Source organism: Cupriavidus oxalaticus (assembly GCF_004768545.1).
GTDB lineage: Bacteria > Pseudomonadota > Gammaproteobacteria > Burkholderiales > Burkholderiaceae > Cupriavidus > Cupriavidus oxalaticus_A.
The window spans coordinates 1,301,186-1,358,048 of the sequence record NZ_CP038635.1 but is presented as its reverse complement, the minus strand read 5'-3'; the positions used below and the strand labels follow the sequence as shown (position 1 = coordinate 1,358,048).

At 67.3% G+C, this 56,863-nt stretch carries 53 protein-coding genes and 1 tRNA gene (2 of these 54 cut by a window edge); 24 read left to right on the top strand and 30 right to left on the bottom strand.

The window, feature by feature from the left end; all coding sequences use genetic code 11:
- On the bottom strand, nt 1-1,075 hold the 5' portion of the coding sequence (locus E0W60_RS17130) for an acetyl-CoA C-acetyltransferase (protein WP_133096841.1). Its footprint begins 107 nt before the window's first position; 1,075 of the gene's 1,182 nt are visible here — the first part of the coding sequence; the start codon lies at nt 1,073-1,075; the stop codon falls past the left edge of the window.
- An 81-nt stretch (nt 1,076-1,156) separates the two neighbouring features.
- Entirely contained in the window at nt 1,157-2,926 is a 1,770-nt protein-coding gene (gene phaC / locus E0W60_RS17125) for a class I poly(R)-hydroxyalkanoic acid synthase (protein WP_135705029.1), read from the bottom strand.
- Between the two features lie 433 nt (nt 2,927-3,359).
- Here phaC and E0W60_RS17120 point away from each other — a divergent pair, with 433 nt between their 5' ends.
- Entirely contained in the window at nt 3,360-3,590 is a 231-nt protein-coding gene (locus tag E0W60_RS17120; RefSeq protein WP_133096839.1) for a hypothetical protein, read from the top strand.
- 10 nt (nt 3,591-3,600) lie between these two features.
- Here E0W60_RS17120 and pgeF read toward each other — a convergent pair whose 3' ends face one another.
- Complete coding sequence (pgeF, locus tag E0W60_RS17115) at nt 3,601-4,404, bottom strand: peptidoglycan editing factor PgeF (protein WP_135705028.1); 804 nt, start codon at nt 4,402-4,404, stop codon at nt 3,601-3,603.
- Entirely contained in the window at nt 4,388-5,635 is a 1,248-nt protein-coding gene (locus E0W60_RS17110) for an RluA family pseudouridine synthase (protein ID WP_135705027.1), read from the bottom strand. Before E0W60_RS17110 ends, pgeF begins: the two co-directional genes overlap by 17 nt.
- Nucleotides 5,636-5,652: 17 nt before the next feature.
- On the opposite strand from E0W60_RS17110, the gene E0W60_RS17105 reads away from it, so the two are divergent.
- The gene (locus E0W60_RS17105; protein ID WP_135705026.1) at nt 5,653-6,483 is read left to right on the top strand and encodes an outer membrane protein assembly factor BamD; all 831 of its coding nucleotides are present in this window, start codon (nt 5,653-5,655) and stop codon (nt 6,481-6,483) included.
- Between the two features lie 84 nt (nt 6,484-6,567).
- Here the strand turns inward: E0W60_RS17105 and E0W60_RS17100 are convergent, their stop codons facing one another.
- The 3 genes from E0W60_RS17100 to E0W60_RS17090 all read right to left on the bottom strand — a co-directional run bounded on the left by E0W60_RS17100 (nt 6,568) and on the right by E0W60_RS17090 (nt 9,840).
- Complete coding sequence (locus tag E0W60_RS17100) at nt 6,568-8,727, bottom strand: ATP-dependent DNA helicase (protein ID WP_431189908.1); 2,160 nt, start codon at nt 8,725-8,727, stop codon at nt 6,568-6,570.
- A 70-nt stretch (nt 8,728-8,797) separates the two neighbouring features.
- A complete protein-coding gene (locus E0W60_RS17095; protein WP_013956445.1) occupies nt 8,798-9,001 on the bottom strand; it encodes a DUF465 domain-containing protein in 204 nt (67 codons plus the stop codon).
- 35 nt (nt 9,002-9,036) lie between these two features.
- Entirely contained in the window at nt 9,037-9,840 is an 804-nt protein-coding gene (locus E0W60_RS17090) for a hypothetical protein (RefSeq protein WP_135705024.1), read from the bottom strand.
- Between the two features lie 143 nt (nt 9,841-9,983).
- Here E0W60_RS17090 and E0W60_RS17085 point away from each other — a divergent pair, with 143 nt between their 5' ends.
- Complete coding sequence (locus tag E0W60_RS17085) at nt 9,984-12,329, top strand: Tex family protein (RefSeq protein WP_135705023.1); 2,346 nt, start codon at nt 9,984-9,986, stop codon at nt 12,327-12,329.
- Nucleotides 12,330-12,386: 57 nt separating this feature from the next.
- On the opposite strand, the gene E0W60_RS17080 is transcribed toward E0W60_RS17085, so the two are convergent.
- Nucleotides 12,387-13,745 carry an ATP-binding protein gene (locus E0W60_RS17080; protein ID WP_135705022.1) on the bottom strand — a complete coding sequence of 453 codons (1,359 nt, stop codon included), beginning with the start codon at nt 13,743-13,745 and terminating at the stop codon, nt 12,387-12,389.
- Nucleotides 13,742-14,413: a response regulator gene (locus E0W60_RS17075; protein WP_133096831.1), complete on the bottom strand. Its 672-nt coding sequence runs from the start codon at nt 14,411-14,413 to the stop codon at nt 13,742-13,744. Before E0W60_RS17075 ends, E0W60_RS17080 begins: the two co-directional genes overlap by 4 nt.
- A gap of 221 nt (nt 14,414-14,634) precedes the next feature.
- Between E0W60_RS17075 and E0W60_RS17070 the strand changes: the two genes are divergently transcribed.
- Complete coding sequence (locus E0W60_RS17070) at nt 14,635-16,377, top strand: glycosyltransferase family 39 protein (protein WP_135706245.1); 1,743 nt, start codon at nt 14,635-14,637, stop codon at nt 16,375-16,377.
- A 65-nt stretch (nt 16,378-16,442) separates the two neighbouring features.
- Entirely contained in the window at nt 16,443-17,498 is a 1,056-nt protein-coding gene (locus E0W60_RS17065) for a bifunctional UDP-4-keto-pentose/UDP-xylose synthase (protein WP_135705021.1), read from the top strand.
- Nucleotides 17,499-17,531: 33 nt separating this feature from the next.
- Here E0W60_RS17065 and E0W60_RS17060 read toward each other — a convergent pair whose 3' ends face one another.
- The 11 genes from E0W60_RS17060 to E0W60_RS17010 all read right to left on the bottom strand — a co-directional run bounded on the left by E0W60_RS17060 (nt 17,532) and on the right by E0W60_RS17010 (nt 30,004).
- Entirely contained in the window at nt 17,532-18,611 is a 1,080-nt protein-coding gene (locus E0W60_RS17060; RefSeq protein WP_135705020.1) for an alpha/beta fold hydrolase, read from the bottom strand.
- 278 nt (nt 18,612-18,889) lie between these two features.
- Nucleotides 18,890-19,294, bottom strand: a complete 405-nt coding sequence (locus E0W60_RS17055) for a hypothetical protein (RefSeq protein WP_135705019.1) — start codon at nt 19,292-19,294, stop codon at nt 18,890-18,892.
- A gap of 233 nt (nt 19,295-19,527) precedes the next feature.
- Entirely contained in the window at nt 19,528-19,995 is a 468-nt protein-coding gene (locus tag E0W60_RS17050) for a hypothetical protein (protein WP_240745949.1), read from the bottom strand.
- A gap of 281 nt (nt 19,996-20,276) precedes the next feature.
- The gene (locus E0W60_RS17045; protein WP_135705018.1) at nt 20,277-22,178 is read right to left on the bottom strand and encodes a potassium transporter Kup; all 1,902 of its coding nucleotides are present in this window, start codon (nt 22,176-22,178) and stop codon (nt 20,277-20,279) included.
- 318 nt (nt 22,179-22,496) lie between these two features.
- Nucleotides 22,497-23,234, bottom strand: coding sequence for an ABC transporter ATP-binding protein (locus E0W60_RS17040; protein WP_135705017.1), 738 nt, complete (start codon nt 23,232-23,234; stop codon nt 22,497-22,499).
- Complete coding sequence (locus tag E0W60_RS17035; RefSeq protein WP_135705016.1) at nt 23,231-23,992, bottom strand: ABC transporter ATP-binding protein; 762 nt, start codon at nt 23,990-23,992, stop codon at nt 23,231-23,233. The genes E0W60_RS17040 and E0W60_RS17035 overlap by 4 nt, the downstream gene beginning before the upstream one ends.
- Nucleotides 23,989-25,077 carry a branched-chain amino acid ABC transporter permease gene (locus tag E0W60_RS17030; protein ID WP_133096825.1) on the bottom strand — a complete coding sequence of 363 codons (1,089 nt, stop codon included), beginning with the start codon at nt 25,075-25,077 and terminating at the stop codon, nt 23,989-23,991. The genes E0W60_RS17035 and E0W60_RS17030 overlap by 4 nt, the downstream gene beginning before the upstream one ends.
- Before the next feature lies 1 nt (nt 25,078).
- Nucleotides 25,079-25,945 carry a branched-chain amino acid ABC transporter permease gene (locus E0W60_RS17025; RefSeq protein WP_063238635.1) on the bottom strand — a complete coding sequence of 289 codons (867 nt, stop codon included), beginning with the start codon at nt 25,943-25,945 and terminating at the stop codon, nt 25,079-25,081.
- Between the two features lie 256 nt (nt 25,946-26,201).
- Nucleotides 26,202-27,404 carry an ABC transporter substrate-binding protein gene (locus E0W60_RS17020; RefSeq protein WP_135705015.1) on the bottom strand — a complete coding sequence of 401 codons (1,203 nt, stop codon included), beginning with the start codon at nt 27,402-27,404 and terminating at the stop codon, nt 26,202-26,204.
- Nucleotides 27,405-27,525: 121 nt separating this feature from the next.
- The gene (locus E0W60_RS17015; protein WP_195429524.1) at nt 27,526-28,341 is read right to left on the bottom strand and encodes an alpha/beta fold hydrolase; all 816 of its coding nucleotides are present in this window, start codon (nt 28,339-28,341) and stop codon (nt 27,526-27,528) included.
- 25 nt (nt 28,342-28,366) lie between these two features.
- Nucleotides 28,367-30,004: a benzoate-CoA ligase family protein gene (locus tag E0W60_RS17010; RefSeq protein WP_135705014.1), complete on the bottom strand. Its 1,638-nt coding sequence runs from the start codon at nt 30,002-30,004 to the stop codon at nt 28,367-28,369.
- A gap of 305 nt (nt 30,005-30,309) precedes the next feature.
- Between E0W60_RS17010 and E0W60_RS17005 the strand changes: the two genes are divergently transcribed.
- The 14 genes from E0W60_RS17005 to E0W60_RS16940 all read left to right on the top strand — a co-directional run bounded on the left by E0W60_RS17005 (nt 30,310) and on the right by E0W60_RS16940 (nt 44,105).
- The gene (locus E0W60_RS17005; RefSeq protein WP_135706244.1) at nt 30,310-31,272 is read left to right on the top strand and encodes a helix-turn-helix transcriptional regulator; all 963 of its coding nucleotides are present in this window, start codon (nt 30,310-30,312) and stop codon (nt 31,270-31,272) included.
- 128 nt (nt 31,273-31,400) lie between these two features.
- A complete protein-coding gene (gene boxC / locus E0W60_RS17000) occupies nt 31,401-33,080 on the top strand; it encodes a 2,3-epoxybenzoyl-CoA dihydrolase (protein WP_133096821.1) in 1,680 nt (559 codons plus the stop codon).
- A 42-nt stretch (nt 33,081-33,122) separates the two neighbouring features.
- Nucleotides 33,123-34,547: a benzoyl-CoA 2,3-epoxidase subunit BoxB gene (gene boxB, locus E0W60_RS16995; protein ID WP_135705013.1), complete on the top strand. Its 1,425-nt coding sequence runs from the start codon at nt 33,123-33,125 to the stop codon at nt 34,545-34,547.
- Between the two features lie 51 nt (nt 34,548-34,598).
- On the top strand, nt 34,599-35,837 hold the full coding sequence (gene boxA / locus E0W60_RS16990) for a benzoyl-CoA 2,3-epoxidase subunit BoxA (RefSeq protein ID WP_135705012.1): 1,239 nt from the start codon (nt 34,599-34,601) through the stop codon (nt 35,835-35,837).
- A gap of 123 nt (nt 35,838-35,960) precedes the next feature.
- Nucleotides 35,961-36,350, top strand: coding sequence for an MbcA/ParS/Xre antitoxin family protein (locus E0W60_RS16985; RefSeq protein WP_063238628.1), 390 nt, complete (start codon nt 35,961-35,963; stop codon nt 36,348-36,350).
- Nucleotides 36,310-37,062 (top strand): RES family NAD+ phosphorylase, encoded by a 753-nt coding sequence (locus E0W60_RS16980; protein WP_133096818.1) that lies wholly within the window; start codon nt 36,310-36,312, stop codon nt 37,060-37,062. Before E0W60_RS16985 ends, E0W60_RS16980 begins: the two co-directional genes overlap by 41 nt.
- Before the next feature lie 122 nt (nt 37,063-37,184).
- Nucleotides 37,185-37,261 (top strand) — tRNA-Met (locus E0W60_RS16975).
- 249 nt (nt 37,262-37,510) lie between these two features.
- On the top strand, nt 37,511-38,095 hold the full coding sequence (locus E0W60_RS16970) for an NUDIX hydrolase (protein WP_135705011.1): 585 nt from the start codon (nt 37,511-37,513) through the stop codon (nt 38,093-38,095).
- Between the two features lie 37 nt (nt 38,096-38,132).
- Nucleotides 38,133-38,885, top strand: a complete 753-nt coding sequence (aat, locus tag E0W60_RS16965; protein WP_133096816.1) for a leucyl/phenylalanyl-tRNA--protein transferase — start codon at nt 38,133-38,135, stop codon at nt 38,883-38,885.
- A 67-nt stretch (nt 38,886-38,952) separates the two neighbouring features.
- Nucleotides 38,953-39,747, top strand: coding sequence for an arginyltransferase (locus E0W60_RS16960; protein WP_133096815.1), 795 nt, complete (start codon nt 38,953-38,955; stop codon nt 39,745-39,747).
- An 81-nt stretch (nt 39,748-39,828) separates the two neighbouring features.
- On the top strand, nt 39,829-40,863 hold the full coding sequence (locus tag E0W60_RS16955) for a quinone-dependent dihydroorotate dehydrogenase (RefSeq protein ID WP_133096918.1): 1,035 nt from the start codon (nt 39,829-39,831) through the stop codon (nt 40,861-40,863).
- Between the two features lie 403 nt (nt 40,864-41,266).
- Nucleotides 41,267-42,244, top strand: a complete 978-nt coding sequence (locus E0W60_RS16950; RefSeq protein WP_135705010.1) for an ABC transporter substrate-binding protein — start codon at nt 41,267-41,269, stop codon at nt 42,242-42,244.
- Between the two features lie 168 nt (nt 42,245-42,412).
- Nucleotides 42,413-43,309, top strand: coding sequence for an ABC transporter permease (locus tag E0W60_RS16945; protein WP_029047685.1), 897 nt, complete (start codon nt 42,413-42,415; stop codon nt 43,307-43,309).
- A gap of 1 nt (nt 43,310) precedes the next feature.
- Complete coding sequence (locus tag E0W60_RS16940; protein WP_063238620.1) at nt 43,311-44,105, top strand: ABC transporter ATP-binding protein; 795 nt, start codon at nt 43,311-43,313, stop codon at nt 44,103-44,105.
- Nucleotides 44,106-44,240: 135 nt separating this feature from the next.
- Here the strand turns inward: E0W60_RS16940 and E0W60_RS16935 are convergent, their stop codons facing one another.
- From E0W60_RS16935 to E0W60_RS16925, 3 genes are all read right to left on the bottom strand, one after another.
- Nucleotides 44,241-45,287 (bottom strand): tripartite tricarboxylate transporter substrate binding protein, encoded by a 1,047-nt coding sequence (locus E0W60_RS16935; protein WP_133096813.1) that lies wholly within the window; start codon nt 45,285-45,287, stop codon nt 44,241-44,243.
- A gap of 97 nt (nt 45,288-45,384) precedes the next feature.
- Nucleotides 45,385-46,218: a phosphate/phosphite/phosphonate ABC transporter substrate-binding protein gene (locus E0W60_RS16930; protein ID WP_135705009.1), complete on the bottom strand. Its 834-nt coding sequence runs from the start codon at nt 46,216-46,218 to the stop codon at nt 45,385-45,387.
- Complete coding sequence (locus E0W60_RS16925; RefSeq protein ID WP_133096811.1) at nt 46,215-47,216, bottom strand: ornithine cyclodeaminase family protein; 1,002 nt, start codon at nt 47,214-47,216, stop codon at nt 46,215-46,217. The genes E0W60_RS16930 and E0W60_RS16925 overlap by 4 nt, the downstream gene beginning before the upstream one ends.
- A gap of 115 nt (nt 47,217-47,331) precedes the next feature.
- Here E0W60_RS16925 and E0W60_RS16920 point away from each other — a divergent pair, with 115 nt between their 5' ends.
- Nucleotides 47,332-48,219: a LysR substrate-binding domain-containing protein gene (locus E0W60_RS16920; protein WP_135705008.1), complete on the top strand. Its 888-nt coding sequence runs from the start codon at nt 47,332-47,334 to the stop codon at nt 48,217-48,219.
- 34 nt (nt 48,220-48,253) lie between these two features.
- On the opposite strand, the gene E0W60_RS16915 is transcribed toward E0W60_RS16920, so the two are convergent.
- The 3 genes from E0W60_RS16915 to E0W60_RS16905 are packed head-to-tail and all read right to left on the bottom strand — an operon-like array spanning nt 48,254 to nt 50,675.
- Entirely contained in the window at nt 48,254-48,523 is a 270-nt protein-coding gene (locus E0W60_RS16915) for a hypothetical protein (RefSeq protein ID WP_133096809.1), read from the bottom strand.
- Nucleotides 48,520-49,932 (bottom strand): LutB/LldF family L-lactate oxidation iron-sulfur protein, encoded by a 1,413-nt coding sequence (locus tag E0W60_RS16910; protein WP_135705007.1) that lies wholly within the window; start codon nt 49,930-49,932, stop codon nt 48,520-48,522. Before E0W60_RS16910 ends, E0W60_RS16915 begins: the two co-directional genes overlap by 4 nt.
- Before the next feature lie 17 nt (nt 49,933-49,949).
- Nucleotides 49,950-50,675, bottom strand: coding sequence for a (Fe-S)-binding protein (locus tag E0W60_RS16905; RefSeq protein ID WP_133096807.1), 726 nt, complete (start codon nt 50,673-50,675; stop codon nt 49,950-49,952).
- A 233-nt stretch (nt 50,676-50,908) separates the two neighbouring features.
- Between E0W60_RS16905 and E0W60_RS16900 the strand changes: the two genes are divergently transcribed.
- The 3 genes from E0W60_RS16900 to E0W60_RS16890 all read left to right on the top strand — a co-directional run bounded on the left by E0W60_RS16900 (nt 50,909) and on the right by E0W60_RS16890 (nt 54,004).
- Nucleotides 50,909-51,694, top strand: a complete 786-nt coding sequence (locus E0W60_RS16900; protein WP_029047693.1) for an IclR family transcriptional regulator — start codon at nt 50,909-50,911, stop codon at nt 51,692-51,694.
- A gap of 146 nt (nt 51,695-51,840) precedes the next feature.
- Nucleotides 51,841-52,569: a FadR/GntR family transcriptional regulator gene (locus E0W60_RS16895; RefSeq protein ID WP_135705006.1), complete on the top strand. Its 729-nt coding sequence runs from the start codon at nt 51,841-51,843 to the stop codon at nt 52,567-52,569.
- A gap of 22 nt (nt 52,570-52,591) precedes the next feature.
- Nucleotides 52,592-54,004 (top strand): FAD-binding oxidoreductase, encoded by a 1,413-nt coding sequence (locus tag E0W60_RS16890; protein WP_135705005.1) that lies wholly within the window; start codon nt 52,592-52,594, stop codon nt 54,002-54,004.
- Nucleotides 54,005-54,069: 65 nt separating this feature from the next.
- On the opposite strand, the gene pbpG is transcribed toward E0W60_RS16890, so the two are convergent.
- Nucleotides 54,070-55,089 (bottom strand): D-alanyl-D-alanine endopeptidase, encoded by a 1,020-nt coding sequence (gene pbpG / locus E0W60_RS16885; protein ID WP_431189907.1) that lies wholly within the window; start codon nt 55,087-55,089, stop codon nt 54,070-54,072.
- Between pbpG and E0W60_RS38330 the strand changes: the two genes are divergently transcribed.
- A complete protein-coding gene (locus tag E0W60_RS38330) occupies nt 55,055-55,318 on the top strand; it encodes a hypothetical protein (protein ID WP_431189906.1) in 264 nt (87 codons plus the stop codon). The two genes, pbpG and E0W60_RS38330, sit on opposite strands and share 35 nt — an antisense overlap.
- 220 nt (nt 55,319-55,538) lie before the next feature.
- Here E0W60_RS38330 and E0W60_RS16880 read toward each other — a convergent pair whose 3' ends face one another.
- The 3 genes from E0W60_RS16880 to E0W60_RS16870 all read right to left on the bottom strand — a co-directional run.
- Entirely contained in the window at nt 55,539-56,252 is a 714-nt protein-coding gene (locus tag E0W60_RS16880) for a nitroreductase (RefSeq protein WP_133096803.1), read from the bottom strand.
- A 25-nt stretch (nt 56,253-56,277) separates the two neighbouring features.
- Nucleotides 56,278-56,724, bottom strand: a complete 447-nt coding sequence (locus E0W60_RS16875; protein ID WP_133096802.1) for an acyl-CoA thioesterase — start codon at nt 56,722-56,724, stop codon at nt 56,278-56,280.
- A 97-nt stretch (nt 56,725-56,821) separates the two neighbouring features.
- On the bottom strand, nt 56,822-56,863 hold the 3' portion of the coding sequence (locus tag E0W60_RS16870; RefSeq protein ID WP_135705003.1) for a DMT family transporter. It continues 885 nt past the right edge of the window; the window shows 42 of its 927 coding nt (coding positions 886-927); its start codon lies beyond the right edge, outside the window; the stop codon is at nt 56,822-56,824.

Genomic DNA, 56,863 nt, shown 5'->3' with positions numbered 1-56,863 from the left:
GGATACGGCAGCCCGATGCACCAATCGGGTGACCGATGGCGATGGCGCCGCCGTTGACGTTGACCTTGGAGGTATCCCAGCCCATCTGCTGGTGCACCGCCAGCGCCTGCGCGGCAAAGGCCTCGTTGATTTCCATCAGGTCGAGGTCCTGCGGCGTCCAGCCGGCACGCGACAGCGCGCGCTTGGAAGCCGGCACCGGGCCCATGCCCATCACCTTGGGATCGACGCCGGCGTTGGCGAAGCTCTTGATCGTGGCCAGCGGCGTCAGGCCCAGTTCCTTGGCCTTGGCCGCCGACATCACCACCACCGCGGCGGCGCCGTCGTTCAGGCCCGAGGCATTTGCCGCGGTCACCGAGCCGGCCTTGTCGAAGGCGGGCTTCAGGCCGGACATGCTGTCCAGCGTGGCGCCTTGGCGGACAAACTCGTCGGTCTTGAACGCGACCGGGTCACCCTTGCGCTGCGGGATCAGCACCGGCACGATTTCCTCGTCGAACTTGCCGGCCTTCTGCGCGGCCTCGGCCTTGTTCTGCGAGCCGACGGCAAATTCATCCTGCGCCTCGCGCGTGATGCCGTATTCCTTGGCGACGTTCTCGGCGGTAATGCCCATGTGGTACTGGTTGTACACATCCCACAGGCCATCGACGATCATGGTGTCGACCAGCTTGGTATCGCCCATGCGGAAGCCGTCGCGCGAGCCCGGCAGCACGTGCGGAGCGGCGCTCATGTTTTCCTGGCCGCCGGCCACCACGATCTCGGCGTCGCCGGCAGCGATGGCATTGGCCGCCAGCATCACGGCCTTCAGGCCCGAGCCGCAAACCTTGTTGATGGTCATGGCCGGCACCATAGCCGGCAGGCCGGCCTTGATCGACGCCTGGCGCGCCGGGTTCTGGCCCGAGCCGGCGGCGAGCACCTGGCCCATGATGACTTCGCTGACTTGTTCCGGCTTGATGCCGGCACGCTCCAGCGCCGCCTTGATGACTACTGCGCCCAGTTCGGGGGCCGGGATCTTGGCCAGCGATCCGCCAAACTTGCCTACTGCGGTACGGGCCGCGGAAACGATGACAACGTCAGTCATGGTGTAGTCCTTTCGATGGAAATGGAAAGCCTGCGCGGCAGCCGATGCCGCCAGTGTGGCGGCCCGGCCATCATGCAAGCATCATGCCTTGGCTTTGACGTAACGCCCAGGCGCGGGTTCGATCACGGGATAGCGCGCGTTGCCGTACTCGGCGGGCGCGGCGCGCTTGGCACCGGCATGGCCGGCAAGCCATGCCATCCAGTCTGGCCACCAGCTGCCGTGGTGCTCGGTGGCATCGGCCAGCCATTGCTGCGGCGATGCCGCCAGCTTGTCGTTGGTCCAGTGGCTGCGCTTGTTCTTGGCCGGCGGGTTGATCACGCCAGCGATATGCCCGGATGCGCCCAGCACGAAGCGCACCTTGTTCTTCAGCAGCGCGGTCGAGGCATAGGCGGCGGTCCACGGCACGATATGGTCCTCGCGCGAGCCGTAGAGATACGTCGGCGTGTCGATGCTGCCCAGGTCGACCGGCACGTTGCACACGGTCAGCTTGTTGGGCACCTTCAGCTCGTCCTGCAGGTAGGTGTGGCGCAGGTACCAGCAGTACCACGGGCCCGGCAGGTTGGTGGCGTCGCCATTCCAGAACAGCAGGTCGAACGGCACCGGCGTGTTGCCCTTCAGGTAGTTGTCGACCACGTAGTTCCACACCAGGTCGTTCGGGCGCAGGAACGAGAAGGTATTGGCCAGCTCCAGCCCGCGCAGCAGCGAGCAGGGTGCGCCGGCACCACCGCCCAGCGTGGCTTCGCGCAGCTGCACATGGGCTTCGTCCACGAACACGTCGAGGATGCCGGTATCGGCGAAATCGAGCAGCGTGGTCAGCAGCGTCAGGCTCGAGGCCGGATGCTCGCCGCGCGCGGCCAGCACTGCCAGCGCGGTCGAGACGATGGTGCCGCCCACGCAGAAGCCCAGCACGTTGATCTGGTCCTGGCCGCCGATATCGCGCGCAACCTCGATGGCCTTGATGGCGCCGTGCTCGATGTAATCGTCCCAGGTGGCGGCCGCAAGGCTGGCATCGGGATTGCGCCACGACACCAGGAACACCGTATGGCCCTGCTCCACCGCATGCCGCACCAGCGAGCTTTCCGGCTGCAGGTCGAGGATGTAGTACTTGTTGATGCACGGCGGCACCAGCAGCAGCGGGCGCGCATGGACCTTGGCGGTCAGCGGCTTGTATTGCAGCAGCTGGAAGTATTCGTTTTCATAGACCACCGCACCTTCGGTCACTGCAACGTTGCGGCCGACCTCGAACGCGGTCTCGTCGGTCTGCGAAATCTTGCCGCGCGTCAGGTCTTCGAGCATGTTGCGCACGCCGGCGCGCAGCGATTCGCCGCCCGATTCGATCAGCAGCCGCTGCGCTTCGGGGTTGGTGACCAGGAAATTGGCCGGCGACATGGCATCGACCCATTGCGAGATCGCAAAGCGGATGCGCTGGCGTGTCTTGGCATCGGCCTCGACAGCGTCGGCCAGCTCGGTCATGGCGCGTGCGTTGAGCAGGTAGAACGCGGCGGCGAAGCGATAAGGAACGTTATTGCGCCACGCCTCGCCGGCGAAGCGCCGGTCATGCAGCGGCCCCGCGGCGTCGGGATTACCCTCGGCCATGGCCTGCCACAAGGCCACGAAGTCGTTCATGTAGCGCTTCTGGATATCGCCCAGTTGCGCCGGGGCGATCTTCATGCCTGCGAGCGCGTCCAGGCCCGGAATGCCTGCGACGGCCGCATGGCCGTTACCTCCTGTGCCCTGCCACTGGCGGGACCATTCCAGCCATGTGGCTGGATCGAATGGCCCCGGCGTGAACTTGAACGGTTGGGACTTGCCTTCCTGGATGGAAGCTGCCGCACCTTTGCCGGTCGCCATGATGTGAATTGTCTCTCTGCCGTCACTATACGAACCGGCTCCGGGCATTGCCCTGGCCGGCACTTTTGCATTGGGAGATGCTATCCGGATGGACCCGGCGCGCGCCTCACCCGAACCGGGCAGGCTAGCCAGATAATTCGCCGGAACCCCGGCGCCGCGCTTGCGCGGCGGATTCCGCCCATCCCGATAGCAACTCCCTTTTTACCGGCTACCGCGGCGCTCTGGCTGGCAACGCCATGCGGTATGCTTGCCGGCAAAAACCCTTGGAATCGTCAGCGATCCCGAGACATTTGAGGCCATTGTTGCCTTGCAACGTATGTACTGTCAATGTGGAAATCCGTCCTGGCGAAACGGGCTCCCCGACCTACCGGACGGTATGCCGCGCCTGCCTCCGCCGAGGCTCCGCAGGATAGGCGAGAAGGATGAAAATTTTATGTACATCGTAGCCATTGGCTGGCTCTATGTCGCGCTGATGATGGCGATCACCGAGCACACGGTGGTGGCGGGCGTCGCCACGTTCGTGTTCTATGGGCTGGCGCCGGTGGCACTGGTGCTGTACATCCTGGGCACGCCGGCGCGGCGGCGGCGCAAAGCGCAAGCCGAGCGCGCGGCGCAGGCCGGCGGCAATGCGCCGCCGGTGGCGGAAACACCGCCGGAGAAGTAGGACTGACGCCTCAGTCGGCCAGCCAGACCAGGCTGGCCATGCGGCCGGTCACGCCGTCGCGGCGATAGGAGTAGAAGCGCGCTGCGTCGGTGACGGTGCAGGCATCACCGCCATACACCTCGGTGCAGCCGGCCCGTGCCAGCCGCGTGCGCGCGAGTGCATAGATGTCGGCCAGGTACTTGCCCGGGGCACCGGCACGGAAAGCCGCCGCAACAGCGGCCTGCTCGCCGGCATGCGCCTGCGCCAGGAAGGCGTCGCGCACCTCGGCGCCGACCTCGAACGCATCCGGCCCGATGGCCGGACCCAGCCACGCCAGCCAGCGCTGGTCCTGACCGCCGGCCGCGGCCTGCATGCGGGCCAGCGTGGCTTCGATAACGCCATTGCACAGCCCGCGCCAGCCGGCGTGCGCCGCACCCACCACCGTGCCTTGCGCATCGCACAGCAGGACCGGCAAGCAGTCGGCCGTCATCACGGCGCAGACATGGCCCGGTGCGCTCGCGACACTGGCATCGGCCTGCGGGGCCCGATCGCCTGCACCGGCCACGTGGCCGGCCGTGACCACGGCGCAGCCATGCACCTGGTCAAGCCAGCGCGGCATCGACGGCAGGTGCGCGGCCAGCCGTTCCCGATTGCGCGCGACGTCCGCCGGATCGTCGCCCACATGCGTGCCCAGGTTGAGCCCGCCCGGCATGCCGCCGGCAAGCCCGTACGGTCCCTGGCTGACGCCGCCATGGCGTGTGGTCGAGAGCGCGCGCACGCGCGCCGGCGCCGACCAGCCGGGCACCAGCCATTGGGAGTCAGGCGTCGCGCTCATCGTCTTCATCCTCGTCACCCTCGCCGGCATATTCCCAGTGGGCTTCACCGCCTTCCCACACCTCGTCCCAGGCCTCTTCTTCCTCTTCATCCTGCGCGCTTTCGAAGTCGAGCGCATCGACCAGTGCCTGCAGGTCCGCCGGCGGCTGCGCGGTCCACGACATGTGCCGGCCGGTGGCCGGATGCACCAGGCCAAGCTTGTACGCATGCAGCGCCTGGCGCTCGAACGGCACCGGCAGCGGCACGCGGATGGCCGGACGCTGGCCGCGCTGGGTCGCGCGGAAGTAGACCGGATCGCCCACCAGCGGATGGCCGATCGATTCGAAGTGCACGCGGATCTGGTGCGTGCGCCCGGTCTCGAGCTTGCACATCACCATCGAGACAAAGCTGCGGCCCAGCGGCACCGTGGCCAGCGTGCGGAAATGCGTGCGCGAGGGCTTGCCGCTGGCCGTATGCACCACCGCCATGCGCGTGCGTTCGCGCGCGTCGCGGCCGATCGGCGCGTCGATGGTGCCCTCGTCGTAGGTGCGGCCCCACACCAGCGCAATGTACGTGCGCTTGACCGTGCGCGCCTGCAGCTGGCGCACCAGGTCGGTCTGCGCGGTCAGGGTGCGCGCGACCACCATCAGGCCAGATGTTTCCTTGTCGAGCCGGTGCACGATGCCCGCACGCGGCAGGGCGCTGGCGGCCGGGTCGCGATGCAGCAGCCCGTTGAGCACGGTGCCGCTCCAGTTGCCGGCGGCCGGATGCACCACCAGCCCGGCGGGCTTGTTGATGATCAGCAGCGTGTCGTCTTCATAGACCACGTCCAGCGGCACATCTTCCGGCGCAAAGGCAGAAGATTCGGGCGCGGCCTGCGGCTGCACCTCGATGCGGTTGCCCATCTGCACCGCATCGCGCGGGCGCCGCACCTGGCCGTCAACGCGCACCGCGCCGCTTTCGATCCACTGCTGCAGGCGGCTGCGCGAGAACTCGCTGAAGTGACGCGCGAGCAATTTGTCGAGGCGTTCGCCATGCGCGGCACTGTCCACCTCCAGGGACAGCGTTACCCCGGCCTCGGCGCCCAGCGCGGCATTGGCCGGCGCGGCCTCGGCAAGGTCCTCGAATTCCTCGGAATCGGCCACGGCTGCGGCGGCGCGCACCTGTTCGGGTGGCAGTCCTCCCACACCCGCGCCCGGTCGGGCTTGAGGTTGGGGGCTTGGGCTATAATGCTTGACGCTATTTTTCTTCATCCGGGATACGATTGCCCATGCAATTGCAGAGCATGAAACGCGCGCCGTGGCGCGCGACAATTGGAGCGGTTCTGCTCGCAGGCGGCTGCGTCATGCTGTCGGCATGCGGCCTGCTGGCGGACCAGCCCGACGAAACTGCCGGCTGGTCGGCCAACAAATTATATTCGGAAGCCAAGGACGCACTGGATGGCGGCGACTACACCCGCGCCGTCAAGCTGTACGAAAAGCTCGAAGGCCGCTATCCGTTCGGGCGCTATGCGCAGCAGGCGCAGATCGACACCGCCTACGCCAACTACAAGGACGGCGAGACGGCCGCAGCGCTGGCCGCGGTGGACCGCTTTATCCAGCTGCACCCGAACCACCCCAACATCGATTACGCCTACTACCTCAAGGGGCTGATCAACTTCAACGACAACCTGGGCTGGCTGGGCCGCTTCTCCGGCCAGGACCTGAGCGAGCGCGACCCCAAGGCCGCACGCGCCGCCTACGACGCGTTCAATACGCTGGTCACCAAGTACCCGGACAGCAAGTACGCCCCCGACGCCGCGCTGCGCATGCAGTACATCGTCAACTCGCTGGCCCAGCACGAGGTGCATGCCGCGCGCTACTACTACAAGCGCGGCGCCTACCTGGCCGCGGTGAACCGCGCGCAGCAGGCGCTGAAGGACTATGACGGCGCGCCGGCTAACGAGGAAGCGCTATACATCATGATCCGTTCGTACGATGCGCTGGGCATGAAGGACCTGCGCGACGATACCGCCCGCGTGATGGAGAAGAACTTCCCGGAAAGCGACTTCATCAAGTACGGCGAACGCCGCAAGGACAAGTCCTGGTGGGAAGTGTTCTGAACCTCGCCAACGCCCACGGGCGGCGATAAAAAAACGGGACGTGTCGCATGACCGTCCCGTTTTTGCTTTCCAGGGGTGCGCCCTTCAGTCTTCCGCGCCCGCTTCCGCGGCACGCGCCGCCTTGCCCTCCCCGCGCAGCGATTCCAGGAAGCGCACCACCGTGGCCGCCTCGCGCGTGCGCGTGAACGGCGGCAGGCTCTGCCAGATCTGGCGGCCATAGGGCTTTTCCACCAGCCGGGTGTCGAAGATGGCCAGCACGCCGCGGTCGGACTCCGAGCGGATCAACCGCCCCGCGCCCTGCTTCAGCGTGATCACCGCATGCGGCAGCTGGTGCGCGGCAAACGGACTCAGCCCCTTCTTCTGCAGCACTTCCATGCGCGCGGCCAGCACCGGGTCGTCGGGCGGCGCGAACGGCAGCTTGTCGATGATCACCAGCGACAGCGCCTCGCCGCGCACGTCCACCCCTTCCCAGAAACTCTGGCTGCCCACCAGCACGGCGTTGCCCAGTTCGCGGAAGCGATCGAGCAGCTCGGTGCGGCTGGCCTGGCCCTGCACCAGCAGCGGCAGGTTCAGCCCGCGCTCGGCGAAGGCGTCGTAGAGCAGGTCGGAGGCGCGCTGCACCGCGCGCAGCGTGGTGCACAGCAGGAAGGTGCGCCCGCCGGCCGCTTCGATCAGCGGCAGCGCGGCCTGCACCACGGCATCGGTGAACTGCGGCGACTGCGGCGCGGGCATGTCGCGCGGCACATACAGCAGCCCCTGCTTCGCGTAGTCGAACGGACTCGGCAGCGTCAGCGAACGGTCCTTGTCGAGACCAAGCTGGGCTGCATAGTGCGTAAAGTTGCCCTTGACCGACAGCGTGGCCGAGGTAAAGACCCACGCACGCGGCTGGCCGCCGCGCTGGCGCGAGAAAATCGGCGCGATCGACAGCGGGGTTCGGTGCAGCTGCACGGTGTGGGAGAACACTTCGACCCAGCGTACGGTTTCAGCGGGCGCCGGCGTCTGGGCTGCCTCGCCGCCTTCACTGCCCTCGCCTGCCGGTGCGGCGGGCGCGGCAACGACATCGCTGCGCCATGCCGCCAGCCGCTCGGCCAGCTCCAGCGCGCGCCGGTGGCACTGCTGCAGCGATTCGGCGCGCTCCGCCTGGCTTTCCAGCATTTCGACGAAGGCGGACAGCGCCTCGTCCAGCGCATCGAGCGTTTCATTGAAGGGCTCGGCAATGCGGCGGTCGGCCTCGATCTGGCCCAGCGCCAGCCGCGCGTTGTCCTTGCCGAACGCCAGCCGCAGGTCGCGCGCGGCACGCTCCAGCGGCGCGCCCAGCGCCACCCAGTCGACCGCATCGCGCGCATGCGACAGGCCTTCGGCCACCGTGTCGCGGGCCAGCTCGAGCAGCTGGCTGGTCGACAGCGTCTCGCCGAAGAACAGCGTCGCAGTCTCGGGCAGCTGGTGCGCTTCGTCGAAGATCACGGTGTTGGCGGCAGGCAGCAGCTCGGCCATGCCGGTATCGCGCAGCACCACGTCGGCGAAGAACAGGTGATGGTTGACCACCACCACGTCGGCCTGCTGCGCTTCCTTGCGCGCGCGCATCACGAAGCAGTCCTTGTAGAACGGGCACTCCGAGCCCAGGCAGTTGTCGCGCGTCGACGTCACCATCTGCCACACCGGCGCGTTCTCGGGCACGGCGGCCAGCTCGGCCTTGTCGCCGGTCTTGGTTTCCTTGACGAAGCGACCGATGTCACGCAGCCACGCGGCGTCCTGGCGCGATGCCAGCCGCCCGGCCGCCTGCGCGCGTTCGAGGTGATAGTGACAGACGTAGTTGGCGCGGCCCTTGAGCAAGGCCACCGAGACCGGCACGTTCAGCGCATGGCGCACCGTCGGGATATCGCGCAGGAACAGCTGGTCCTGCAGGTTCTTGGTGCCGGTGGACAGGATGACCTTGCCGCCCCACAACATGGCCGGCACCAGGTAGGCGTAGGTCTTGCCGGTGCCGGTGCCGGCCTCGACGATGACGGTGTCGTTGGACGCGATCGCCTCGGCGACGGCATCGGCCATCTTGTGCTGCGAAGCGCGCGGCCGGTAGCCCGGGATGGCCTGCGCCAGCGTGCCGGTATCGGCAAAGATGGTGCCAAGCTCGGCGCTGCGGCTGGCTGCGGCGTCCATGGCGCTGGCGGCGACGTCATGCAGGTCCGTGGCGTCGTCCGCACTGGCGGCATCGTCTTGCTCGGGGGAATCGGAAAGGTCGGACAAGGTGGGGGAATACTTTGTGTAAGCCGCCGGTCGGTGTGCCGGCGGCATCTGGTGCGGGCGGCCCGGATGCTCAGGCCGGCACGTCGGGTTCCAGCTGCAATTGCAGCAGCGTGATGGCGTCCTTCAGCTTCAGCCGGCGCTTCTTCAGGCGGCGCAGTTGCAGCTCGTCATGGACGGCGTCGCTCGCGAGCCGGTCGATCAGGAAGTCCAGGTCGCGGTGCTCGATCTGCAACTCCATGATGCGCCGCTCCAGGGTATTCAGGTTGCTGTCCATGTGCGCCTCCGCTGTACGGTCACAGTGCGATCGGCTCAGAAGCCGAACGGGCGCGGCGCCGACGCCTGGCCCTGCTGCTCCTTGGCCTTGGCGCGCCGCTCTTCCAGTTCCTTCTGGCGCCGCTCGAGGTCGCGTTGCTTGGCCTCGTACGCCTTCACGTTTTCCTCGCGCTGGCGCGCCTGCTCGGCGCCCTTTTGCTGCGCCTCCTTCATCTTGGCGTCATAGTCGGACTGCTTCTGCTGGTACGCCTGCGCATTGGCGGCACGCTGCGGCGCTTCACCCTGGCGTTGCGCGTCGCGCAGTTGCTGTTCCTGCTGCTTCTTCTCGAACGCGGCGCGGCTGGACTGCTCGCTGGCGGCACGCTGCGGCTGGCTGGCCTCGAATTCGGCCCGGCGCAGCGCCTGCTCGCGGTCGCGCTCGGCAGCGCGGTGCGCGCGTTCGGCCTCGCCGACTTCCAGTTCGCGCTTGCGCAGCACCTGCAACTCCTCGCGCTGGACTTCCTTGGCCTTGTCGATGCAGCTGTTGACGAAGAACTTGCTGTAGCACTCGTGCTCGGCCGCGGAAAAACGGTAGTTGGTCCAGGCGCGGGAATCGCCGATGGCCTTGCGTTCGGCACCGAAGTCGCGCGGAGCTCCGGCGGCCGGCGCAGAAGCTTGCGCCAGCGCCGGTCGCACCGGCATCAGCGCGGCGCCGGAGGCGAGCGCCAGCACGGCCAGGCTGGCAGCCTGGAAAAGGACGGATTTCGGCACGTTGGCGACAGTTGGCATGGCCGGCGAGGTGGCGGGAGAAGTTACCGCGGAAGTAGCCAGGGCGGCGGCCTGACGGGGCTTGACGATCATGACGGGATTCTAGCATCCGGGCCGCCTGGCGGCCTGCCCCGCACATGCCGGTAACGCCCCTTGCGCGAAGCCGGCGGCAAGCGTGGCCGAACTGCGGCGCGCTTGTGGCAAAATGCCCCGCTTTCGACCGACTGCGTTTTCAGATGTCCAACCTGCCCGCTTCCGTCTCGCAAAAAATCGTGTCGCTCATCGCGGCTGAACTGTCCGTGCAGCCGCGCCAGGTCGCGGCCGCCGTGGACCTGCTCGACGAGGGCGCCACCGTCCCGTTCATCGCCCGCTACCGCAAGGAAGTGACCGGCAACCTGGACGACACGCAGCTGCGCAACCTGGAAGAGCGACTGCTCTACCTGCGCGACATGGAAGACCGCCGCGCGGCCATCCTGGCGTCGATCCAGGAGCAAGGCAAGCTCACGCCCGAGCTGCAGGCTGCCATCGAGGCCGCCGAAACCAAGCAGACGCTGGAAGACCTCTACCTGCCCTACAAGCCCAAGCGCCGCACCCGCGCCCAGATCGCGCGCGAATGCGGACTGGAACCGCTGGCGCTGGCGCTGCTGGCCGACCCCACGCTGGACCCGCAGGCCGAGGCCGCCAGGTACGTCAACGGCAACCCGACCGCCGACGGCGGCGTGCCCGATGTGAAGGCCGCGCTGGACGGCGCGCGCGACATCCTGTCCGAGCAGTTCGGCGAGACCGCCGAGTTGCTGGGCAAGCTGCGCGAACACCTGTGGAACAACGGCGTGGTCGCCTCCACCGTGATGGAAGGCAAGGAAACCGCCGAGGAAGAGAAGTTCCGCGACTACTACGCCTACAGCGAAACCATCCGCACGGTACCGTCGCACCGCGCGCTGGCGCTGTTCCGCGGCCGCAATTCGGGCGTGCTGATGGTCAAGCTGGGCCTGGGCGAAGAACAGGACGCGCTGGTGCCGCACCCGTGCGAAGGCATGATCGCGCGCCATGTCGGCATCCAGCAGCTGGGCCGCCCCGCCGACAAGTGGCTGGGCGACGTGTGCCGCTGGTGCTGGCGCGTGAAGGTGCAGCCGCACCTGGAAACCGAGCTGCTGACGCAGCTGCGCGAAACTGCCGAAAGCGAAGCCATCAAGGTGTTCGGCCGCAACCTGCATGAACTGCTGCTGGCCGCGCCGGCCGGGCCCAAGGCCGTGATGGGCGTCGACCCAGGCATCCGCACCGGCTGCAAGATCGCGGTGGTCGACAGCACCGGCAAGCTGCTCGACACGGCCACCATCTACCCGCACGAGCCGCGCCGCGACTGGAACGGTTCGCTCGCCACGCTGGCCCGCCTGGCGAAGCAGCACAACGTCGCGCTGGTCTCGATCGGCAACGGCACCGCCAGCCGCGAGACCGACAAGCTGGTGCAGGACCTGATGAAGCAGATGCCCGAGCTGAAGCTGACCAAAATCGTGGTCAGCGAGGCCGGCGCATCGGTCTACTCGGCGTCGGAACTGGCCGCCAAGGAATTCCCGGACCTGGACGTGTCGCTGCGCGGCGCGGTGTCGATCGCACGCCGCCTGCAGGACCCGCTGGCCGAACTGGTCAAGATCGATCCCAAGTCGATCGGCGTGGGCCAGTACCAGCACGATGTGAACCAGCGCGAACTGGCGCGTACCCTCGATGCCGTGGTGGAAGACTGCGTGAACGCCGTGGGCGTGGACGTCAACACCGCCTCGGCGCCGCTGCTGGCGCGCGTATCGGGCCTGAACACGGTGCTGGCGCGCAATATCGTCGAATACCGCGATGCCAACGGCGCCTTTGCCAACCGCAATGCGCTGAAGAAGGTGCCGCGCCTGGGCGACAAGACCTTCGAGCAGGCGGCCGGCTTCCTGCGCATCAACGATGGCGACAACCCGCTGGACCGCTCATCGGTGCACCCGGAAGCCTATCCGGTGGTGCAACGCATCCTGGACGCCATCAAGAAGGGCCTGCGCGACGTGATGGGCAACCGCGAAGCGCTGCGCGGCCTGTCGCCGGAAAAGTTCACCGACGAGTCGTTCGGCCTGCCGACCGTGCGCGACATCCTGTCCGAGCTGGAAAAGCCCGGCCGCGACCCGCGCCCCGAGTTCAAGACCGCGACCTTCCAGGAAGGCGTGGAGGACGTGAAGGACCTGCAGCCCGGCATGGTGCTGGAAGGCGTGGTCACCAACGTGGCGGCGTTCGGCGCGTTCGTCGATATCGGCGTGCACCAGGACGGCCTGGTTCACATCTCGGCGCTGTCGAACAAGTTCGTCAAGGACGCGCACGAAGTGGTCAAGGCCGGCCAGATCGTCAAGGTCAAGGTGATGGAGGTCGACGTCAAGCGCAATCGCATTGGACTGTCGATGCGGCTGGACGACGAGCCGGGCCAGGCGGCACCGCGAGCCGGCGGCGGCGACCGCGGCGGCCAGCGTAACGGCGGCAAGGGCTCCGGCGGCGGCCGCCGCGAGCCGGAGCCGGCGGGCGCGATGGCAGCGGCATTTGCCAAGCTCAAGCGCTGAACGGCACGCTCCACGCTAAATCAAGGTCGCCCCGCACGAAACTGTGCGGGGCGTTTTTCATTGCGCGCCGCCGCGGGCGATCGTCACGACCAGTCCGGTCGCGCCGTCGGTCCGGTTGGCAAAGGCAAGGTCGAGTCCGTGCAGCCTCGCCACGCGCAGGGCGATGGAAACGCCGAGGCCATGCCCATGCTCGCGGTGCGCCCCGCCCCCGCGGAAGAAGCGGTCGCCGAGCCGCGCCAGCACATCGGGCGCGATGCCCGGCCCCTGGTCGCGCACGGAAATACCGCCCGGCTCGAAATCCACCGTGACCAGCGCGCCCGGCGGGCTGTAGCGGATGGCATTGTCGAGCAGGTTGCGCAGCAGCAGGGACAGCAGGTTGGCATCGCCCGCGACCGGCAGCGGTTCGCCGCCCTGCTCCGGCCATTCGAGCTCCACATCGACCTGCTTCTGCTGCGCCAGCGCCAGGCAGTCCGACAGCGCCTGCTGCGCCACCGGCAGCCAGCTGACCGGCTGGCGCGACGGCAGCGCCGAGGCATCCTCCAGCCGGCTCAGCGTCAGCAGCTGCGATACCAGCCGGCTGATGCGGTCGATGCCGGCGGCGACGTTGGCGCGGGCCCGGTCGCGCTCCACGGCGTCCGGCGAGCGCTCGGCAAGCTCCCATTGCGCCCTCAGCGCGGCCAGCGGCGTGCGCATCTCGTGCGCGGCGTCGGCGGTCAGGCGGCGCTCGTGCTCGATCGAATCCGACACGCGCTCCAGCAGCCGGTTCATCGCGTGGACCAGCGGTACCAGCTCGCCAGGCACCGCCGCCAGGCTGAGCGGCTGGCGATCGTCGGGCGCGCGCCGTTCGATGTCGGCCGACAACGCCCGCACCGGCGCCATCGCGCGGCGCGTGAACCAGATCAGCAGCGCGATCAGCAGCGGCAGGCCCGCGGCCCATGGCAGCACCTGCGCGGCGATATAGGACAGGATCAGCTCGTTGCGCTCGGCCAGTTGCTGGCCGACGCAGACACGCCAGCCGGTATCCGGATCGTCGAGGTAGTACAGCCGCCAGCGCTGGTGGTCGAGCACGGTATCGGTAAAGCCCTTCGCGCCCGGCGCGCGCGGCAGCAGGTCGCCCTCCGGATCGATATGCAGCGGCTGCCCGTTTGGCAGCCACGCGGCGATGGCGAGGTCGCCGAGGCCGGCATCGCCCTGGTCGCCTTCCACCAGCTGCGGCAGCCGCGTGCGCGACGGCCCGGCGGCAAGGTCGACCATCGGCGCCACCGAGTGCATCTGCAGCGCCATGCGCACCATGTCGGTGTCATACAGCTCGTTGATCTCATGCCGGGCGCGCACGTAGGTCAGGCCGATGGTCAGCAGCCAGACCACCGGCGTGGCGATCAGCACGGCCAGGATAAGCCGGCGCTGCAGCGTCATTGGCAGTCCTCGGCTGCGCCCAGCGTGTAGCCCGCGCCGCGGAAGGTGCGCACGATCCTGGGATGGATCTTTCGGCGCAGGTGGTGGATGTGGACTTCCAGCGCATTGCTTTCCACGCCGCCCTGCCAGTCATAGAGCTTGTCGCGCAGGAAATCGCGCGTCAGCAGGCGGTTGGGGTGTGCCAGCAGCAACTCGAGCAGCATGGCTTCGCGGCTGGTCAGCTCCACCGGCGTGCCGGCCCAGTATGCCTGCCGGCGGGCGGGATGGAATTCCAGCGCGCCGTGCTTCCACACCGGCGACGACATCCCCACGGCGCGGCGTGTCACGGCGCGCAGGCGCGCGGCCAGTTCGTCGAGCGCGACCGGCTTGACCAGGTAGTCATCGGCGCCGGCATCGAGCCCGCCGATGCGGCTTTCGATCGCATCGCGCGCGGTCAGGACGATCACGGGAATGCGGCAGCCGCGCGCGCGCCAGCGCGCCAGCAGCGCCATGCCGTCCTCGCCGGGCAGGCCGAGGTCCAGCACCACGGCGTCATAGCCGGCCATCTCGAGCGCATGGTCGGCCTCTGCGGCGGTGCTGAACCAGTCGACCGCATAGTCCAGCAGCTGCAGCCCGCGCCGCAGGCCGTCGCCGAGCATGGGGTCGTCTTCAACAATAAGGATTCTCATGTTCCGGGTCGTTATGCGGCCGTCACGCCACGCAGGGGATCGATTGTGCGCTTGCAAGCTTAATGTGCCATTAAGGTTGCCGGCTTATCCTCGCGCTCGCATTGCCAGGCCTTGTCCTGTTCAACGCCGCGCCTGGCGCCGGCGCCGACAAGGCCGTCAACTCTTCCGCCCGCGCCGCCTTGCCGTCACACCTGCCCTCCAGCCCTGCCAGCCCCGCCGTTCTGCCACACGCCGAGCGCCTCGCCGCGCGGCCCGACCATGCCGTGCGCGTGGCAGGCATTCCCGCCATTGCGCTCGCGCTCGCGGTGCTGGCGTTCGCGCTGCTGTGGTTCGGCACGCTGGGGGCACGCCACCTGCTGGGACCGGATGAAGGCCGCTACGCCGAGATCGCGCGCGAGATGCTGGCCACCGGCGACTGGGTCACGATCCGCTATGACGGGCTGAAGTACTTCGAGAAGCCGCCCTTCCACCTGTGGGTGACGGCAGTGTCATATACGCTGTTCGGCATCGGCGAATGGCAGGCGCGGCTGTGCGTCGCGCTTGCCGGCCTGGCCGGCGTGGCGGCATCGATGCTGGCGGCGGCGCGCTGGTTCGGCGCGCGCGCGGGATGGCTGGCGGGGCTGGTGCTGGCATCGGCGCCGATGTGGAATGCCGCGGCACACTTCAATACTCTCGACATGACGCTCTCCGGCGTCCTGGCCTGCGCCCTGGCGGGCATGCTGCTGGCGCAGCACCCCCGCACCACGCCAACGTCGCGACGCAACTGGATGCTGGCATGCTGGACGGCGATGGGTATCGCGCTGCTGACCAAGGGGCTGGTCGGGGTGGTGCTGCCGGGACTGGCACTGGTGGCGTACACCTGCGTCACGCGCGACCTGGCGCTGTGGCGGCGCCTGCATGCGCTGGCGGGCATTGCGGTGATGCTGCTGGTGGCGGTGCCGTGGTACTGGCTGGTGGCACGTCGCAACCCCGAGTTCCTGCACTTCTTCTTCGTGCACGAGCACTGGCAGCGCTACACGTCGACGGTGCATGCGCGCCAGGGTCCGCCGTGGTACTTCGTGCCGCTGGTGCTGGGCGGGTTCATGCCGTGGCTTGGGGTGCTGCCCGCAATGGTCCGCACCGTCAGGCATCGCGCCGGGGCCAGCGTGACCACCGTGACCACCACCATGACAATCGGCCCGGCACCGTTCCAGCCCGCGCTGATGTGCGCTGCGTGGGCATTGTCGATCTTCGCCTTCTTCAGCCTGTCAGGCTCCAAGCTGCCCGGCTACATCCTGCCGGTGTTCCCGGCGCTGGCGATCCTCGCCGGTGCCGCGCTGGCGCAAACCGGCGTGCCGGCGTGGCGCACGCAGCTTTGGGCGATGCTGGCGATCGGCGCGCTCGGGCTGCTGGCGAGTCCCGTGGTGGCGAACCTCGATTCCAACAACACACCGAACGTGCTCTATCGCGCCTACGCCGTATGGGTGGCGATGGCGTTTGCCCTCATCTGCGCCGGCACGCTCGCCGCGCTGTGGCTGCTGCGCCGGCACGGGCGCATGGCAAGCATCACGGCTTACGCGCTGGGCATGCTGCTGGCATTCACCGTTGCCCTGCTCGGCCATGAGGCCATCGGCCGCTCGGCCTCGGGCATCGCCCTGGCTGCGCCGATCGAGCGCGTGCTGCGGCCCGGCATGCCGCTCTATGGCGTGGGCATGCTCGACCATACATTGCCCTTCTACCTGCGGCATCCGCTCACCATGGTGGCGCAGCCCGATGAACTGGCCTTCGGCACGGAGCAGGAGCCGCAGAAGTGGCTGCCGACCATCGACGCCTTTGTCGATGCGTGGCAGCACGGCCCGCGTGCCGTGGCGCTGTTGTCGCCGCGGACGTTTGCCGAACTGAGCGCGCGCGTGCCGATGCATGTGATCGCGCGCGACTGGCGGCGCGTGGCCGTGGCCAACTTCCCCGTCGCCGGCGTGCACTAGCGTGCTGCCGGTGTTTCGTGCCGCACTCGTGCGGCACGCTTCTTTTCGATGCGATCGTCAACACAATGCAAGGCAAGAAAGTACTGATTCTCGGCGTCAACGGCTTCATTGGCCATCACCTGACGCGCCGCATCCTGGAAACCACGCCGTGGGAGGTCTACGGCATGGACATGAACACGGACCGCCTGGGCGACCTCGTCGATCACCCGCGCATGCACTTCTTCGAAGGTGACATCACCATCAACAAGGAGTGGATCGAGTACAACATCCGCAAGTGCGACGTGGTGCTGCCGCTGGTCGCCATCGCCACGCCGGCCACCTACGTGCGCCAGCCGCTGCGCGTGTTCGAGCTGGATTTCGAGGCCAACCTGCCGATCGTGCGCGCCGCGGTCAAGTACGGCAAGCACCTGGTGTTCCCGTCGACCTCGGAGGTCTACGGCATGTGCAGCGACGAGGAGTTCGACCCGGAAGCCTCGCCGCTGGTCTACGGCCCGATCAACAAGCCGCGCTGGATCTATGCCTGCTCCAAGCAACTGATGGACCGCGTGATCCACGCCTACGGCATGGAGCAGGGCCTCCACTACACGCTGTTCCGCCCCTTCAACTGGATCGGCGCGGGGCTGGACTCGATCTTCGAGTCGAAGGAAGGCTCGTCGCGCGTCGTGACGCAGTTCCTCGGCCATATCGTGCGCGGCGAGCCGATCAAGCTGGTCGACGGCGGCGCGCAGAAGCGCGCGTTTGCCGATATCTCGGACGGCATCGGCGCGCTGATGCGCATCATCGAGAACCCGAGCGGCATCGCCAGCGGCAAGATCTTCAATATCGGCAATCCGGCCAACATCCATTCGGTGCGCGAGCTGGCCGAGATGATGCTGAAGATGGCCGCGGACTACCCCGAATACGCCGAGGAAGCGCGCAAGACGCAGATCGTCGAAACCTCGTCGGGCGACTTCTACGGCAAGGGCTACCAGGACGTGCAGCACCGCGTGCCGAAGATCGACAACACCGTCGAGGAACTGGGCTGGAAGCCCGAGGTCACGATGGAGCAGTCGCTGCGCCGCATCTTCGAAGCCTACCGCGGGCACGTGGCCGACGCGCGCACGCTAGTGAACCAGTCGTAGGCGCAGGCAGGCAGGCCACAGGCGCTCGATGTCCTAAGCGTCCGCCCGGTCAAACCCCGCCTTGCGCGCCAGCACGATGGCCTGCGCGCGGTTCTCCACTTCCAGCTTGGCGAAGATGCTGGTGATGTGGTTGCGCACGGTCTTTTCGCACAGGTCCAGGCGCGCGGCGATCTGGGCGTTGTCGCGGCCCTGCGCGATCAGCTCGACGATATCGCGCTCGCGCCGCGTCAGCGCGGTGAAGGCGGGATCGCGCACCGGTGCCGAGGCCGGCAGGAAGGCACGCACCTCGTCGAGCCATCGGTTCCAAGCGGGCTCGGTGTCGAGCAGCAGGTGATTGCCGCTTTCCAGCGGCACGAAGCGCGCGCCGGGAATTTCGCTGGCGATCAGGCGGCCCTCGTCGAACGGCACGCGCGCGTCGCGCACCGCATGCAGCACCAGCGTCGGGCACGTGACCCTCGGCAGCAGTTCGACCACATCGATCTCGTTGAACACGCGCATGAAGCGCGCGGCATTCAGCGGCGACGTGGAGACCCGCTCCAGCTCGTTGAACCACGCATGCTGCTCGGCCGTGCCGCCCGGGATGAACTGGGTCGTGAAGAACTGGCGGAAGGCGGGATTCTCCTGGCCCCAGCCTAGCTCGGCGAGCTTGTTCATCAATTCGGCTTCCTCGCGCAGGCACGGGCTCAGGTTGTCGCGCTTGAGCCGCCCGCGCGCATAACCGCCGTGGAGGATCAGGTGGCTGACGCGCTCGGGGTGCGCCACGGCGTAGGCCACGGCGATCGATGCGCCCTGCGAGATACCCAGCAGCGGGAAATGCTCCACGCCGTTGGCATCGACGATGGTTTCGAGGTCGCGCAGCCACGCGTCGAACGACAGGTCTTCGATATCGCGGTCGGACAGCCCGCAGCCGCGTTCGTCATAGCGGATCAGCGTGTGGTGCGCCGACAGGGCCATGATCATGTGGCTCCACACCGGGCTGTCCACATCGAACTCGAGGTGGCTCATCCAGTTGGCCGCCTTCACCAGCGGCGCGCCGCTGCCCGTGACGGCGTAGGCAAGGCGAACGCCATCCCGGCTGGTGCACAGGCGAATCTGCTGCTTGAACATCGGCATGTCGGGCCGCGCGGTGCTGGGACGGCCTGCCGGCGGCGCGGCCCTCGGGACCGTGCCTGCCAGGCGGGCGCGCCGCGTGACTTCACTAGTGTAGGAAAGGATCGGTGCGGCTTTGCAAGGGATTGCGCAAGCGCGCATGGCGTTGCGCTAATGCACCGGCCCGGCATGAAACCGGGCCGGTGGTCAGGGACGAGCGTGCGGCAGCGTTTGGCACGGGCGGGTCCTGACGCACATGCGGGCGCATGTGCGCTGGCATGGTGCCTCACCGAGGCACACGGTTATGCATGGCTGAGGCATTCGCCACTGTCGCGCGGGCCGCTGCGTGCGCCGTCGCTGTAGCCGTCGCGCGATCTGGTGCGGGTCCCTTCCGTAAACGGGTCGAACTGTCCCATGCGCGCGCCGTCGGTATATGGATCGGGCTTGCGCATGCCGTCACGGTACGGATCAAAGTCACGGACCGCGCACACTGACATGCCCTGGCGCGCCACCACGGACAACATCGTGGCCTCGGTCGCGGGCCCGTGCGCTCCGTCGGTGAAGGCGTCGCGCTGTCCGTGGCGGACATGCGCGGCAGTCCGCGTGGCTTCGTCACCCGCCCCGGCGTGGGCGGTCGGGCTCGCGCCGACCGCCAGTGCGGCAAGTGCGGTGACGGTGAGCAGGGTCTCGGCAAACTTCTTATGCATTGCTATCTCCAACCGGGGATGCCGGCAGCGTGGCCGCTGCGGTCCCTCATGCAGGCGATCACCAACGGAATGCACGGGCCGCACGGGATCGCCTTGGCCGTGCGGGCCGATTGCCCGGCGCCTGCCGGCTGCCCTCCCATCGCGGCAGCGGTGCGGCGCCTGACTCCTGGATCAGGAAGATGCGGGTGTGGGGGGGGCGGGCGCGCATGGCGCCCCGCTTCAGTCGCTCAACGTCAGTGCAGCCATCCGAACATCGCGAGCAGCGGCACCAGCGGCATTAGCGGCGACAGCGCCGGCGACGGCATCAGCCGCGCCGGACTGCGCCAGCGTGCCGCCAGGCCCGCCGACACGCGGTCGGCGGCCAGCTGCACCGCGGTGCGCCAGAGCGCCGCATCCGGCGCCTGGCGGCCGCGCAGGGAGCGCGCCAGCGACAACGCGCGTCCCAGCTCGCGCGCCGGCGCGCCGTGATCGTGGTCCAGCTCGCGCAGCGAGGCCAGCCACGACTCCCAGTTCGCGTGTGAATGACAGAAGACGTAGAGCAGCAGCAGCGCCGGCGGCAGCAGCACCGCGCCGGTGGGCGCGATGCGCTCGCGCAGCATGCGTCGCAGCCATGGCGGCAGCGCACGTCGCGGCAGGCGCGCGCGACGGGCTTCGTCGGCATGCCGGCTGGACGGGCGAGACCACTGCTGCAACGAACGCATGGCACGGCTCCTCGAGGAGGCGGACCGCCACGAAGGGGTCCTGTGACAAGTTGAGGGTTGCATTGTCCGGCCCGGGGCCGGCGCGCGCATGAGGCCGTGGTCCCGGGCCGGCTGCTGCGACGCCCGGGTTTCCGGGACAAGTGCCCCGGGGGAGCGCCGGCGGGTGGCGCATGGCAGACGCGCGCCTCGACCGCGCGGGCCGCGTCAGACAAAAAAGCCCCGGGACACGCCTTGCGGCGCCGTCCCGGGGCTTGCAGCGGCGGGCACCAGGCCCGCCCGCTTCAGATCTCGACCTTGGTACCCAGCTCCACCACCCGGTTGGCCGGGATCTGGAAGAAATCTGACGGCTTGGCGCCGTTCTGATGCATCCAGGCGAACAAGCTTTCGCGCCACATCGGCATGCCCGGCAGCTTGGACGGAATCACCGATTCGCGCGCGATGAAGAACGAGGTTTCCATCAGCTCGAAATGCATGCCGAGCTTGCGGTCGGCCAGGTCCAGCACCTTCTGCACGTCCGGCGTTTCCTTGAAGCCGTATTCCGACTTCAGGATAAAGACGCCGCCGCCCAGGTCCTTGCAGCTCAGGCGATGATCGTCGTCGACATACGGCACGTCGCGCGTGATGAAGTGCAGGAACACCACGCGCTCGTGCAGCACGCGGTTATGCTTGAGGTTGTGCAGCAGCGACACCGGCACCGACTCGGTGTTGCCGGTCAGGAACACCGCGGTGCCCTCGACGCGGTGCGGCGGGTGCGCCAGCAGGCCGGCGATGAACGGCTCCAGCGGGATGCCGTCTTCCAGGCTGCGCGCGCGCAGCAGCTTGCGGCCGCTGTACCAGGTCATCAGCATGAAGAAGGCCATGCTGCCCAGCAGCAGCGGGAACCAGCCGCCTTCGGCGACCTTGAGCAGGTTGGCGGCAAAGAACGACAGGTCGACCAGCAGGAAGCCCGCGCCGACCAGTACCACCAGCGCCGTGTTCCACTTCCACACATTGCGCATGCACACCGCCGCCAGGATGCTGGTGATGACCATGGTCGTGGTCACGGCGATGCCGTAGGCCGCCGCCAGGTTCTCGGACTTCTTGAACGAGATCACCACGCCGATCACCAGCACCAGCAGCAGCCAGTTGACCACCGGCAGGTAGATCTGGCCGATCTCCGCGGCCGAGGTGTAGCGCACGCGCATGCGCGGCACAAAGCCCAGCTGGATCGCCTGGCTGGTCAGCGAGAAGGCGCCGGAGATGACCGCCTGCGAGGCGATCACCGTCGCGCAGGTGGCCAGCAGCACCATCGGGATCAGCAGCGGCTCCGGCACCATCAGGTAGAACGGGTTCTCGGCGCCGGCGGGGTTTTGCAGCAGCATCGCGCCCTGGCCGAAGTAGTTCAGCATCAGGCACGGCATCACCAGGATGAACCAGCCGAGGCGGATCGGCCGCGCGCCGAAATGGCCCATGTCGACGTACAGCGCCTCGGCCCCGGTCAGCACCAGGAACACCGAGCCCAGCACGATAAAGGCCTGCAGCGCATGCTCGACCAGGAAGGTGATGCCGTACAGCGGATTGACCGCCTTGAGGATTTCCGGCGCCTGGACCAGGTTGAACACGCCCAGCGCACCCAGCGTCACGAACCAGGCCGTCATGATCGGACCGAACAGCTTGCCCACCGCGTGGGTGCCATGCCGCTGGATCAGGAACAGCCCGGCCAGGATGGCCAGAGTGATCGGTATCACGAATTGCGACAGCTGCGGCGCCGCGATCTCCAGCCCTTCCACCGCCGACAGCACCGAGATCGCCGGCGTGATGACCGCATCGCCATAGAACATGCAGGCGCCGAAGATGCCGAGCATCATCAGGATCTTTGCCTTGCCCGAGCGCGGCGCCACGGTACGCAGCACCAGCGCCATCAGCGCCAGCACCCCGCCCTCGCCGTCGTTGTCGGCGCGCATCACGAACACCACGTACTTGATCGAGACCACGATGATCATGGCCCAGAACAGCATCGAGATGACTCCCAGCACGGCGTCGGGGCTGAAGGCGATGCCATGTTCCTTGCTGAAGCACTCCTTGAGCGCGTACAGCGGGCTGGTGCCGATGTCGCCGAAGACGACGCCGACCGCGCCGAGCACCAGGGCGCGTGTACTGGGACTCTCGACGAAATAATGGCTGGTTGTGGACTGGGTAGTCATGAGATTGGGTCTGCCCGGCCGGCTTGCCGGCAGTTTTGTTGGCTCTGGCAGCCGCCACCCGGCGCGGGGTGCCGACTGCTGCGACCGTTTTCCGGCGCTTTTTGCGTTCTATTGCATTGCACAAACCCGCGCAATTCTAGATGAACTGCCCGCGAACGACCACTCCGGTGATCCGGATGCCGTTTTCGTGACCGAGCAAGCATGGGAGGGAAGTGGCCGGTGGTCAAGGCCCGGGTAAGCAATAAAGCGTGTCCTTGCGCCCGCAAGGGCCGTTGTGGCACAACAACATTTGTGCCTCAGGCGGCACCCAGGAGGGGCCTATACGCCGAGGTAACGATCCAGCGCTTCCGGCTTGCCGGCCAGGTCGGCCGCCGGGCCAGCCAGTACCACCCGGCCTTTTTCCAGCACCACGGCGCGGTCGGCGTGCGCCAGCACCGAGCGGAAGTTGCGGTCTACCACCACCGAAGCGATCCCGGTGGCGCGCACCGTGGCGATGACTTCCCAGATCTCGCGCACGATGCGCGGGGCCAGCCCTTCGGTGGCTTCGTCCAGCACCAGGCAGTCGGGATTGGTCATCAGCGCGCGGCCGATCGACAGCATCTGCTGCTCGCCGCCGGACAGTTGCTGGCCGCCATGCGAGAGGCGCTCCTTCAGGCGCGGGAACAGGTCGAGCACACGCGCCTCGTCCCAGTCGTTGCGGCCATTGCTGCCCTTGCGGGCGGCCATCAGCAGGTTTTCACGCACCGACAGGCTGGGGAAAATGCCCCGCCCTTCCGGCACGTAGGCGACGCCGAGGCGCGCCACCTCGTAAGGCTGCGCCCGCGACATGTCGCGGCCGGCCACGCGGATCTGCCCCTGGCGCTGGCGCACGTGGCCCAGCAGCGTGCGCAACAGCGTGCTCTTGCCCATGCCGTTGCGCCCCAGCAGGCCCACGGTCTCGCCCACGCCCACGGTGAAATCGATGCCGCGCAGCACATGGCTGGAGCCGTACCAGGCGTTGATGCCGGTGGCTTCGATCATCGGTGTGCTGGTGAGTGTGCTAGTAGGCGTACTCATGCGGCCTCGTTTTCTTCTTCGCCCAGGTAGGCAAGCTGGACTTCGCGGTTGGACCGGATCGCCTCGGGCGTGCCGGTGGCGATCACCGCGCCGTTGACCATCACGGTGATACGGTCGGCAACCGAGAACACCGCGTCCATGTCGTGTTCGACCAGCAGGATGGCATGGCCCTCGCGCAGGCCGCGCAGCAGCCCGAGCATGCGCGTCGATTCCTCGGCGCCCATGCCGGCGAGCGGCTCGTCGAGCAGCAGCGCAACCGGCTGCGTAGCCAGGCACATCGCCACCTCGAGCTGGCGCTTCTGGCCATGCGCCAGGTCGCTGGCGCGCCGGTCCGCCAGCGGCGCCAGGCCGGCGCGCTCCATCGCCTCGTCGGCCAGCGTGGCGCTGGTGCGGCAGCCCTGCGCGCTTTCCCACAGGCGCCAGGCCCGCTGCGCGCGCGACTGCGCGGCCAGCCGGCAGTTCTCGCGCACGGTCAGCGGCAGGAAGATGTTGTTGCGCTGGTAGCTGCGCCCCACGCCGTGCCGTGCCAGCCGCGGCTGCGACCAGCCGGTGACCTCCTCGCCCTTCAGAAACAGGCGCCCTGACGTGGGCGGCAGCTCGCACGACAGCATGTTGATCAGCGTGGACTTGCCCGCGCCATTGGTGCCGATCACGGCATGGATCTCATGCAGCGCCAGCGACAGGTCGACGCCGGCCACGGCAGTAAGGCCGCCAAAGCGGCGCGTGAGCTGCTGCGCCTGCAATACCGGGGTGTTCATGCGGCCTCCGTATTTCGCGCGTTGCCATCATTGGTCTCGCTGGCTTCGCTCCCCTGCCCGCCATTGTGCCTCCCGGTCTTGCCGCGGCGCCCGTGCCGCAGCACCGCGGGCAGGCTCACCAGCCCCCGCGGCAGCAGCGCGACGGCAACGATGATGAAGCCGCCCATCACGAGCTGCCAGTGCTTGGTCAGCGTGCTGAACCATTCGGCCAGCAGCACGAACGAAAACGCCCCCAGCACCGCCCCGGCAAGGCTGCCGACACCGCCCAGGATCACCATCAGCATGGCGTTGCCCGACTGGTGCCACGACGCGATCTCCGGGTTGACGAAGCCGAACTGGATCGCATAGAGGAAGCCGGCCAGCCCCGCCAGCACCCCGCCGGCGACAAAGGCGCCTAGCTGGTACCGATAGGTGGCATAGCCGGCGGCGCGCATGCGCTGCTCGTTATGGCGGATGCCCACCAGCGCATGGCCGAAGCGCGAACGCAGCACCAGCGCCAGCAGCGCGACCGTGGCCACCAGGCCCGCCCACACCAGCCAGTAGAAGTGCGTGGGGTCGGTGACGGTCAGCAACTGCTCGCCCGGCACCGGGAATTCCGGGCGGAAATAGATATAGGTGCCGTCGCTGCCGCCCGCGAGCTTGGTGTCATGGAAGACGAAGTAGACCATCTGCGCGAAGGCCAGCGTCACCATGATGAAATACACGCCGCGCGTGCGCAGCACCAGCGCGCCCACCACCAGCGCCAGCCCGGCCGAGGCGGCCAGCGCGCCGGCCAGCAGCAGCCAGCCGTTGCCCGGCCCGGATTGCGGCGCGAGCATCGCGGTGGCGTAGGCCGCCATGGCGAAGTACGCGGCATGCCCCAGGCTCACCAGCCCGGTATAGCCGATCAGCAGCTGCAGCGACAGCGCGAAGATCGCCATGATCATCACCTTGCTGAGCAGCTCGATATAGAACTTGTGGCTGTCCGCGGTCAGCAGCAGCGGCAGCACCGCCAGCACGGAGAAGGCCACCAGCCAGCCCAGCGCGGCAAGCAGCGCGGCATTGCCGCGGGAATGCCGGCGCGCCGGCAATGTCGTCGGATTCATGTCAGCCCGCCTTGAACAGCCCCTGCGGCTTCCACAGCAGGATCACCGCCATCAGCAGGTAGATCAGCACGCCGGCCGCCTCCTGCCAGAACACCTTGCCAAAGGTATCGACGAAGCCCAGCAGCAGCGAGGCCACCAGCGCGCCCTTGACCGAGCCGATACCGCCGATCACCACCACCACGAAGCACACGATCAGCACCTGCCCGCCCATGCCCGGATACACCGACGACACCGGCGCCGAGATCATCCCCGCCAGCACCGCCAGCGCCACGCCCAGCGCGAACACGAAGCGGTACAGCACGGTGATGTTGATGCCGAGCGACTGCACCATCTCGCGGTTGGTCGCGCCCGCGCGGATCATCATGCCCAGCCGCGTGCGCCGGATCACGTAGTACATGGCCGCGGCCACCGCCAGGCACACCGCGGAGATAAAGAGCCGGTACACCGGGTACGTCATGTCGTTGCCGATCGGCAGCGCGCCGTCGAGCAGCGCCGGCACCTGCACGCCGTGCACATCGTCGCCGACCAGGATGCTGCGCAGCTCTTCGAACACCAGGATCAGGCCGTAGGTCATCAGCACCTGCTGCAGGTGGTCGCGCTCGTACAGGTAGCTGAAGAAGGCCCACTCCAGCACGTAGCCGAACACCACCGCCAGCACGATGCCGAGCGGGATCGCGATAAACAGGTTGCCGGTCAGCCCGGCGAGCGTGAAGGCAAGGTATGCGCCCAGCATATAGAAGCTGCCGTGCGCCAGGTTGATCACGCCCATGATGCCGAAGATGAGCGTCAGGCCGCTGGCGACCAGGAACAGCAGCAGGCCGTACTGCACGCTGTTCAGGCACTGGATGAGGAAGGAGACGATGTCCATGCGGGCACTTCTGCAGACTACGACAGGGAAGACGGTTTTGGGTGCGCCAAAGCCGCCCGAACTTGCCTGAGCAAGGTGTTCTCCCTCTCCCCGCATGGGGAGAGGGGTGGGGTGAAGGGTGGTTTAGCCAGGTACCAGATCAAGCGGAGCCTTCGGTCTTGAATCGATGGGCGTCAGCCTTTGACCCGCATGCCCTCACCCCCTGCCCCTCTCCCGCAGGCGGGAGAGGGGAGCAAACACGCGGGTATTGAAGCGCTTACAGCCTGCACCCACGCGCCGGATCCGCCAGCGCCTTCACCGCCACCGAGCTGACCTTGTTCTCGCGCCCGTCCACCTTGCGCAGGTAGAAATCCTGCACCGGGTTGTGCGCCTTCGACAGCGTAAAGGCACCGCGCGGGCTGTCGATCTTGGCCGAGCCCATGGCCTTGTACAGGTCCGCCTTGCGCGTCATGTCGCCCTTGACCGCACTGGCACCGGCCGCGAGCAGCTGTGCCGCGTCATACCCCTGCACCGCGTAGACGTCGGGCTGCAGCTTGAAGGTCTTGGCGTAGTCCAGCCGGAAGTTCTTGTCGCGCGCATTGCTCAGGCCGTCCGCGTAGTGCAGCGTCGTTTCCAGCCCCTGCGCGGCGTTGCCCTGCGCTTCCAGCGTGCCGTCGGTCAGGAAGCCCGAGCCGTACAGCGCGATCTTGTCCTTCAGCCCCGCCGCGGCCCAGTCCTTGACGAACTTGACCGCGCCGCCGCCGGCAAAGAACACGAACACGGCATCCGGCTTGAGCGAAGCCACCTCGGTGATCAGCGCCTGGAATTCGACGTTGGGGAAGGGCAGGCTCAGCTCCTTCACCACCTTGCCGCCCTTGGCCTCGAAGGCCTCCTTGAAGCCCTTGACCGACTGCTCGCCGGCGGCGTATTTCCACGTCAGCGTCACCACCTTCTTGAGCCCGCGCTCGGCCAGCACCTGGCCCATCGCATAGCCCGGCTGCCAGTTCGAGAATGAAGTGCGGAAGATGTTCGGGCCGCACAGCGGACCGGTGGCTTCATCGACGCCGGCGTTGGGGATGATCAGCAGCGTGTTGTTTTCCTTGGCGACCTTGACGATGCCCATCTGCACGCCCGAATGCACCGTGCCGACCACCACGTCGACCTGGTCGCGCTTGACCAGCTTGGTGGCGTTTTCCGGGGCCTTGGCGGGGTCGGATTCATCGTCGACCTTGAAGTATTCGATCTCGCGGCCGCCGAGCTTGCCGCCCTGCTGCTGCACATACATGCGGAAGCCGTTCTCGATGGCGGTGCCGAGCGCCGCGTACGTGCCGGTGTACGGCAGCATGAAGCCGACCCTGATCTTGCCGCCCGGCGCGGGCTGGGCTGGCGGGGCGGGCTGGGCCGAGGCGCCGGCCATGGCAAACACGGTGGCGGCGGCAAGGCAGGCAGGCGCGAGCCCGCGCGGTGTGAAGCGACGCATCAATGTCTCCTGGTGGTCAAGCCGGCGGCTTACCGGACCGTTGCCGGTCCCCCTGCCGCTGCCGTGGCCTGCGACGGCGCATGCTGCGCCGCGGACCCTGCGGAGCGGGCGGGAAGCCCAATTATTTTAGGTATGAAGTATGTGTGTTTATATGCCGAACCGCGGCCTGCGTCAACGCCTCAGGCTGGTCGCGGTGTGGCGAATGCCCGCATCGCGCGAGTTTAAGCAACGTGGTTTGTGGGGCATATCGATGGATACCCTCGATCTGCGCCATGGTGCCGTACTCGTCGTCTTCGCCCTGCACCGCCAGCACCGGGCCCGTCAGCCCCGACAGCAGCGGACGCAGGTCCCACTGGCGGAAATCCGGGTCGAGCCAGATATCGTTCCAGCCCCAGAAGGCGGATTCGACGTCGTCATGATGGCGCCCCAGCCGCTGGCGCAGGTCGGTGTCGAGATAGACCTGGCGCGTGGCGGCGATGCTGCTTACTGACAGGTCTTCCACCACGATATGCGGCGCGAGCACGGTGATGCCGTCCAGCGCCTGCGGGAAGCTGGCGGCATAGATCAGCGCGATGGAAGCGCCATCGCTGTGCCCCATCAGCCAGGGCACGCCATGCTTGCGGCCGGGCCCGATATCGAGCGCGTCGAACAATGCCGGCAACGCCTCGCGCGCCTGGCGGTGCATGAAATCGGGGCGCCATTTCTCGGCATGCGGGCGCGGCGTGGAACGGCCGTAGCCGTAGCGTGAGAACACCAGCCCGCGATAGTCGCCGGCCTCGCAGAAATCGCGCGGGAAATCGCGCCACATGCTGACCGAGCCCAGGCCTTCGTGCAGGAAGACCACCAGCGGACGCTGCGTGCGCTCGGGGCGCAGCCACTGGTATTCGATCTGGATACGGCGTTCGTCGAAGGGGATTTCCACCAGGCTGGTGGGCATCGGCATCTTGTCGTCTGGCATCGCTTCAGGAAGGAGTTGTCTGGGACTGGCGCGCGGCTTCCTCGCGCTGGCGCAGCCGGAAACGCTGGATCTTGCCGGTGGCGGTCTTGGGCAGTTCCGGCACGCATTCGATCTGGCGCGGGTACTTGTACGGCGCGAGGCGCGCCTTGATGAACGCCTGCAGCTCCGCGGCCATGCCGTCCTGCCATTGCTGGCCCGGCCGCAGCACGACGAAGGCCTTGGGCTTGACCAGCTCGTCGGCATCGGCCACGCCGATCACCGCGGCTTCGAGCACGGCCGGGTGCAGCGCCAGCGCGGCTTCGACCTCGAACGGCGAGACGTAGATGCCGCCGACCTTGAGCATGTCGTCGCTGCGCCCTGCATAGGTGTAGTAGCCGTCGGCATCGCGCAGGTACTTGTCGCCGCTGCGCGTCCATTCGCCGACAAAGGTGTCGCGGGTCTTGTCGCGATTGCACCAGTACATCAGCGCCGCGCTCGGTCCCTTGATGTAGAGGTCGCCGATCTCGCCAGGCGCGCACGGTTCGCCGCGCTCGTCCAGCAGCTTCAGTTCGTAGCCCGGGACGGCCATGCCCGTGGTGCCGTAGCGCACCTCGCCGGGCCGGTTCGACAGGAAGATATGCAGCATCTCCGTGGAGCCGATGCCATCCAGGATGTCGCAGCCGAAATGCGCCAGGAAACGCTCGCCGATATCGCGCGGCAATGCCTCGCCGGCGGAGGTGCACACGCGCAGGGCCACGTCGCTGCGCACGGGCAGGTCGGACGCGGCGAGCATGCCGGCGAACAATGTCGGCACGCCGAAAAACACTGTTGGCCGCTGCTCCCGCAGTCGCCGGGACACCGCCGTCGGCGTGGGCCGTTCGGCCATCAGCACGGTGGTCGCGCCAACCGACATCGGGAAGGTCAGCGCATTGCCCAGCCCGTAGGCGAAGAACAGCTTGGCGGCCGAGAACACGACGTCGTCCTCGCGAATGCCGAGCACCTGGCGGGCATAGAGATCGGCGGTGTAGAACAGGTTGCCGTGGGTATGCACCGTGCCCTTGGGGCGGCCGGTCGAGCCCGACGAATAGAGCCAGAACGCCATGTCATCGGGGCCGGTGCGCGCGACCGGCGCCGGCGAGCGGGTGCGCGCCAGCATCGCGCCCACGCTGCATGCCGGCGCCGCATCGCCATGCGGGGCGGCCTGGATCACCATCGGCGACAGGCCGCTCTTGTCGATCGCTGCCTGCATCACCGGCAACAGCGGCGTCGATACCACCACTGCGCGGGCGCCGCTGTGCGCGAGCATGTACGCATAGTCGTCCGCGGTCAGCAGCGTGTTGACCGCCACCGGCACCACCCCGGCCAGCAGGCAGCCGAGAAACACCGTGGGGAAGTCGACAGTATCGAGCGCGCACAGCAGCAGCCGCTCTTCCTGCCGGAATCCCGCATCGCGCAGCGCGCCGCCAAAGCGGCGGGCGCGGGCATCGAGCGCGGCGTAGGTCAGCGAAGTGGCGTCGTCGACATAGGCGACCTTGTCGCCCCGCCCTGCCTCGAGGTTGCGCGAAAGCAGGTCTTCGGCGGCGTTGTAGCGCGTCGGCAGCACCGCGACGGTGCCGTCCGGCGCTGCAGTGCGGGCAATGGCGGCGGTATTCGGGGGCGTCATGTCTCCACTCCTTGGTGTCGCATGCCGCGCGCTGCCTGGACCGGTAGCTACGCGCCAGGCGCCAGGCCAGTCGCTGTTATCTCGATGTCCGGATCACTTGCGTGCCGGCATCCGCTTTGCGATGCATTTTATTTCATATCAACTATTATGCAAGCAAGGGGATGCACTATAAGACAGCGCCTTGCGGGGAGCCGCCGGGCGGGAGCCCGAAGCACCACAGGGCGCGGCAACCCTGCTCGTATAATGCGCCCTTGCTTTTTGCCAGGCGGCCCAGGCGCCGCCCGGCCAACATGACCTTCGACACCATGCGCCGCGACCCAGCCCCGCTGCCTGCCACCGACCCCGACGCCCGCCCCGCGCGCGAAGCGTCCGCGCCGGCCGCCAATGCCGAGCGCGACCCTTACCTGACCCAACTGGGCGACCGCATCCGCTCGCTGCGCGCCTCGCGCGGCATGTCGCGCAAAGACCTGGCGCGCGGCGCCGGCGTGTCCGAGCGCTACCTCGCCAACCTCGAAACCGGCACCGGCAATGCCTCGGTGCTGCTGCTGCGCCAGGTGGCCGGCGCGCTCGACGTGCCGCTGCCGGTGGTGCTGGCCGAGGTGGACGGCCCGAACGGCTTGAACGGCCAGCAGGCGACGGAGTTCGCGCAGATGGTGCAATGGCTGGCGCAACTGCCGGCCGCGGACCTCGCGCGCGTGCGTGAAGCCTGCCGCCATGCGCTGGCGCCTGAAGAATCCGGTGACGCGCGCCACCGCCGCATCGCGCTGATCGGCCTGCGCGGCGCCGGCAAGTCCACGCTGGGCCGCGCGCTGGCGGCCGCGCGCGACGTGCCCTTCGTCGAACTGAACACCGTGATCGAGCAGGAAGCCGGCGCCAGCCTGTCCGAAATCCATTCGCTGTATGGCCAGGCCGCCTACCGCCGCTACGAGATGCGTGCGCTGGAACGCACGCTGCGCGAGAACGAGCGCATGGTGCTGGCCACGCCGGGCAGCCTGGTGTCGGAGCCGGGCACCTTCAACCTGCTGCTGGCGCACTGCTACACCATCTGGGTGCGCACCTCGCCGGAAGAGCACATGGCGCGCGTGGTGGCCCAGGGCGACATGCGCCCGATGGAAGGCAACCGCGAGGCCATGGCCGACCTGCGCCGCATCCTGCAGGCGCGCACGCCGCTGTACGCCCGCGCCGATATCTCGATCGACACCAGCGGCCTGGATGCCGCGACCTCGCTGCAACAGCTGCGCGCACAACTGCAGGCCGCGGGCGCCTGACCTCGCTTTACCCGCTCTCACCCCGCACGCGTTGCGCGCGCGGGGCAATCAGGCATTGCGCCGCGCCCTCCTCTGCACTATATTTCATCAAAAGCCGCAAGGCACTATAGTGCATCAAGGAGACAGCCATGTCCGCGCCGGCACCCGCCCCCGAAGCCCCCGTTCCCGTCACGTTCGAGCGCCATCCCGACCAGTACCGCCACTGGAAGCTCAGCTTCAACGGCCCAGTCGCCACGCTGGCGATGGACGTCGACGAGGAAGCCGGCCTGTGGCCCGGCTACGCGCTTAAGCTGAATTCGTACGACCTCGGCGTCGACATCGAACTGCATGACGCGCTGCAGCGCATCCGCTTCGAGCATCCCGAAGTGCGCACCGTGGTGCTGACCAGCGCGCGCGAGCGCATCTTCTGCTCCGGCGCCAATATCTTCATGCTGGGCCAGTCGTCGCACGCGTGGAAGGTCAACTTCTGCAAGTTCACCAACGAGACCCGCAACGCCATCGAGGATGCCAGCGAGCATTCCGGGCTGAAATTCATTGCCGCCTGCAACGGCACCACCGCCGGCGGCGGCTACGAGCTGGCGCTGGCCTGCGACGAGATCGTGCTGGTCGACGACCGCTCTTCCGCGGTCAGCCTGCCCGAAGTGCCATTGCTGGGCGTGCTGCCCGGCACCGGGGGCCTGACCCGGGTGACCGACAAGCGCAAGGTCCGGCGCGACCATGCCGACATCTTCTGCACCACCACCGAGGGCGTGCGCGGCCAGCGCGCAAAGGACTGGAAGCTGGTCGATGAAGTGGTCAAGCCGGCCCGCTTCGCCGAGTACGTCGCCGAGCGCGCCGCGGCACTGGCCGCCGCCAGCGACCGCCCGCAGGGCCACCACGGCATCACGCTGACGCCGCTATCGCGCACGGTCGAGCCCGACGGCTACCGCTACGAGACCGTGCGCGTGCATATCGATCCCGCGGCACGCAAGGCCACGCTCACCATATTCGGCCCCGACAAGCACCAGCCCGCCGATCTGGCCGGCGTGGTCGCCGCCGGCGCGCAATGGTGGCCGCTGAAGATGGCGCGCGAGCTCGACGATGCCATCCTGACGCTGCGCACCAACCACCTCGGCATCGGCATCTGGGTGCTGAAAACCGATGGCGACCCGGCGCAGGTGCTGGCCGCCGATGCGCTGCTGGAAGCCAATGCCGGCCACTGGTTCGTGCGCGAGACCATCGGCATGCTGCGCCGCACGCTGGCGCGGCTGGACGTGTCGTCGCGCAGCCTGATCGCGCTGATCGAGCAGGATTCGTGCTTCGCCGGCACGCTGCTGGAACTGGCGCTGGCGGCTGACCGCAGCTACATGCTGCACCTGCCCGACGCGCCCGACGACGCGCCGCGCATCTTTGTTTCGCCAGTCAACTTCGGCCGCTACCCGATGCCGAACGGGCAAGACCGGCTGGCCGCGCGCTTCTATGGCGACGAGACCGCGCTGGCCGCGGTGCGCGAACACGTCGGCGCCCCGCTCGACGCGCTCAGCGCCGACTCGCTCGGCCTGATCACCGCCGCGCCGGACGATATCGACTGGGAAGACGAAATCCGCATCGCGCTGGAAGAGCGCGCCAGCCTGTCGCCGGACGCACTCACCGGCATGGAAGCGAACCTGCGCTTCGGCGGCGCCGAGAACATGGCAACGCGCATCTTCGGCCGGCTGACCGCGTGGCAGAACTGGATCTTCCAGCGGCCCAACGCCGTCGGCGAGAACGGCGCGCTGAAGGTGTTCGGCACCGGCAACAAGGCGCGCTTCGACTGGGACCGGGTGTAGCGCCCTGCCCCCTGCCCCGCGCAAGGACAACGAGGAGACACCGTGAGCATCGACTACAGCCAGAAGATCCCCAACAACGTCAACCTGTCAGACGACCGCGCGCTGCAACGCGCGCTCGAGCACTGGCAGCCCGCCTTCCTCGACTGGTGGCGCGACATGGGGCCCGATGGCTCGCACAACTTCGACGTGTACCTGCGCACCGCGGTGTCGGTGGACCCGTCGGGCTGGGCGCATTTCGAGCACGTCAAGATGCCCGACTACCGCTGGGGCATCTTCCTGCAGCCGGCCGACCCGGAGCGCAGGATCCATTTCGGCGAACACAAGGGCGAAGCCGCGTGGCACGATGTGCCCGGCGAGCACCGCGCCAACCTGCGCCGCATCATCGTCACGCAGGGCGACACCGAGCCGGCATCGGTCGAGCAGCAACGGCACCTGGGCCTGACCGCGCCCAGCCTGTACGACCTGCGCAACCTGTTCCAGGTGAACGTGGAAGAAGGCCGCCACCTGTGGGCCATGGTCTACCTGCTGCACCGCTACTTCGGCCGCGACGGCCGCGAGGAAGCCGAGGCGCTGCTGGAGCGCCGCTCCGGCGACCAGGACAACCCGCGCATCCTCGGCGCCTTCAACGAGCGCACGCCGGACTGGCTGTCGTTCTTCATGTTCACCTACTTCACCGACCGCGACGGCAAGTTCCAGCTGTGTGCGCTGGCCGAGTCGGGCTTCGATCCGCTCGCGCGCACCACGCGCTTCATGCTGACCGAGGAAGCGCACCACATGTTCGTCGGCGAATCGGGCGTATCGCGCGTGATCCAGCGCACCTGCGAGGTCATGCGCGAGCGCGGCATCGAAGATCCGGAACAGGTGCGCGCCGCCGGCGTGATCGACCTGGAGACGATCCAGCGCTACCTGAACTTCCACTACAGCGTGACCATCGACCTGTTTGGCGCGGACCAGTCGTCTAACGCTGCCACCTTCTACAGCGCCGGCCTGAAGGGCCGCTTCGAGGAAGGCAAGCGCGCCGACGACCATGTACTCAAGGGCGATGTCTACCGTGTGCTGGAAGTGCGCGACGGCCGCCTGGGCGAGCGCGAGGTGCCGATGCTCAATGCTCTCAATGAAGTGCTGCGCGACGACTACATCAAGGACAGCATGGGCGGCGTGGCGCGCTGGAACAAGGTGATCGAGAAAGCCGGCATCTCCTTCCGCCTGACCGTGCCGCACAAGGCCTTCAACCGCAAGATCGGCACGCTGGCCAACGTGCATGTGTCGCCGCAGGGAGAACTGATCTCAGAGGCCGAGTGGAAGGCCAACGAACGCAAGTGGCTCGCCACGGACGAGGACCGCGCCTTTGTCGCCAGCCTGATGGGCCGCGTGGTCGAGCCCGGCAAGTACGCCAACTGGATCGCGCCGCCGGCGGTGGGTATCAATCGCCAGCCGATGGATTTCGAGTACGTGCGTTTCAACTGAACCAGGCAAGAAGCCGGCAAGGAGATACCGGACTAACCGGAGATAAGAGCAATGGGCGCCCCCGACATCATCAAGCAGCACCTGATCGACCCGGAAATCTGCATCCGCTGCAATACCTGCGAGGACACCTGCCCGATCGACGCCATCACCCACGACGACCGCAATTACGTGGTCAAGGCCGAGGTCTGCAACGGCTGCAATGCCTGCCTGTCGCCGTGCCCGACCGGCGCCATCGACAACTGGCGCACCATGCCGCGCGGCGACGCCTATACCATCGAGGCGCAGCTGTTGTGGGACGAACTGCCGGCCGAGGTGCCGTTGCCGGAGCTGGACACTGCGATCGAAAACACCGCGGCCGCGGCGCCCGCTACGGCGGCGCCTGACGTGAGCATCCAGGCGGTCGAAGCCAGCCGCCACACCTCGCAGCGCGCGCCATGGTCGGCGGCGCACCCGTATGTGAACCTGCACGGCGTGCGGGCGCCGGTCGCCGCGACGGTGGCCGGCAACTACCGGCTCACCGCCGACGACGCCTCCAGCGATATCCACCATATCGTGCTGGACTTCGGCACCCATTTCTTCCCGATCCTCGAAGGCCAGTCGATCGGCATCGTGCCGCCGGGCACCGACGCCGCGGGCAAGCCGCACTACATCCGCATGTACTCGGTGGCCAGCCCGCGCGACGGCGAGCGCCCCGGCTACAACAACCTCGCGCTGACGGTAAAGCGGGTCGACCAGGACCATGACGGCCGGCCGGTGCGCGGCGTGGCATCCAGCTACCTGTGCGACCTGGCCAAGGGCGACACCGTGCAGGTGGTGGGTCCGTTCGGCACCACCTTCCTGATGCCCAACCACGCCGAAGCCAGCGTGATGATGATCTGCACCGGCACGGGCTCCGCACCCATGCGCGCCATGACCGAGCGCATGCGCCGCAACCTGGCGCACTTCAGCGGGCGCCGGATGCTGTTCTTCGGCGCCCGCAATGCCAACGAACTGCCCTACTTCGGCCCGCTGCTCAAACTGCCCAGGGATTTCCTCGACATCCACTTCGCCTTTTCGCGCGATCCCGATACACCGCGCCGCTATGTGCAGGACGCCATCCGCGAGGCGGCCGATGCCGTGGCGACCCTGCTGGCGGACCCGAACGGCCATGTCTACATCTGCGGACTGAAAGGGATGGAGGAAGGCGTTCTGGCCGCCTTCAACGCGGTCTGTGCCGGCGCCGGCCGCAGCTGGGCGGAACTGGAAGCCATCATGAAAGCCGAGGGCCGGCTGCATATCGAGACCTATTAGCCGGCACGCCTGTCTAACCGGAACCGGCCCGCCAGCATCCGGCGGGCCGGACCTTTTTGCCCCAAACACTTCCCTTCTGAAATCGTTCGCCTATAATCTTTCTGAAGAAACAGGAGCAAGGCGATGCAATCCAGGCGGATCCCGGAAACAGACCCCGCCGGCGGCCCCGACCCCGGCACCACGCTGACCAAGGCGGTAATGCGTGCCGCCGGCTTCCTTGGCATCAGCCAGGCGGTGGTGGCAAGCGTGCTGGGGATCAGCACGGCTTCGGTATCGCGCATGGCATCCGGCGGCTATGTACTCGACGCGCACCGCAAGGAGTGGGAATTCGGCGTGCTCTTTGTACGCCTGTTCCGCTCGCTGGACGCAATCCTCGGCCATGGCGACCAGGCGCGGCTGTGGCTGACGCATGAAAACCTGGCACTGGGCGGCAAGCCCATCGAAATGATCCGCACAACGGAAGGTCTGGTCCGTGTCGTTCACTACCTGGACGCCACCCGCGGTCGCATCTGAGCGCCGGCAGTTCGCGCTCACGTTGTGGCGGGCGGTGGAAGCCCAGCACGTTGTCTCCACCATGCCGCTGGTCGACAGCCTCGAAGAACAGGCCGTGCTGGAAGCCGTGCTCGATGCCGGCAAACCTGCGGTACCGGTCGAGGCACGCCACCTGCACTATCTGCTGTTCACCCCCTTTCGCTACCCGCCGTCTCCCTGGGGTTCGCGCTTCCGTGCCGCGCAGGATCCCGGCGTGTTTTACGGCGCCGCGGAGATCCGCACGGCCTGCGCGGAGCTGGGCTACTGGCGCTGGCGCTTCCTTAACGACAGTCCGGCGCTGCCGGGCATCGACGCGCGCGCGCAGACGCTGTTCGAAGTGCGCATCGCCACCGACGGCGTGGCGCTCGACGCCCCGCCCTTCGACCGCGATCGCGATGCCTGGACCGATCCCGACCGGCACGAACCCTGCCAGGCCTTCGGCCGCGTCGTGCGCGAAGCCGGCCTCGGCATGATCCGCTACACCTCGGTACGCGACCCGCATCACGGCCTGTGCGGCGCCGTGCTGACGCCGCGCGCTTTCGCCCACCCGCAGCCACTGGCAACCACCACCTGGATGCTGACCGTGCGCCCCGACCGCGTGATCTGGCAGCGCGACGACCTGCAGCAGCGCGACAGCTTCGAGTTCGCCGCCACGCTGTGGCAGCGCACAAGCGATAGTCCGGGCGAGGGCTGAACCTGTTCGCGCTCGCGGCGATCTAATCGTTGTGGCACGCGGGTTTTCGCGGCGCTTGGCGATACTTCCAGTCAGGTGTTGCAATGCGCAACCAGGTGCCCTATAATCTTTTCTTCGACGGACGCGGGGTGGAGCAGTCTGGCAGCTCGTCGGGCTCATAACCCGAAGGTCGCAGGTTCAAATCCTGCCCCCGCAACCAACCGCTGATGATGCGGTTGGACACTGCAAGTCATCCGATCCGATTCGGTCCCATTCGGTCCGCTCGACAGACAAACCCGCCACTGGCGGGTTTTTTGTTTTGGCCGCGCCGTTTTGCGCAGCCTCAGCACACACGCCGGCAGCATCATCGGTGCGGCATGCAACCGACCTCACCGTGCTGCCCTGCTGACCCGCCGCGGCGCCCTCCGCGAGGGTGATACACTTTCGCCATTCCTCCCGGACGCCCCTCATGAAATTCTGCTCGAACTGTGGCCATGCGGTCGTGTTGCGTGTGCCTGACGGCGACAACCGCCCGCGCAGTGTCTGCGACAGCTGCGGCACCATCCACTACGTCAACCCGCGCAATGTCGTGGGAACGATTCCGGTCTGGGAAGACAAGATCCTGATCTGCAAGCGCGCGATCGAGCCGCGCTATGGCTCCTGGACCCTGCCCGCCGGCTTCATGGAAATCGGCGAGACCACCGCGCAGGCCGCCGCGCGCGAGACGCTGGAAGAAGCCGGCGCGCGCGTGCAGGTGGGCGAGCTGTTCTCGATCCTCAATGTGCCGCATGTGCACCAGGTCCACCTGTTCTACCTGGCCACGCTGGACGACCTGGACATCGCGCCGGGCGAGGAAAGCCTGGAGGTCAAGCTGGTGGAAGAGGCCGACGTGCCGTGGGACGAACTGGCGTTCCCGACCGTGATCCACACGCTGCGCTGCTTCTTCGCCGACCGCGCCGCCGGCCGGCTGCAGGACGGCAGCTTCCGGCTGCATAGCCTGGATATCGACAAGCCCATGCGCCCGCTGACCAGCCGGGCCACGGTCACGCCCTGAGCGCCGGCCGGCGCGCGCAACACCCGGCACGGCCCTCATGATCGCCTGGCTGGAGCCGCACGACCCGTTTCCTCCGGTGGAGGAGGCGCTCGGGCCCGATTCCGACGCGCCCGGCTTGCTGGCGGCTAGCCGCGACCTGTCGCCCCAGCGCCTGCTGCTGGCGTACCGGCAAGGCATCTTTCCGTGGTATTCGAGTGGCCAGCCGGTGCTGTGGTGGAGCACCGACCCCCGCATGGTGCTGGCGCCGCAGGCATTGCGCGTGTCGGTGACGCTGCGCAAGACGCTGCGCCGCGTGCTGCGCGACGCGGACTGGGAAATCCGCGTCGACGACGATTTCGCGGCGGTGATGCGCGCCTGCGCCACCACGCCGCGCGACGGGCAGGACGGCACCTGGATCACCGGCGACATCATCGCCGCCTATGGCACGCTGCACCGCAACGGCCTGGCGCATTCGGTCGAGACCTGGTTCCGCGGCGAGCGTGTCGGCGGCTTGTACGGCGTGGCGCTGGGACGGATGTTCTTCGGCGAGTCGATGTTCGCGCACCGCACCGACGCCTCCAAGATCGCGCTGGCGGCGCTGTGCGCCTTCCTCGGCAACCACGGCGTGGCGATGATAGACTGCCAGCAGGAGACCGACCACCTGGCCTCGCTGGGCGCCAGCCCGATCCCCCGCGCGCAGTTCGTGGCACATGTGCGCGCGGCGGCGCTGCAGCCCGCGATCCACCCGTGGCGGTTCGACAAGTCGGTGCTGGAGTGCTGGGCCGGAACGCCAGCCGCGCCAGCCGGTTGAATCCCGGGAAGGACGCCGCCCCCGCCAAACGTCCGCCCGCATCGTCCCGCCCGGAGCCCCCAGAGTCATGAGCAAGCTGAAGGAACTACCGCTCTCTGCGCTGCAGTTCTACGCTACGGCGCCCTACGCTTGCAGCTACCTGGAAGGCCGCATGGCGCGCTCGCAGGTCGCCACGCCCGCGCACCTGATCAACGCCGACGTCTATTCGCGCCTGGTGCGCGCAGGTTTCCGGCGCAGCGGCATCTTCACCTACCGGCCATATTGCGACGATTGCCATGCCTGCACGCCGTGCCGGGTGCTGGTCGACCAGTTCACGCCCGACCGCTCGCAGCGCCGCGCCTGGCGCCGGCATGAGCACCTGCAGGCGCTGGTGGCGCCGCTGACCTACGTCGAAGAGCACTATTCGCTGTACCTGCTGTACCAGTCGATGCGCCACGCCGGCGGCGGCATGGACCAGGACAGCCGCGACCAGTACGAGCAGTTCCTGCTGCAAAGCCGTGTCAATTCGCGCCTGGTCGAGTTCCGCGAACCTCCGGGATCGCCCGAGGCAGGCCGCCTGCGCATGGTCAGCATGATCGACGTGCTCGACGACGGGCTGTCGTCGGTCTACACCTTCTACGACCCGCTCGAGCGCAACGCCAGCTACGGCACCTTCAACATCCTGTGGCAGATCCAGCAGACCCACGCGCTCGGCCTGCCGCACCTGTACCTGGGCTACTGGATCGCCGACAGCCGCAAGATGGCGTACAAGGCACGCTTCCAGCCGCTGCAGGTGCTGACCGGCAACCACTGGCACGCCTTCGAGGAAAAGGACGCCGCCGCGGCCCCAGACGCCCCCGACACGCCTCCCGCGAAGGAGTAGCCCGCCACCGGGCAAGCGGCCCAGCCGCTACAATGCCGGGCTGGAATTCACTCTGTGACGGCCCCGCCGGCCGGCTGCCCCGTGCTCAACGCGCTCTACCCCCTGTTTCGCCCCGCCCTGTTCTCGATGGATGCCGAGGACGCCCACCATTTCACGCTGAACAACCTGCTGCGCGCCCACCGCATGGGCCTGGGCGGCTGCATCGGCAACAAGATCGCCGACGATCCGCGCACCGTGATGGGCGTGCGCTTCCCCAACCCGGTCGGGCTGGCCGCCGGGCTGGACAAGGACGGCGCGTATATCGACGGGCTGGCCGCGTTCGGCTTCGGCTTTATCGAGGTGGGCACGGTCACGCCGCGCGCGCAGCCGGGCAACCCGCGCCCGCGCATGTTCCGCCTGCCGCAGGCGGATGCGCTGATCAACCGCATGGGCTTCAACAACGGCGGCGTCGATGCCTTTGTCGCCAACGTCAAGGCGTCGCGCTGGAAGGCCGAGGGCGGCGTGCTGGGGCTGAATATCGGCAAGAACGCCGATACGCCGATCGAGCGCGCCAATGACGACTACCTGTACTGCCTGGAGCGGGTCTACCCGCACGCCAGCTATGTGACGGTCAATATCTCGTCGCCCAACACCAAGAACCTGCGCCAGCTGCAGGGCGCCAGCGAGCTGGACAGCCTGCTGTCGACGCTGAAGGACGCGCAGCAGCGCCTGGCCGACCAGCACAAGCGCTACGTGCCGCTGGCGCTGAAGATCGCCCCGGACCTCGACGCCGACCAGATCGGCAATATCGGCGACGCGCTGGTGCGGCACAAGATCGACGGCGTGATCGCCACCAACACCACCATTTCGCGCGAGGCGGTCAAGGGGCTGCCGCATGCCGAGGAAGCCGGCGGCCTGTCGGGGCGCCCGGTGTTCGAGGCCTCCACGCGCGTGGTGCGCGCGCTGCACGCCGTGGTCGGCGATGCGGTGCCGATCATCGGCGTGGGCGGCATCTTCAGCGGCGCCGATGCGCGCGCCAAGATCGACGCCGGCGCGAAGCTGGTGCAGGTCTACAGCGGGCTGATCTACCGCGGCCCGGCGCTGGTGCGCGACTGCGCCGCGGCCTTGCGTCGCTAAGCCTTCTCCATCCCCCTGCCGGGGCCCGGCTCGAGGAAAACCTCGACGCCCGGGATGCGCAATTGCATGAAGATGGGATCGCCGCAATCGGGGTAATCCACAAGGAAATCACGAATCCCGCGCAATAATATGCGCCTGAATGGCCGATAGCGGGCGTCTGACAGCATCGGATGCCGCGCTTTGGCATGATGACTACGCATTTCGTGCGCGAGAAGTGGTATCCTCGCAGGCTTATCGCTGTCGCATCCGACGCGCCCGCGCACGCTCCCTCTCGCCGCAGGAAGCCGCCGCGCACGCCCCGGACCGGCACCGTCCGCCAGTGCACGGGCGAGCGCCAGGACAGCGGACCGAACCATCCGCGGCCGCATCCATCCAGAACCGAGCATTCGGGGGAGAACAGATAATGAAGTCCATCAAGGGTCTCGCAGCAACCAAGTCGATCCTGGGCGGCGCCGTGGCGCTGGCCTTGCTGTACGGCGGCGCCGTGCAGGCCCAGACCGTCAAGGTGCTGTCGATCGTCGACCACCCCGCGCTGGACGCGATCCGCGACGGCGTGCGCGCCGAACTGAAGGCGGCCGGCTATGACGCCGACAAGAGCCTGAAGTGGGAATACCAGAGCGCCCAGGGCAACACCGGCACCGCCGCGCAGATCGCCCGCAAGTTCGTCGGCGACAACCCGAACGCCATCGTTGCCATCGCCACCCCGTCGGCCCAGGCCGTGGTCGCCGCGACCAAGACGGTGCCGGTGGTGTACTCGGGCGTGACCGATCCGGTCGCCGCGCAGCTGGTCAAGAGCTGGGCCGCTTCGGGCACCAACGTGACCGGCGTGTCGGACAAGCTGCCGCTGGACAAGCAGGTCGCCCTGATCAAGCGCGTGGTGCCGAAGGCCCGGAACGTGGGCATGGTCTACAACCCGGGCGAGGCCAACTCGGTGGTGGTGGTCAAGGAACTGAAGGAGCTGCTGGCCAAGGAAGGCCTGACGCTGAAGGAAGCCGCCGCGCCGCGCACCGTGGACATCGGGCCGGCCGCCAAGAGCCTGATCGGCAAGGTCGACGTGATCTACACCAACACCGACAACAACGTGGTGTCGGCGTATGAGTCGCTGGTCAAGGTCGCCAACGAATCGAAGATCCCGCTGGTGGCGGCCGATACCGACAGCGTCAAGCGTGGCGCGGTGGCCGCGCTGGGCATCAACTACGGCGACCTGGGCCACCAGACCGGCAAGGTCGTGGTGCGCATCCTGAAGGGCGAGAAGCCGGGCGCGATCGCTTCGCAGACCAGCGACAACCTGGAGCTGTTCGTGAACACGGGCGCCGCCGCCAAGCAAGGCGCCACGCTGTCGCCGGAGCTGATCAAGGAAGCCAAGACGGTCATCAAGTAAGCACGTCACTGCCCGCCGCCGTCGCAATACGGCGGTGCCCTGCCGCGCCTACCCGGCGCGGCAGGCGCAGACCGGGCGAGGCGGCGGGCGGCTCCACACGGGCCGCCGTGCCGCCCCGCTCCAAACCGGCGCCAGGGTAGCCGCCGGCCCCCGCAACAGGATTCCCCCATGTCCCTTTTTTCCCTTCTGGGCGCCCTGGAGATCGGCCTGATCTTCAGCCTGGTCGCGCTCGGGGTGCTGATTTCCTTCCGCATCCTCAACTTCCCCGACCTGACCGTTGACGGCAGCTTTCCGCTGGGCGGCGCCGTTGCCGCGACGCTGATCGCCGCCGGCCAGGACCCGTTCCTGGCGACCGTGGTCGCGATCGCAGCCGGCGCGCTGGCTGGCTGGATCACCGGCTGGCTCAACGTGCGTCTCAAGATCATGGACCTGCTCGCCAGTATCCTGATGATGATCGCGCTGTACTCGGTCAACCTGCGCATCATGGGCCGCCCCAACGTGCCGCTGATCACCGAGCCGACCCTGTTCACCATCCTGCAGCCGGAATGGATGCCTGACTACGTGCTGCGCCCGCTGGTGCTGTTCATCGTAGTGGTGATCGCAAAGCTCGGCCTGGACTGGTTCTTCAGCTCGCAACTGGGCCTGGCGATGCGCGCCACCGGCGCCAACCCGCGCATGGCCCGCGCGCAGGGCATTCCCACCGGCCGCGCCACGCTGGCCGGCATGGCGCTGTCCAATGCGCTGGTGGCACTGGCCGGCGCGCTGTTCGCGCAGACCCAGGGCGGCTCGGATATCTCGATGGGCATCGGCACCATCGTGATCGGCCTGGCCGCGGTGATCATCGGCGAAACCGTGCTGCCGGCGCGCCGCCTGATCTGGACCACGCTGGCCGTGGTGCTCGGCGCCATCCTGTACCGCTTCTTCATCGCGCTGGCGCTGAACAGCGACTTCATCGGCCTGAAGGCGCAGGACCTGAACCTAGTCACCGCCGCGCTGGTGACGATCGCGCTGGTGCTGCCGGCCACGCGCAAGAAGCTGTTTGCCCGCAAGAACGGAGGTGCCTGAGATGCTGCGCGCACAAGACCTGAAGCTCACCTTCAACCCGGGCACCCCGATCGAGACCCGCGCGCTGCGCGGACTCACGCTGGAAATCCCGAGCGGCCAGTTCGTCGCCGTGATCGGCTCCAATGGCGCCGGCAAGTCGACCTTCCTGAACGCGATCAGCGGCGACCAGATGGTCGACTCGGGCCGCATCACCATCGATGACACCGACGTCACGCGCCAGCCGGCATGGGACCGGGCGCACCTGGTGGCGCGCGTGTTCCAGGACCCGATGGCCGGAACCTGCGAGGCGCTGACCATCGAGGAGAACATGGCCCTGGCGATGGCGCGCGGCGCGAAGCGGGGTTTCCGCCCGGCGCTGAACCGCGCCTCGCGCGAGCTGTTCCGCGAGAAGCTGCGGCTGCTGAACCTGGGGCTGGAAAACCGCCTGACCGACCGCATCGGCCTGCTGTCCGGCGGCCAGCGCCAGGCGGTGAGCCTGCTGATGGCATCGCTGCAGCCGTCGCGCATCCTGCTGCTGGACGAGCATACCGCCGCGCTGGACCCGAAGACCGCCGCGTTCGTGCTGGAACTGACCGCGCGCATCGTCGAGGAGAGCAAGCTGACGACGATGATGGTGACGCACAGCATGCGCCAGGCGCTGGACTACGGGCAGCGCACGGTGATGCTGCACCAGGGACAGGTGGTGCTGGATGTCTCTGGCGACAAGCGCAAGGGGCTGGATGTGCCGGACCTGCTGAAGATGTTCGAGCAGACGCGGCATGAACAGCTGGATGATGACGCGCTGTTGCTGGGCTGACAGCGCTGACATCCAAGAAGAATGGGGAGCTTTGGCTCCCCATTCTTTTGCGTTCGATGACGCTTGAGTGTCCCGAATGTTTGCTCCCCTCTCCCGCGAGCGGGAGAGGGGAGCAAACCGGCAGCATGCAAACGACTAATCGATCGTGATGCGCCGCTGTCTGATCAACCCCGCCCACCGGACACTCTCCTTCTGGATTGTTGCCGCCAGCTGCTGCGGCGTGCCACCCGCCGCCTCCATCCCCAGCGTTGCCAGCTTTTCCTTCAGCGCCGCATCGGCCAGCACCGCGTCGGCATGCTGGCTGAGCTTGCGTACGATCTCGGGCGGCGTACCCGCCGGCGCCATCAGCGCATACCACGACACCGCCTCGAATTTCGGGAAGCCCTGCTCCGCGATCGTCGGCACATCGGGCAGCACCGTCGAGCGTTTGGTGCTGGCCACGCCCAGGGCGCGCAGCTTGCCTGCCTTGATATAGGGCAACGCCGCCGACAGCTGCGCGAACATCATCGTCACCTGCCCGCCGACCACATCGGTCATGGCCGGGCTCACGCCCTTGTACGGCACGTGGTTCAGCTTGACGTTGGCATCGAGCTGCAGCAGTTCCCCGGCGAGGTGCGCCTGGCTGCCGGCGCCGGGCGAGGCGAAACTCAGTTCGCCCGGTTTCTGTGCGGCCAGCTTGAGCAGGTCCGCCAGCGATCTGGCCGGCGTGGCCGCGTTGACCACCAGCACGTTTTCGGCGGTGGCGAGCATCGCCACCGGCGCCAGGTCGGACTGCTTGTAGGGAAGGTTTGGCATCAGCGTGGGATTCACCGCGATATTCCCGACCGGCACCAGTGCGATGGTGTAGCCGTCTGGCGCTGCCTTGGCCACCATGTCGACACCGATGGTGCCGGCGGCGCCTGCCTTGTTCTCGACCAGCACGCTCTGGCCGGTGGCCTTGGCGATGCCCTCCCCGACGGCGCGCGCCAGCACGTCGGCGGGGCCGCCGGCGGCAAACGGCACGATCAGGCGGACCGGCCTGGCGGGATAAGCCGGCGGCTGGGCATGGGCCGGCGCCGCACCGAGCCATGCCGCGCAGGCTGCCGCACAGGCAAACAGGCAATGCATGGCAAGGCGCCGGATGTCAGAACTCACGAAAGACTTAACATCGGATTTCACAGCGGCATTCACAGCGGATTTCATGACGTTTTCCCCAATTTGGCAGTAATCAGGCTATGGCTCCTCCACCGCGCCGGCAGTCTTGTTATCGCCGATGGCCGTGTGCGGTCAGACACGTTGCCTATCCCGTGCCCCGCTCTGCAGCGGCGGGACCGGTCAGCGCAAAGCTCGCGCGATCCGCTTCATTCGCCATCGCGGGCAGGCAGGCATAGTCGCCCGGCTGCACCTCAACGAAGCGCGCCAGTTCCAGCGACGCCAGCAGCGCGGTGCCGGCGGCATCCTCATGCATTCCCAGCAATGCCGCACGCACGCGAGCACACTGCTGCGGATCGGTTCCCGCCGACGCGACCAGCACCGGAATCGGTGCGGGCGGCGTCAGCGCCAGCGTCTTCAGCTGCGCGGCAAGCCCCGGGTCATAGCGGCGCAGCAGGTCCATCACATAGCTGTCGATCACCCCCACGTCGGCATCGCCAGCAAGCACGGCATCGATGACCTCGCGCGGAGTTGGCGTGGCCATCGCAGCGGGCCGGTACAGCGACTGCGTACCCGCCGGTGCCAGCCGCATCAGGTAATGGCGCGGCGCGTTATAGCCCGAGTTCGACTCAGGCAACATGCATGCCAGCCGCCCGCCGAAGGTTTGCGCCAGGGACTGCACCGGCGCATCGGCGCGCACGATGAACTCCGTGAAATAGACCGGCCTTCCGCCATAGCGCGCATGCGACGGAACCGGCGCGGCCAGCAACTGCGGCGTAACCGGCGCGCTCGCGTACGGATAGCCACACATGAACACGCAGCCGCAGTCCGGCCGCGCCCACAGCGCGCTGACCGGCGCCGGCGCGGGATGCCCGACATACGGCAACGCAACGCCCGCGCGCTCGGACACGCGCGCCAGCAGCGCGCGCCATGCCGCTTCGGCCTGCGGCGTTACCGCGTACATGCGGGCATTGGCAATCATGCGTACACCAGCTTCTGGCCCAGCCCGCGCTGCTCGGCCTTCTTCAGGATGGCATGTCCCAGCGCGATATCGCTGAGCGACAGGCCGCGGTGCCAGAACAGGTTGGTTTCGTCGTCGCTCTGGCGGCCGGGCTTGCGGCCGGCGGCGATCTCGCCCAGTTCGGCGTAGAGCGTCTGTTCCGACAGCTTGCCCGCTTCGACATGCGCGCGCAGCGAGCCGAACATGCCGCCCTTGCACTGGCCCCAGTCGTCCACCACCATCCGCGTCATGATGTCGGTCAGCGACAGCTCGACCGCGCTCATGGTGCCGTAGGGCACGACGAACGCACCGGGCTTGATCCATTCGGTCTTGAGCATCGGCGTCGGGCGCTCCAGGCGCGACGCCTCGACCACGATGTCGGCGCCGCGCACGCACGATTCCCAGTCGTCGGTCACCACGATCTTCTTGCCGAGATCGCGCTCCAGCCGCGCGGCAAAGGCATTGCGGCTTTCCGGACGGCGCGAATGCACGCGGATCTCGTCGAAGTCATAGAGGCTGTCGAGCAGGCGCACATTCCAGTACGAGGTGCCGCGCGCGCCGATATGGCCCAGCACCTTGCTGTCGCGGCGTGCCAGGTGCTTGGCGCCGAGCGCGGTCAGCGCGCCGGTGCGGGCATCGGTGATGAAGGTGGCGTCGATCACCGCCACCGGCATGCCGGTGCGCGGATCGAACAGGTTCAGCATGGCCATCTCCGAAGGCAGGCCGAGCTTGTAGTTGTCGACGAAATCGCCGACGACCTTGACGCCGGCCAGCCCCAGCGGCGCCACGTAGCCGCGCAGCACGTTGAAGTGGCCGTTGAAGGCCGGGTCCGGCATCAGGTGCACGCGCGGCTCGATCACGGTCTGGCCATTGCCCTGCGCAACCAGTGCCTGTTCCACCGCATCGATGATTTCGGCATCGGTCATTTCCAGCCGCGCAATGTCCCGGCCGTTGAGATAGGTGAGATGAATGTCAGCCATACGGTCCCCGCTCTCCAGATCAGTGTGTGGTGTGTCGATGGAGTCCAGTGTAGGGTTGGCGCCCTTGACTGTCATATGCTTATATATCCGCCTGCCTTAACATCAGGTTAATGCCATGAAAATGAACCTGCGCCAGATCGAAGTCTTCCGCGCGGTGATGCTGACCGGATCGATCAGCGGCGCATCGAAGCTGCTCTATGTGTCGCAACCGGCCATCAGCCGGCTGATGTCGCACACGGAACAACGGCTCGGCCTCGAACTGTTCCGCCGCACCAAGGGGCGGCTCTACCCCACGCCGGAAGCGCGGCGGCTGCTGGGCGAAGTCAATGCGGTCTATGAAGGGATCGAGCGCGTCAACGAGATCGCCGAGGATCTCGCCGCCAACCGGACCGGCAGCCTGCGCATCACATGCAGCCCCAACCTGGGGCAGACCGTGCTGCCGCGCGCGATCGCCAGCTTCCGCGCCGCGCACCCGGCGGTGCGCGTGGTGGTGCGCACGCAGATCCCCGGCAACATGTTGCGTGCGCTGCTATCGGGACAGGTGGACCTGGCGGTGTCGAACATGCCGCTGACGCACCCCAACCTGGAGGCGCGGCTGCTGGTGAAGAACGAGATCGTGGCGCTGGTGCCGGTGGCACATCGGCTGGCCACGCGCAAATGGGTGCGTCCCGCCGACCTGATCGGCGAAGACCTGATTGGCTATGGACCCGATGTGCCGTTCGCGCTGCTGGTGCACGAGATGTTCGGCAACGATGGCGACCAGCCCGACATGCGGGTACAGGTGGAGCAGGCCCATGTGGCGCGCGCGCTGGCGCAGGCCGGTGCCGGCATCGCGCTGGTCGATGCCATGACGGTATTCGGCGCGAACTGGCCCAATATCGTCGCCGTGCCGATCCGCACCAGGGTCAATGCCTCGGTGCAGATCTTCCATGTGCAGACGGAGCCGCTGTCGCGGCTGTCGCTGGAGTTCGTGGAGACGCTGACGGGGATGATGAAGCGTTGAGCCGCGGGGGCGGCTGCGGCGAGGCGTATCGGCCTCAGGCCGTGGCCGCCTTGTCCAGCCACCTCGCCAGCTGGTCCGTCACCGCGCTGCTCGAGAACGAGCAACTGTCCTGCGCAAACACCGCCGACATCTCCAGCCTGCGCAGCAGCTCTTCCATCGCCTGCCCATAGACGGGCGGCAGCGCCAGCCCGCTGCCGGCATCGCGCCACGCACGCACGAGTTCCTGCGCGGGCATGGCCCCCGCGACGTGCCGGTCCAGTGCGGCGCGCATGCGCGCCAGCGTTTCCGTGTTGGCTGCGCTCATGAACGCGCCCTCCTTTCCTTGTAGAGTTCGCGGAACGTGCGGCCCGACGGGGCCGGCATGTCGCGGGTTTCGGTCCAGCCCTTGCCGGCCATCGGCAGGCTGGTGATCAGCTTGTTGCCGCCGCCCATGCGGCCCAGCCACCAGGCACCGATGCGCGTGGCAAAGGCATACAGGTCGGGCCGCTTGGCCACGTAGCCCCAGGCCTTCAGCGCAAAGCGCTCCTGCCACGGTCGCAGGCCGCGTTCCATCTGCTTCTCGCGCAGCTTGCGCAACAGGTCCGACAGCGGGATCGAAGCCGGACAGACCCGATTGCATTCGCCGCACATGGTCGCCGCCTGCGGCAGGTCCACCGCATTCGCCAGGCCTACGTAGCTGGGCGTCAGCACGCTGCCCATTGGCCCCGGATAGACCCAGCCATAGGCATGGCCGCCGATCTTCTGGTAGACCGGGCAATGGTTCATGCAGGCGCCGCAGCGGATGCAGCGCAGCATCTCCTGGAAATCGCCGCCGATCAGCCCCGAGCGGCCGCCGTCGACCAGCACGAAGTACATATGCTCGGGGCCATCGCGCTCGCCTTCGGCGCGCGGGCCGGTCAGCAGCGAGAAGTAGTTGGAGATCGCCTGGCCAGTGGCCGAACGCGGCAGCAGGCGCATGACCGTGGCCAGGTCTTCCAGCGTCGGCAACACCTTCTCGATGCCGGTCACGGCCACGTGCACGCGCGGCATCACCGTGCACATGCCTTCGTTGCCTTCATTGGTAACCACCGCGACCGACCCGGTCTCGGCGATGATGAAGTTGCCTCCGGTCACGCCCATGTCGGCCGACAGGAATTCCGGGCGCAGCACCTCGCGCGCCTCGCGGGTCATCTCCGGGATATCGGTCAGCCGCGGCTTGTGGTGAACCCTGGCGAACAGGTCGGCGATCTCGTCCTTGTCCTTGTGCACCACCGGCGCAATGATGTGCGATGGCGGCTCCGAGTCGTTGATCTGCAGGATGTACTCGCCGAGGTCGGTCTCGATGCTCTGCACACCCATCTCGCCCAGCACCTGGTTCAGGCTCATTTCCTCGGTCACCATCGACTTGCTCTTGATGACCTTCTTCACGCCGTGCTTCTGCGCGATCTCGGCGACCAGGCGCGCGGCGTCGGCGGTGGTCTCGGCGAACAGGACCGTGGCGCCGCGGCTGGTGGCGTTCTGCTCGAACGTCGCCAGCCAGACATCGAGGTTTTCGAGCGCGCGGTTGCGGCGCTCCTTCAGCGCCTCGCGCGTGGCGTCGAAGTCGATGTCGCGGATGGCATCGGCGCGTGCCGTGACGAACTTGGTCGAGAGCTTCTTCAGGTTCTGCTGCAGGCGCTGGTCGGCCAGCTTCTGGCCGGCGCGCGCCTTGAATTCCATACTGTGGACTTGCATCGTGGCGTCTCTCGTTGTCAGGCGTCGCCGGCCAGCACCTGGGCGATATGCAGCACGCGGGTCTGGCTGTCGCCGGTGCGGCGCAGCCGGCCTTCGATATTGAGGATGCAGCCCAGGTCGCCCAGCACCACCGCATCGGCGCCGCTGGCCTTGATGTTGGCGCATTTCTCGTCGACGATGGCCGTCGAGATATTGCCGTACTTGACCGAGAACGTGCCGCCGAAGCCGCAGCAGGCTTCGCAGTCCTTCATCTCGGTGAGCTGGACGCCGGGCAGGCGCGACAGCAGTTCGCGCGGCTGTTGCTTGACGCCCAGCTCGCGCAGGCCGGAACAGGAATCGTGGTAAGTGATATGGCCGGCAAAACCGGACGGCAGCGTCTCGACGCGCGCAACGTTGACCAGGAACTCGGTCAGCTCGTACACCCGTTCGCGCAGGCGTTCATAGCGGCCGTTCAGCTCCGGATCGTCGCGCAGCAGGTCACCGTAGTGGTGGCGGATCATGCCGCCGCAGCTTCCCGACGGGACCACGATGTAGTCGAACATCTCGAACTCGCGCAGGAATTTCTCGGCGAGATCCCGCGACACCGGGCGCTCGCCCGAGTTGTATGCCGGCTGGCCGCAGCAGGTCTGCGCCTCGGGCACCATGACCTCGTAGCCCGCGGCTTCCAGCAGCTTCAGCACCGAAAATCCGATCTCCGGACGCATCAGGTCCACCAGGCAGGTGGCGAACAGACCGACTCGCATTGTTGGCTTCTCCAGACCCCAAAACCCCGCAATTATGCGCGCCTTGGGCCGCGCGTGGCGCACAAGCGGTTCATCGCCGGCATGAATGCGGTGCGAAACACATCACTTTCCCAGGCGACATCACGGGGCGATTCTTACCGTAATGTCATTTCACCTATTGAAATTTTCACGATGCGAGATAGAATCAGGCAGATACTTAAAAATGCCGCAAAGCAACATTCTCTCTTTCCACTATGTCCGAAGCAGACAAGTCACCCGGCAAGACGTCCATCCAGGTCATCGAGCGCATGATGACCCTGCTGGACGCCCTCGCCCAGCACGCCGACCCGGTCAGCCTGAAAGAGCTGTCGCTGGCCACGGGCCTGCATCCTTCCACCGCGCACCGCATCCTTAACGACATGGTGGCCTGCCGTTTCGTCGATCGTTCCGATCCGGGCAGCTACCGTCTTGGCATGCGCCTGCTGGAACTGGGCAACCTGGTCAAGGCTCGACTGTCGGTGCGCGACGCTGCGCTGGCGCCGATGCGCGCGCTGCACCGCGTGACCGGGCAGACGGTCAACCTGTCGGTACGCCAGGGCGACGAGATCGTGTATATCGAGCGCGCCTACAGCGAGCGCTCCGGCATGCAGGTGGTGCGCGCCATCGGCGGCCGCGCGCCGCTGCACCTGACCTCGGTCGGCAAGCTGTTCCTGGCCGCCGACGAGTCGGCGCGCGTGCGCAACTACGCCACCCGCACCGGCCTGGCCGGGCATACCCGGACCTCGATCACGGACCTGACCAAGCTGGAGCGGGAGTTGAACTGGGTCCGCACCAATGGCTACGCCCGCGACAATGAAGAACTGGAACTGGGCGTGCGCTGCATTGCCGCCGGCATCTACGACGACTCGCGCCGGCTGGTGGCGGGCCTGTCGCTGTCGGCCCCGGCTGACCGGCTCCAGGACAGCTGGCTGCAGAACCTGAAGGAAACCGCGCTGCAGATCTCGCGCGGCATGGGCTACGTGTCCGAAGCCGCGGCCTGAGCGCCGGCATTCGTTCGAGAGCGCGACGACGCGCGGGCCGCCAGCAATGGCGGCCCGCGCGTTTTTACTTCCGGCATCGGGCACATTGATTCACATAGGTTTACCCTTAGTTTTCTGATAACCAGCAAACCTTATAATCGACGGCCATGCGAACCCGTGCCGTCACCCTCACCGAACAGGTCACCCGCCAGTTGCGCGCCGATATCGAAAGCGGCGCGTACCCGGTCGGCACCCGGCTGCCGACCGGCAAACAGCTCTCGGAGCAATATGGCGTCAGCGCCGCGGTGATCCGCGAAGTCACCGAGCACCTGCGCTCGCAGGGCTTTGTCGAGACGCGCCAGGGCGTGGGCTGCACGGTGCGCTCGCGGACCGGCGCGGCGGGGTTCCAGCTGCCGCGCGAGCCCGATATCGACGCCGCCGGCCTGGCTGACCTGTACGACCTGCGCATCGACCTGGAAGGCGCCGCGGCCGCGCTCGCGGCCGTGCGCCGCACCGATGACGACGTCGCCGCGCTGGCTGCGCTGCTCGAGCGGCTGCATGCCCACCTCCACGACGGGCAGCCGGCAACCGATATCGACGCGGCCTTCCATATCGGCATCGCCGCGGCGACGCATAACCCGTATTACCGCCAGTTGCTGCAGTACCTGAACCTGCAACTGCACCAGGCAGTCGCCACCGCGCGCGCCAATACGCTGCGCCAGCCCGGGCTGGCCGAAGGCGTGCAGGCCGAACATGAAGCCATCGTCGACGCGATCCGCCGCGGCGACCCCGACGCAGCCCGGACCGCCGCGGTCACCCACCTGCGGAACGCGGCGCGGCGTCTTGGCCTGACGCTGCGCGCGCGCGCCGCCAGCCCTTCCCCCGCGGAGCCCTGACACCACGGAAACACCGAACATCATGCAAACCGCTCATTTCGCCCAACGCCTCGCCGAAGCGCTCGGCCCCGACACTGTCCTGACCAACCCCGACGACATCGCTCCGTGGCTGTCTGACTGGCGCGGCATCTATCGTGGGCAGGCGCAGGCAGTGGTGCGGCCGCGCAGCGTGGAACAGGTCTCGCGCGCGCTGGCGCTGTGCCAGCAGGCGGCGGTGCCGGTGGTGCCGCGCGGCGGCAATACCGGCCTGTGCGGCGGTGCTACGCCTGACGGTCAGGCGGGCAACGTGGTGCTGAGCCTGGACCGCATGAATGCGGTGCGCTCGCTCGACACCATCGCCAACACCATGGTGGCCGAGGCCGGCTGCATCCTCGGCAACCTGCGCCGCGCCGCGCAGGAGGCCAACCGGCTGTTGCCGCTTTCGCTGGCGGCCGAGGATTCGTGCCAGATCGGCGGCAACCTGGCCACCAATGCCGGCGGCGTCAACGTGGTGCGCTATGGCATGGCGCGCGAGCTGGTGCTGGGCGTCGAAGCCGTGCTGCCCAACGGCGAGGTGTTCAACGGCTTGCGCACGCTGCGCAAGGACAATACCGGCTATGACCTGAAGCAGCTGCTGATCGGTTCGGAAGGCACGCTGGGCGTGATAACGGCGGCGGCGTTGCGGCTGTTCCCACGCACCGATGCGCGCAGCGTGGTGCTGGCGGCAGTAGCCTCGCCAGCGCAATCGCTGGAGCTGTATGAGCTGCTGTTCGCGCAGTGCGGCGCGCGCCTGCAGGCATTCGAGTTCTTTACCGGAGACTGCCTCGACCTGGTGCTGACGCACGCGGAAGGCGTGCAGGAACCGTTCGCGCAGCGCTATCCCGCCTATGTGCTGGTCGAACTGGCAGACACCACGGATGAGGATGCGCTCAACGCGCTGCTGGAGCGCGTGATCGGCGAAGCGCTGGAGCGCGAACTCTGTCTCGACGCGGCGGTCTCGGCATCGCTGGCACAGCTGCAGGCGCTGTGGAAACTGCGCGAGGAAATCTCCGAGGCACAGCGCGCCGATGGTCCGCACCTGAAGCACGACGTGTCGCTGCCGATCGAACAGATCCCGGCGTTCATGGCGTCAATGGCAAGCCGGCTGCGCGCGCTCGACCCGGCGATCCGGCCCTTTGTCTTTGGCCACTTCGGCGATGGCAATCTGCACTACAACCTGTCGCGCCCGGCAGGCGCCCCCAAGGACTGGGCAGCGGCCCAGGGCGAGACTGTGACTGACGCGGTGCTGGATGAAGTAATGCGCTACGGCGGCAGCATCAGCGCCGAGCACGGCATCGGCCAGCTCAAGCGCCATGCCTTCCTGGCGGTCAAGGATCCGCTGGAATTGCGGCTGATGCGAGAGATCAAGGCGGTATTTGATCCGGCCGGGATCATGAACCCGGGCAAGCTGCTCTGAGCGCTGTCGCGCTGGTACAAAAAAACGCGCCGGGATCCGGCGCGTTTTTCATTGCAGGTCAGCGATCAGATACCACGCCCCTGCTGCGAAGCCAGGATCGCGTGCGCGCCGCCCGGACGCTGCGTCAAGTTAGGGGAAGAGGGAAAGCCCTGCGGGTGCTGCGACGGCGCATGCTCCAGCCAGTCCTTGACACGGTTGGCATCGGCAAAGCGCGACAGCTTGCCCGCCGAATCCAGGAACACCATCACCACATTGCGGCCCTGCACGCGTGCCTGCATCACCAGGCACTGGCCTGCCTCGGAGATAAAGCCGGTCTTCTGCAGGCCGATCTCCCAGTTGCCGCCGCGCACCAGGCGGTTGGTGCTGACATAGTGCTGCGTGCGGCCCAGCACGTTGACCTCATGCTCGGTCTGGGTCGAGAACTCGCGGATGGTCGGGTTGCGGTACGCGGCGTTGACCATGCGCACCAGGTCCATCGCGCTCGACACATTACTGCTCGACAGGCCGCTCGAGTCGACAAAGTGGCTGTCGTTCATGCCCAGCTCGCGCGCCTTGCGGTTCATGGCCTGCACGAAAGACGGCAGCCCGCCCGGATAGTGGCGGCCCAGCGCCGAAGCGGCACGGTTCTCGGACGACATCAGCGCCAGCAGCAGCAGTTCCTGGCGGGTCAGCTGCGTACCAAAGCGCAGGCGCGAGCTGCTGTGCTTTTCGGTGTCGCGGTCTTCCTCGGTGATGGTCAGCACTTCATCCATCGGCAGGCGCGCGTCCATGACCACCAGCGCGGTCATCAGCTTGGTGATCGAGGCGATCGGCAGCACCGCCGAGGCGTTCTTCTGGAACAGCACCTCGTTGGAGCCCTGGTCCATCACCAGCGCCACGCTGGAGCGCAGCGCGAGCGCGTCGTCGGTGTCGCGCAGCCCCATCGCCTCGCCCAGCGATGGCTTGGCGGGCGTGAACACGGCGCGCACCGGCGCCGCGCGATGCGCGGCCACGACCTGGCGCTTGCCGTTTTTCAGCACGATCACCTTGCGGCCGGAACCGGCTTCGCTCTTGGCAACCTTGCTGGTGCGCGACTTCGCGCTCACAGCCTTGGAAGCGGATTTTTTGGTGACTTTAGCGTTAGTTGCCTGCTTTTTAGACGCTTTTTGCGTGCTTGCGGACGTACTGGCAGCTTCGGCGACGGGAGTTGCAACCATCGACACCGACACCAGCACCGCGGCGGCAACGGCGGACAAGGGCGTGGAGCCGAAGAATCTGGAAAAAATGGAATCAGACCGAAACATGATTCGTTCAGCGCATGAGGAATGGCGCTAGTGTAGAAAATTAAGAAATTGTTAGCAAGATTAAAGACTTACAGACGCTCCTTAAAGTTCGATTTACAAACATTTCCACATGGTGGAAAAAGATGACCACAGGTCACGTCCGCAAACGAACTACAATCGCTCCGCCTTGCTCACCCCAGTAACAATCACGGCCAATACGGCAATTCGCTCTCTATATCGGCAGCAATCGTTACACATTGATACAAACCTCTCTATGAGAGGAAACGCGCAAACCCGCTTACCGGTTCCCGTTCGGTGGTCATGCGATTTTCCGGCGCGTCCGGATCGGCAAATCCCAGCGACATGCCGCACACCACCATTTCCTCCGGCGGCAGCAGCAAGTGGCTGGCAATGATCTTGTGGAACTGCGTGAACGCCGCCTGCGGGCAGGTATCCAGCGCGCGCGCCCGCGCGGCAACCATGATGCTTTGCAGGAACATGCCGTAGTCGAGCCAGCTGCCCTGCTCCATGATGCGGTCGATGGTAAAGATCATCCCCACCGGCGCATCGAAGAAACGGAAGTTGCGCGCGTGCTGCTCATGCATGCGCGCCTTGTCCTCGCGGCTGATCTCAAGCAGGCCGTACAGGTCCCAGCCCACCTTGCGCCGTCGCGCCAGGTAGGGGTTGGCCCATTCGCGGGGGTAGTACGGGTATTCCTCCAGGTACTTGCTGTCGCGCTCGGGGTCTTCGTAAGCGGCAAGCACATCGGCGCACAACTTTGCCTTGGCTTCTCCCGACAGGACATAGACCCGCCATGGCTGCGTATTGGTGCCGGAGGGAGCGCGGCTGGCGACGGCCAGAATGTCTTCCACGGTCTCCCGCGGCACGGGCGTATCGAGAAAGGCCCGCACCGAACGCCGTGTCAGGATCGCACGATCCACGCACGCCACGGCGTCCTGCGAACCCGGTTTCATCTCGAGGGACATCTTGTTCGTCTCCATTGCCCCGCCGTCACCCTTGCGCGCCTGCGACCGCCAGCGGCAGCAGCGCCTCGCGCAGCGGCGCCGGCAGCGGTACCGGCCGGCGCGTGGCGCGATCGACATAGACGTGGATGAAATGCCCCTGCGCGGCGGCAACCTCGTTGTCGCCGCTGAACAGGCCGACCTCATAGCGCACGCTCGACGTGCCGAGCCTGGCGACGCGCAAGCCTGCGACCACGGTCTCCGGGAAGCTGAGCGACGAGAAGTAGTTGCACTGCGTCTCGATCACCAGCCCGATTGTCTTGCCCGACTCGAGATCGAGCGCACCCTGCCGGATCAGGTAGGTATTCACCACGGTGTCAAAATAACTGTAGTAGACAACGTTGTTAACGTGGCCATAGACATCGTTATCCATCCAACGTGTCGTGATCGGCTGGAAGTACGGATAGGCACTGCGCGGGTCGGCTTGTGGCTTCATGGGGCGAGCAAGGAACTGGGCAAGAACGGAAAAGGGAAACGGAGTGCGCCAGGGCAACCGTTGACGCGTTCGCGCCTGCGAAACGAACGCACCAGCGCTACCTGCGGATGACCAGTGCCACCCCTGACGCAGCAAGCAC

Coding starts and splice junctions, on each gene's coding strand:
- phaC (WP_135705029.1), bottom strand. CDS start 2,926: ATGGCGACCGGCAAAGGTGCGGCAGCTTCCATCCAGGAAGGCAAGTCC.
- E0W60_RS17120 (WP_133096839.1), top strand. CDS start 3,360: ATGTACATCGTAGCCATTGGCTGGCTCTATGTCGCGCTGATGATGGCG.
- pgeF (WP_135705028.1), bottom strand. CDS start 4,404: ATGAGCGCGACGCCTGACTCCCAATGGCTGGTGCCCGGCTGGTCGGCG.
- E0W60_RS17110 (WP_135705027.1), bottom strand. CDS start 5,635: ATGAAGAAAAATAGCGTCAAGCATTATAGCCCAAGCCCCCAACCTCAA.
- E0W60_RS17105 (WP_135705026.1), top strand. CDS start 5,653: ATGCAATTGCAGAGCATGAAACGCGCGCCGTGGCGCGCGACAATTGGA.
- E0W60_RS17095 (WP_013956445.1), bottom strand. CDS start 9,001: ATGGACAGCAACCTGAATACCCTGGAGCGGCGCATCATGGAGTTGCAG.
- E0W60_RS17090 (WP_135705024.1), bottom strand. CDS start 9,840: ATGATCGTCAAGCCCCGTCAGGCCGCCGCCCTGGCTACTTCCGCGGTA.
- E0W60_RS17085 (WP_135705023.1), top strand. CDS start 9,984: ATGTCCAACCTGCCCGCTTCCGTCTCGCAAAAAATCGTGTCGCTCATC.
- E0W60_RS17080 (WP_135705022.1), bottom strand. CDS start 13,745: ATGACGCTGCAGCGCCGGCTTATCCTGGCCGTGCTGATCGCCACGCCG.
- E0W60_RS17075 (WP_133096831.1), bottom strand. CDS start 14,413: ATGAGAATCCTTATTGTTGAAGACGACCCCATGCTCGGCGACGGCCTG.
- E0W60_RS17065 (WP_135705021.1), top strand. CDS start 16,443: ATGCAAGGCAAGAAAGTACTGATTCTCGGCGTCAACGGCTTCATTGGC.
- E0W60_RS17060 (WP_135705020.1), bottom strand. CDS start 18,611: ATGCCGATGTTCAAGCAGCAGATTCGCCTGTGCACCAGCCGGGATGGC.
- E0W60_RS17055 (WP_135705019.1), bottom strand. CDS start 19,294: ATGCATAAGAAGTTTGCCGAGACCCTGCTCACCGTCACCGCACTTGCC.
- E0W60_RS17050 (WP_240745949.1), bottom strand. CDS start 19,995: ATGCGTTCGTTGCAGCAGTGGTCTCGCCCGTCCAGCCGGCATGCCGAC.
- E0W60_RS17045 (WP_135705018.1), bottom strand. CDS start 22,178: ATGACTACCCAGTCCACAACCAGCCATTATTTCGTCGAGAGTCCCAGT.
- E0W60_RS17040 (WP_135705017.1), bottom strand. CDS start 23,234: ATGAGTACGCCTACTAGCACACTCACCAGCACACCGATGATCGAAGCC.
- E0W60_RS17035 (WP_135705016.1), bottom strand. CDS start 23,992: ATGAACACCCCGGTATTGCAGGCGCAGCAGCTCACGCGCCGCTTTGGC.
- E0W60_RS17030 (WP_133096825.1), bottom strand. CDS start 25,077: ATGAATCCGACGACATTGCCGGCGCGCCGGCATTCCCGCGGCAATGCC.
- E0W60_RS17025 (WP_063238635.1), bottom strand. CDS start 25,945: ATGGACATCGTCTCCTTCCTCATCCAGTGCCTGAACAGCGTGCAGTAC.
- E0W60_RS17020 (WP_135705015.1), bottom strand. CDS start 27,404: ATGCGTCGCTTCACACCGCGCGGGCTCGCGCCTGCCTGCCTTGCCGCC.
- E0W60_RS17015 (WP_195429524.1), bottom strand. CDS start 28,341: ATGCCCACCAGCCTGGTGGAAATCCCCTTCGACGAACGCCGTATCCAG.
- E0W60_RS17010 (WP_135705014.1), bottom strand. CDS start 30,004: ATGACGCCCCCGAATACCGCCGCCATTGCCCGCACTGCAGCGCCGGAC.
- E0W60_RS17005 (WP_135706244.1), top strand. CDS start 30,310: ATGCGCCGCGACCCAGCCCCGCTGCCTGCCACCGACCCCGACGCCCGC.
- boxC (WP_133096821.1), top strand. CDS start 31,401: ATGTCCGCGCCGGCACCCGCCCCCGAAGCCCCCGTTCCCGTCACGTTC.
- boxA (WP_135705012.1), top strand. CDS start 34,599: ATGGGCGCCCCCGACATCATCAAGCAGCACCTGATCGACCCGGAAATC.
- E0W60_RS16985 (WP_063238628.1), top strand. CDS start 35,961: ATGCAATCCAGGCGGATCCCGGAAACAGACCCCGCCGGCGGCCCCGAC.
- E0W60_RS16970 (WP_135705011.1), top strand. CDS start 37,511: ATGAAATTCTGCTCGAACTGTGGCCATGCGGTCGTGTTGCGTGTGCCT.
- aat (WP_133096816.1), top strand. CDS start 38,133: ATGATCGCCTGGCTGGAGCCGCACGACCCGTTTCCTCCGGTGGAGGAG.
- E0W60_RS16960 (WP_133096815.1), top strand. CDS start 38,953: ATGAGCAAGCTGAAGGAACTACCGCTCTCTGCGCTGCAGTTCTACGCT.
- E0W60_RS16950 (WP_135705010.1), top strand. CDS start 41,267: ATGAAGTCCATCAAGGGTCTCGCAGCAACCAAGTCGATCCTGGGCGGC.
- E0W60_RS16945 (WP_029047685.1), top strand. CDS start 42,413: ATGTCCCTTTTTTCCCTTCTGGGCGCCCTGGAGATCGGCCTGATCTTC.
- E0W60_RS16940 (WP_063238620.1), top strand. CDS start 43,311: ATGCTGCGCGCACAAGACCTGAAGCTCACCTTCAACCCGGGCACCCCG.
- E0W60_RS16935 (WP_133096813.1), bottom strand. CDS start 45,287: ATGAAATCCGCTGTGAATGCCGCTGTGAAATCCGATGTTAAGTCTTTC.
- E0W60_RS16930 (WP_135705009.1), bottom strand. CDS start 46,218: ATGATTGCCAATGCCCGCATGTACGCGGTAACGCCGCAGGCCGAAGCG.
- E0W60_RS16925 (WP_133096811.1), bottom strand. CDS start 47,216: ATGGCTGACATTCATCTCACCTATCTCAACGGCCGGGACATTGCGCGG.
- E0W60_RS16920 (WP_135705008.1), top strand. CDS start 47,332: ATGAAAATGAACCTGCGCCAGATCGAAGTCTTCCGCGCGGTGATGCTG.
- E0W60_RS16915 (WP_133096809.1), bottom strand. CDS start 48,523: ATGAGCGCAGCCAACACGGAAACGCTGGCGCGCATGCGCGCCGCACTG.
- E0W60_RS16910 (WP_135705007.1), bottom strand. CDS start 49,932: ATGCAAGTCCACAGTATGGAATTCAAGGCGCGCGCCGGCCAGAAGCTG.
- E0W60_RS16905 (WP_133096807.1), bottom strand. CDS start 50,675: ATGCGAGTCGGTCTGTTCGCCACCTGCCTGGTGGACCTGATGCGTCCG.
- E0W60_RS16900 (WP_029047693.1), top strand. CDS start 50,909: ATGTCCGAAGCAGACAAGTCACCCGGCAAGACGTCCATCCAGGTCATC.
- E0W60_RS16895 (WP_135705006.1), top strand. CDS start 51,841: ATGCGAACCCGTGCCGTCACCCTCACCGAACAGGTCACCCGCCAGTTG.
- E0W60_RS16890 (WP_135705005.1), top strand. CDS start 52,592: ATGCAAACCGCTCATTTCGCCCAACGCCTCGCCGAAGCGCTCGGCCCC.
- E0W60_RS16880 (WP_133096803.1), bottom strand. CDS start 56,252: ATGTCCCTCGAGATGAAACCGGGTTCGCAGGACGCCGTGGCGTGCGTG.
- E0W60_RS16875 (WP_133096802.1), bottom strand. CDS start 56,724: ATGAAGCCACAAGCCGACCCGCGCAGTGCCTATCCGTACTTCCAGCCG.